60 protein-coding genes (1 of these 60 only partly in view) are annotated in these 54,720 nt (G+C 64.0%); 27 read left to right on the forward strand and 33 right to left on the reverse strand.

From position 1 onward, the window contains the following. Positions 1–174: 174 nt before the first annotated feature. The 3 genes from FJW08_RS15860 to FJW08_RS15870 form a co-directional block, all read right to left on the reverse strand. Entirely contained in the window at positions 175–1,608 is a 1,434-nt protein-coding gene (locus FJW08_RS15860) for an aldehyde dehydrogenase family protein (protein WP_140811377.1), read from the reverse strand. A gap of 166 nt (positions 1,609–1,774) precedes the next feature. Beyond that, positions 1,775–2,158, reverse strand: coding sequence for an ACT domain-containing protein (locus tag FJW08_RS15865; RefSeq protein ID WP_140811378.1), 384 nt, complete (start codon positions 2,156–2,158; stop codon positions 1,775–1,777). Between the two features lie 2 nt (positions 2,159–2,160). Continuing rightward, positions 2,161–2,646: a GNAT family N-acetyltransferase gene (locus tag FJW08_RS15870; protein WP_140811379.1), complete on the reverse strand. Its 486-nt coding sequence runs from the start codon at positions 2,644–2,646 to the stop codon at positions 2,161–2,163. Positions 2,647–3,022: 376 nt separating this feature from the next. On the opposite strand from FJW08_RS15870, the gene FJW08_RS15875 reads away from it, so the two are divergent. The 4 genes from FJW08_RS15875 (at position 3,023) to FJW08_RS15890 (ending at position 5,294) form a co-directional block, all read left to right on the forward strand. Further along, entirely contained in the window at positions 3,023–3,400 is a 378-nt protein-coding gene (locus FJW08_RS15875; protein ID WP_181178776.1) for an ester cyclase, read from the forward strand. Between the two features lie 73 nt (positions 3,401–3,473). After that, on the forward strand, positions 3,474–3,755 hold the full coding sequence (locus FJW08_RS15880) for a type II toxin-antitoxin system ParD family antitoxin (RefSeq protein WP_140811380.1): 282 nt from the start codon (positions 3,474–3,476) through the stop codon (positions 3,753–3,755). A gap of 138 nt (positions 3,756–3,893) precedes the next feature. Then, on the forward strand, positions 3,894–4,037 hold the full coding sequence (locus tag FJW08_RS32935) for a type II toxin-antitoxin system RelE/ParE family toxin (RefSeq protein WP_246682393.1): 144 nt from the start codon (positions 3,894–3,896) through the stop codon (positions 4,035–4,037). A 192-nt stretch (positions 4,038–4,229) separates the two neighbouring features. After that, complete coding sequence (locus FJW08_RS15890; RefSeq protein ID WP_140811381.1) at positions 4,230–5,294, forward strand: YeiH family protein; 1,065 nt, start codon at positions 4,230–4,232, stop codon at positions 5,292–5,294. On the opposite strand, the gene FJW08_RS15895 is transcribed toward FJW08_RS15890, so the two are convergent. From FJW08_RS15895 to FJW08_RS15910, 5 genes are all read right to left on the reverse strand, one after another. Then, on the reverse strand, positions 5,295–5,792 hold the full coding sequence (locus tag FJW08_RS15895) for a GAF domain-containing protein (RefSeq protein ID WP_140811382.1): 498 nt from the start codon (positions 5,790–5,792) through the stop codon (positions 5,295–5,297). A gap of 184 nt (positions 5,793–5,976) precedes the next feature. Continuing rightward, positions 5,977–6,291 carry a GYD domain-containing protein gene (locus tag FJW08_RS15900; protein ID WP_140763630.1) on the reverse strand — a complete coding sequence of 105 codons (315 nt, stop codon included), beginning with the start codon at positions 6,289–6,291 and terminating at the stop codon, positions 5,977–5,979. A 282-nt stretch (positions 6,292–6,573) separates the two neighbouring features. Next, positions 6,574–6,732, reverse strand: coding sequence for a hypothetical protein (locus FJW08_RS32395; RefSeq protein ID WP_181182943.1), 159 nt, complete (start codon positions 6,730–6,732; stop codon positions 6,574–6,576). Positions 6,733–6,882: 150 nt separating this feature from the next. Further along, entirely contained in the window at positions 6,883–8,508 is a 1,626-nt protein-coding gene (groL, locus tag FJW08_RS15905) for a chaperonin GroEL (RefSeq protein WP_140811383.1), read from the reverse strand. A gap of 59 nt (positions 8,509–8,567) precedes the next feature. Continuing rightward, positions 8,568–8,882 carry a co-chaperone GroES gene (locus tag FJW08_RS15910; protein WP_140811385.1) on the reverse strand — a complete coding sequence of 105 codons (315 nt, stop codon included), beginning with the start codon at positions 8,880–8,882 and terminating at the stop codon, positions 8,568–8,570. Positions 8,883–9,127: 245 nt separating this feature from the next. On the opposite strand from FJW08_RS15910, the gene FJW08_RS15915 reads away from it, so the two are divergent. Continuing rightward, positions 9,128–9,361, forward strand: a complete 234-nt coding sequence (locus tag FJW08_RS15915; RefSeq protein WP_140811386.1) for a hypothetical protein — start codon at positions 9,128–9,130, stop codon at positions 9,359–9,361. A gap of 54 nt (positions 9,362–9,415) precedes the next feature. On the opposite strand, the gene FJW08_RS15920 is transcribed toward FJW08_RS15915, so the two are convergent. After that, entirely contained in the window at positions 9,416–10,477 is a 1,062-nt protein-coding gene (locus FJW08_RS15920; RefSeq protein ID WP_140811387.1) for a diguanylate cyclase, read from the reverse strand. A gap of 463 nt (positions 10,478–10,940) precedes the next feature. On the opposite strand from FJW08_RS15920, the gene FJW08_RS15930 reads away from it, so the two are divergent. The 5 genes from FJW08_RS15930 (at position 10,941) to FJW08_RS15950 (ending at position 17,370) form a co-directional block, all read left to right on the forward strand. Beyond that, positions 10,941–11,984, forward strand: a complete 1,044-nt coding sequence (locus FJW08_RS15930; protein ID WP_140811388.1) for a LacI family DNA-binding transcriptional regulator — start codon at positions 10,941–10,943, stop codon at positions 11,982–11,984. 74 nt (positions 11,985–12,058) lie between these two features. After that, positions 12,059–13,306: a sugar ABC transporter substrate-binding protein gene (locus FJW08_RS15935; RefSeq protein WP_140811389.1), complete on the forward strand. Its 1,248-nt coding sequence runs from the start codon at positions 12,059–12,061 to the stop codon at positions 13,304–13,306. Between the two features lie 276 nt (positions 13,307–13,582). Continuing rightward, the gene (locus FJW08_RS15940) at positions 13,583–14,509 is read left to right on the forward strand and encodes a sugar ABC transporter permease (RefSeq protein ID WP_140811390.1); all 927 of its coding nucleotides are present in this window, start codon (positions 13,583–13,585) and stop codon (positions 14,507–14,509) included. Beyond that, on the forward strand, positions 14,509–15,366 hold the full coding sequence (locus tag FJW08_RS15945) for a carbohydrate ABC transporter permease (RefSeq protein ID WP_140811392.1): 858 nt from the start codon (positions 14,509–14,511) through the stop codon (positions 15,364–15,366). The genes FJW08_RS15940 and FJW08_RS15945 overlap by 1 nt, the downstream gene beginning before the upstream one ends. 21 nt (positions 15,367–15,387) lie before the next feature. Then, entirely contained in the window at positions 15,388–17,370 is a 1,983-nt protein-coding gene (locus FJW08_RS15950; protein WP_140811393.1) for a glycoside hydrolase family 127 protein, read from the forward strand. Positions 17,371–17,407: 37 nt separating this feature from the next. On the opposite strand, the gene FJW08_RS15955 is transcribed toward FJW08_RS15950, so the two are convergent. The 9 genes from FJW08_RS15955 to FJW08_RS16000 all read right to left on the reverse strand — a co-directional run bounded on the left by FJW08_RS15955 (position 17,408) and on the right by FJW08_RS16000 (position 22,978). Then, complete coding sequence (locus FJW08_RS15955; RefSeq protein WP_140811394.1) at positions 17,408–18,502, reverse strand: acyltransferase family protein; 1,095 nt, start codon at positions 18,500–18,502, stop codon at positions 17,408–17,410. A gap of 320 nt (positions 18,503–18,822) precedes the next feature. Further along, the gene (locus tag FJW08_RS15965; RefSeq protein ID WP_140811395.1) at positions 18,823–19,221 is read right to left on the reverse strand and encodes a DUF1801 domain-containing protein; all 399 of its coding nucleotides are present in this window, start codon (positions 19,219–19,221) and stop codon (positions 18,823–18,825) included. 34 nt (positions 19,222–19,255) lie between these two features. Next, complete coding sequence (locus tag FJW08_RS15970) at positions 19,256–19,699, reverse strand: DUF1801 domain-containing protein (protein ID WP_140811397.1); 444 nt, start codon at positions 19,697–19,699, stop codon at positions 19,256–19,258. Between the two features lie 11 nt (positions 19,700–19,710). Beyond that, positions 19,711–19,932, reverse strand: a complete 222-nt coding sequence (locus FJW08_RS15975; protein WP_140763669.1) for a hypothetical protein — start codon at positions 19,930–19,932, stop codon at positions 19,711–19,713. A gap of 38 nt (positions 19,933–19,970) precedes the next feature. Next, entirely contained in the window at positions 19,971–20,363 is a 393-nt protein-coding gene (locus tag FJW08_RS15980) for a VOC family protein (protein WP_140811398.1), read from the reverse strand. A 78-nt stretch (positions 20,364–20,441) separates the two neighbouring features. Further along, positions 20,442–20,873 carry an SRPBCC domain-containing protein gene (locus FJW08_RS15985; protein ID WP_140811399.1) on the reverse strand — a complete coding sequence of 144 codons (432 nt, stop codon included), beginning with the start codon at positions 20,871–20,873 and terminating at the stop codon, positions 20,442–20,444. Next, entirely contained in the window at positions 20,870–21,193 is a 324-nt protein-coding gene (locus FJW08_RS15990; protein ID WP_140763678.1) for a metalloregulator ArsR/SmtB family transcription factor, read from the reverse strand. The genes FJW08_RS15985 and FJW08_RS15990 overlap by 4 nt, the downstream gene beginning before the upstream one ends. A gap of 359 nt (positions 21,194–21,552) precedes the next feature. Beyond that, complete coding sequence (locus FJW08_RS15995; RefSeq protein WP_140811400.1) at positions 21,553–22,269, reverse strand: gamma-glutamylcyclotransferase; 717 nt, start codon at positions 22,267–22,269, stop codon at positions 21,553–21,555. A gap of 187 nt (positions 22,270–22,456) precedes the next feature. Further along, positions 22,457–22,978, reverse strand: a complete 522-nt coding sequence (locus FJW08_RS16000; protein ID WP_140811401.1) for an Hsp20/alpha crystallin family protein — start codon at positions 22,976–22,978, stop codon at positions 22,457–22,459. A 541-nt stretch (positions 22,979–23,519) separates the two neighbouring features. On the opposite strand from FJW08_RS16000, the gene FJW08_RS16005 reads away from it, so the two are divergent. Both FJW08_RS16005 and FJW08_RS16010 read left to right on the forward strand, forming a co-directional pair. Beyond that, positions 23,520–24,212: a DUF2270 domain-containing protein gene (locus tag FJW08_RS16005; protein ID WP_140763687.1), complete on the forward strand. Its 693-nt coding sequence runs from the start codon at positions 23,520–23,522 to the stop codon at positions 24,210–24,212. Positions 24,213–24,325: 113 nt separating this feature from the next. After that, positions 24,326–26,662: a cation:proton antiporter gene (locus FJW08_RS16010; protein ID WP_246682364.1), complete on the forward strand. Its 2,337-nt coding sequence runs from the start codon at positions 24,326–24,328 to the stop codon at positions 26,660–26,662. A gap of 12 nt (positions 26,663–26,674) precedes the next feature. Here FJW08_RS16010 and FJW08_RS32400 read toward each other — a convergent pair whose 3' ends face one another. Further along, a complete protein-coding gene (locus tag FJW08_RS32400; protein ID WP_181182944.1) occupies positions 26,675–26,818 on the reverse strand; it encodes a hypothetical protein in 144 nt (47 codons plus the stop codon). 207 nt (positions 26,819–27,025) lie between these two features. Between FJW08_RS32400 and FJW08_RS16015 the strand changes: the two genes are divergently transcribed. After that, positions 27,026–27,457, forward strand: a complete 432-nt coding sequence (locus FJW08_RS16015; RefSeq protein ID WP_140811403.1) for a DOPA 4,5-dioxygenase family protein — start codon at positions 27,026–27,028, stop codon at positions 27,455–27,457. A gap of 145 nt (positions 27,458–27,602) precedes the next feature. On the opposite strand, the gene FJW08_RS16020 is transcribed toward FJW08_RS16015, so the two are convergent. Further along, on the reverse strand, positions 27,603–28,721 hold the full coding sequence (locus FJW08_RS16020; RefSeq protein ID WP_140811404.1) for an NADH:flavin oxidoreductase: 1,119 nt from the start codon (positions 28,719–28,721) through the stop codon (positions 27,603–27,605). Between the two features lie 103 nt (positions 28,722–28,824). On the opposite strand from FJW08_RS16020, the gene FJW08_RS16025 reads away from it, so the two are divergent. The 5 genes from FJW08_RS16025 to FJW08_RS16045 all read left to right on the forward strand — a co-directional run bounded on the left by FJW08_RS16025 (position 28,825) and on the right by FJW08_RS16045 (position 36,494). After that, complete coding sequence (locus FJW08_RS16025) at positions 28,825–29,235, forward strand: helix-turn-helix domain-containing protein (protein ID WP_140811405.1); 411 nt, start codon at positions 28,825–28,827, stop codon at positions 29,233–29,235. Positions 29,236–29,565: 330 nt separating this feature from the next. Beyond that, positions 29,566–30,306, forward strand: coding sequence for an NAD(P)-binding domain-containing protein (locus tag FJW08_RS16030; protein WP_140811406.1), 741 nt, complete (start codon positions 29,566–29,568; stop codon positions 30,304–30,306). 243 nt (positions 30,307–30,549) lie between these two features. Further along, positions 30,550–31,506 carry an ornithine cyclodeaminase family protein gene (locus tag FJW08_RS16035; protein WP_140811407.1) on the forward strand — a complete coding sequence of 319 codons (957 nt, stop codon included), beginning with the start codon at positions 30,550–30,552 and terminating at the stop codon, positions 31,504–31,506. Between the two features lie 268 nt (positions 31,507–31,774). Further along, complete coding sequence (locus FJW08_RS16040; RefSeq protein ID WP_140811408.1) at positions 31,775–35,155, forward strand: adenylate/guanylate cyclase domain-containing protein; 3,381 nt, start codon at positions 31,775–31,777, stop codon at positions 35,153–35,155. A gap of 25 nt (positions 35,156–35,180) precedes the next feature. Continuing rightward, positions 35,181–36,494, forward strand: a complete 1,314-nt coding sequence (locus FJW08_RS16045; RefSeq protein ID WP_140811410.1) for an extracellular solute-binding protein — start codon at positions 35,181–35,183, stop codon at positions 36,492–36,494. A 192-nt stretch (positions 36,495–36,686) separates the two neighbouring features. Here the strand turns inward: FJW08_RS16045 and FJW08_RS16050 are convergent, their stop codons facing one another. The 4 genes from FJW08_RS16050 to FJW08_RS16065 are packed head-to-tail and all read right to left on the reverse strand — an operon-like array spanning position 36,687 to position 40,552. Next, the gene (locus FJW08_RS16050) at positions 36,687–36,932 is read right to left on the reverse strand and encodes a MoaD/ThiS family protein (protein ID WP_140811411.1); all 246 of its coding nucleotides are present in this window, start codon (positions 36,930–36,932) and stop codon (positions 36,687–36,689) included. A gap of 17 nt (positions 36,933–36,949) precedes the next feature. Then, positions 36,950–39,214 (reverse strand): xanthine dehydrogenase family protein molybdopterin-binding subunit, encoded by a 2,265-nt coding sequence (locus FJW08_RS16055; RefSeq protein WP_140811412.1) that lies wholly within the window; start codon positions 39,212–39,214, stop codon positions 36,950–36,952. Position 39,215: 1 nt separating this feature from the next. Continuing rightward, positions 39,216–39,692 carry a (2Fe-2S)-binding protein gene (locus FJW08_RS16060; protein ID WP_140763913.1) on the reverse strand — a complete coding sequence of 159 codons (477 nt, stop codon included), beginning with the start codon at positions 39,690–39,692 and terminating at the stop codon, positions 39,216–39,218. Further along, positions 39,692–40,552 (reverse strand): xanthine dehydrogenase family protein subunit M, encoded by an 861-nt coding sequence (locus FJW08_RS16065; protein WP_140811413.1) that lies wholly within the window; start codon positions 40,550–40,552, stop codon positions 39,692–39,694. The genes FJW08_RS16060 and FJW08_RS16065 overlap by 1 nt, the downstream gene beginning before the upstream one ends. A 213-nt stretch (positions 40,553–40,765) precedes the next feature. Between FJW08_RS16065 and FJW08_RS16070 the strand changes: the two genes are divergently transcribed. Together FJW08_RS16070 and FJW08_RS16075 are read left to right on the forward strand one after the other, a co-directional pair. Then, entirely contained in the window at positions 40,766–41,221 is a 456-nt protein-coding gene (locus FJW08_RS16070) for a hypothetical protein (RefSeq protein WP_140811414.1), read from the forward strand. Positions 41,222–41,320: 99 nt separating this feature from the next. Further along, positions 41,321–42,469, forward strand: coding sequence for an amidohydrolase (locus FJW08_RS16075; protein WP_140811415.1), 1,149 nt, complete (start codon positions 41,321–41,323; stop codon positions 42,467–42,469). 2 nt (positions 42,470–42,471) lie between these two features. Here FJW08_RS16075 and FJW08_RS16080 read toward each other — a convergent pair whose 3' ends face one another. Further along, positions 42,472–43,890: a PLP-dependent aminotransferase family protein gene (locus FJW08_RS16080; RefSeq protein WP_140811416.1), complete on the reverse strand. Its 1,419-nt coding sequence runs from the start codon at positions 43,888–43,890 to the stop codon at positions 42,472–42,474. A gap of 99 nt (positions 43,891–43,989) precedes the next feature. On the opposite strand from FJW08_RS16080, the gene FJW08_RS16085 reads away from it, so the two are divergent. Then, positions 43,990–44,613, forward strand: coding sequence for an FMN-binding negative transcriptional regulator (locus FJW08_RS16085; protein ID WP_140811418.1), 624 nt, complete (start codon positions 43,990–43,992; stop codon positions 44,611–44,613). A 58-nt stretch (positions 44,614–44,671) separates the two neighbouring features. Here the strand turns inward: FJW08_RS16085 and FJW08_RS16090 are convergent, their stop codons facing one another. Then, entirely contained in the window at positions 44,672–45,604 is a 933-nt protein-coding gene (locus FJW08_RS16090) for a sigma-70 family RNA polymerase sigma factor (RefSeq protein ID WP_140811419.1), read from the reverse strand. Continuing rightward, on the reverse strand, positions 45,601–46,353 hold the full coding sequence (locus FJW08_RS16095; protein WP_140763892.1) for an SDR family NAD(P)-dependent oxidoreductase: 753 nt from the start codon (positions 46,351–46,353) through the stop codon (positions 45,601–45,603). The genes FJW08_RS16090 and FJW08_RS16095 overlap by 4 nt, the downstream gene beginning before the upstream one ends. Positions 46,354–46,601: 248 nt before the next feature. Here FJW08_RS16095 and FJW08_RS16100 point away from each other — a divergent pair, with 248 nt between their 5' ends. Next, a complete protein-coding gene (locus tag FJW08_RS16100; RefSeq protein ID WP_140811511.1) occupies positions 46,602–47,624 on the forward strand; it encodes an aminopeptidase in 1,023 nt (340 codons plus the stop codon). Between the two features lie 66 nt (positions 47,625–47,690). Here FJW08_RS16100 and FJW08_RS16105 read toward each other — a convergent pair whose 3' ends face one another. Further along, positions 47,691–48,233, reverse strand: coding sequence for a GNAT family N-acetyltransferase (locus tag FJW08_RS16105; protein ID WP_140811420.1), 543 nt, complete (start codon positions 48,231–48,233; stop codon positions 47,691–47,693). Between the two features lie 344 nt (positions 48,234–48,577). Here FJW08_RS16105 and FJW08_RS16115 point away from each other — a divergent pair, with 344 nt between their 5' ends. Next, on the forward strand, positions 48,578–49,252 hold the full coding sequence (locus tag FJW08_RS16115) for a protein-L-isoaspartate(D-aspartate) O-methyltransferase (RefSeq protein WP_140763862.1): 675 nt from the start codon (positions 48,578–48,580) through the stop codon (positions 49,250–49,252). 65 nt (positions 49,253–49,317) lie between these two features. On the opposite strand, the gene FJW08_RS16120 is transcribed toward FJW08_RS16115, so the two are convergent. After that, on the reverse strand, positions 49,318–49,701 hold the full coding sequence (locus FJW08_RS16120) for a VOC family protein (RefSeq protein ID WP_140811422.1): 384 nt from the start codon (positions 49,699–49,701) through the stop codon (positions 49,318–49,320). An 853-nt stretch (positions 49,702–50,554) separates the two neighbouring features. On the opposite strand from FJW08_RS16120, the gene FJW08_RS16125 reads away from it, so the two are divergent. The 3 genes from FJW08_RS16125 to FJW08_RS16135 all read left to right on the forward strand — a co-directional run bounded on the left by FJW08_RS16125 (position 50,555) and on the right by FJW08_RS16135 (position 52,537). Next, positions 50,555–51,106, forward strand: coding sequence for a DUF6101 family protein (locus tag FJW08_RS16125; protein ID WP_246682366.1), 552 nt, complete (start codon positions 50,555–50,557; stop codon positions 51,104–51,106). 849 nt (positions 51,107–51,955) lie between these two features. Continuing rightward, on the forward strand, positions 51,956–52,237 hold the full coding sequence (locus tag FJW08_RS16130; RefSeq protein ID WP_140811423.1) for a hypothetical protein: 282 nt from the start codon (positions 51,956–51,958) through the stop codon (positions 52,235–52,237). A gap of 114 nt (positions 52,238–52,351) precedes the next feature. Continuing rightward, positions 52,352–52,537: a hypothetical protein gene (locus tag FJW08_RS16135; RefSeq protein ID WP_140811424.1), complete on the forward strand. Its 186-nt coding sequence runs from the start codon at positions 52,352–52,354 to the stop codon at positions 52,535–52,537. A gap of 109 nt (positions 52,538–52,646) precedes the next feature. Here the strand turns inward: FJW08_RS16135 and FJW08_RS16140 are convergent, their stop codons facing one another. The 4 genes from FJW08_RS16140 to FJW08_RS16155 form a co-directional block, all read right to left on the reverse strand. After that, positions 52,647–52,847 carry a hypothetical protein gene (locus tag FJW08_RS16140; RefSeq protein ID WP_140811426.1) on the reverse strand — a complete coding sequence of 67 codons (201 nt, stop codon included), beginning with the start codon at positions 52,845–52,847 and terminating at the stop codon, positions 52,647–52,649. A 75-nt stretch (positions 52,848–52,922) separates the two neighbouring features. Next, a complete protein-coding gene (locus FJW08_RS16145) occupies positions 52,923–53,156 on the reverse strand; it encodes a hypothetical protein (RefSeq protein WP_140811427.1) in 234 nt (77 codons plus the stop codon). 90 nt (positions 53,157–53,246) lie between these two features. After that, positions 53,247–53,756, reverse strand: a complete 510-nt coding sequence (locus FJW08_RS16150) for a hypothetical protein (protein WP_140811428.1) — start codon at positions 53,754–53,756, stop codon at positions 53,247–53,249. An 11-nt stretch (positions 53,757–53,767) separates the two neighbouring features. Beyond that, positions 53,768–54,598, reverse strand: a complete 831-nt coding sequence (locus tag FJW08_RS16155; RefSeq protein ID WP_140811429.1) for a class I SAM-dependent methyltransferase — start codon at positions 54,596–54,598, stop codon at positions 53,768–53,770. Between the two features lie 82 nt (positions 54,599–54,680). Between FJW08_RS16155 and FJW08_RS16160 the strand changes: the two genes are divergently transcribed. Continuing rightward, on the forward strand, positions 54,681–54,720 hold the beginning of the coding sequence (locus tag FJW08_RS16160) for a LysR substrate-binding domain-containing protein (protein ID WP_140811430.1). 887 nt of this gene lie beyond the right edge of the window; 40 of the gene's 927 nt are visible here — the first part of the coding sequence; the start codon lies at positions 54,681–54,683; its stop codon lies beyond the right edge, outside the window.

Genomic DNA, 54,720 nt, shown 5'->3' on the forward strand with positions numbered 1-54,720 from the left:
CGGTCCTCCCGGCGGACAAGAAAACTGTCACCCATGCTATCGGTCCATTCTGTTACCTATCTATCCGGTTCGGACAGCAGCATCTTTCTCCCCGTCACTATACGGGGAGAAATGTCCGGCAGGACAATGAGGGGCAGCGCCTGCGCCTGTCCGACTGGGGATAGCAGCCAAGAACTACTCAGCCGCCTCATACCCCGCGATGCCCTTGATCTCCAAGAAATCCTCGAGCCCGTATTCGGCGTACTCCCGGCCGTTGCCTGACTGCTTGTAGCCGCCGAAGGGCAGGCCGGCGTCCCATTGGGGATAGTTGATGTAGACATTGCCCGAGCGCATGCGCGCCGCCACGTCGCGCGCCTTCTGCAGGTCCTTGGCCTGGATGTAGGAGGCAAGGCCGTAGACGGTGTCGTTGGCCTGCTCCACCGCCTGTTCGACCGTGTCGTAGGGCAGGATCGCCAGCACCGGGCCAAAAACCTCTTCGCGCGCGATTCGCATGTCGTGGGTGACGTCGGCGAAAACGGTCGGCCTGACATAGTAGCCGCGATTGAGTTCGGCCGGGCGGCCGGGGCCGCCGGCGACCAGCGTCGCACCCTCGTCGATGCCGCTCTGGATCAGGTCCTGGATCTTGTCGAACTGGACCTGGCTGACCACAGGCCCGAGCTTGGTGTTGGCGCCGTCGGCCGGGCCGACCGTAAACTTTTCAGCCGCCGTCTTGGCGTATCCGGCGGCCTCGTCGTGGCGGTCGCGCGGCACGAACATGCGGGTCGGCGCGTTGCAGGACTGGCCGCTATTGCTGAAGCAGCCGGCGACGCCCTTGCTGACGGCGGTGGCGAGGTCGACATCCGGAAACAGGATGTTGGCCGATTTGCCGCCAAGCTCCTGGTGCACGCGCTTGACCGTGTCGGCGGCGGCCTTGGCTACCAATATGCCGGCCCGCGTCGAACCGGTAAACGACATCATGTCGATGTCGGGGTGGCTGGACAGCGCCTGGCCGATGCCCGGGCCGTCGCCGTTGACGAGGTTGAACACGCCCTTCGGCACGCCGGCCTCGTCGATGATCTCGGCGAAGATGATGGCGTCGAGCGGAGCGATTTCGGACGGCTTCAGCACCATGGTGCAGCCGGCGGCGAGTGCCGGACCCACCTTGCAGGTGATCTGGTTCAGCGGCCAGTTCCAGGGCGTGATCAGGCCGACGACGCCGATCGGTTCCTTGACCACGAGGTGGTTGCCCTTGACGTGGCGGAATTGGAAATTCTTCAGCGTCTCGGCCATCTTGGTCAGATGTGCGAGGCCAACGCCGACCTGGCTGTCGAGCGCCATCTGGCGCGGCGCGCCCATCTCGCGCGACACGGCGAGCGCCAGGTCCTTGCTGCGCTTCTTGTAGACTTCGATGACGCGGTTGAGGATATCGAGGCGCTCCTCGACCGAGGTGAAGCCATATGAGTCGAAGGCGCGCTTGGCGGCGGCCACCGCCTTGTCGACATCGGCTCTGGAGCCGAGTGAGATCTGCGCGAACACATCCTCGTTCGACGGATCGACGACGTCGAGCGTGTTGGGCACGACAGGATCGACCCATGCGCCGTCGATATAGAACTGCAGATTGTGTGACATGGTTTCTCCTGGGGGGTGTGCCGCATGGCCGGTCAGGCCGTCATATCGGGCAAGAAATAACGATGCGCAAACGGCGCTGTCAAACGCAACCCCGAACTGGTTGAGCCAGCGCGCCAGTGGTTGAGCCAGCGCGCCGATCGTCGGTCAGCGCCCGGCGATGGGCGGACTATAGCAACGTGTGCCCGGCTTCGCCCAGATGCTGTCTCGCCGCGGGCTCGTCTGCCGCTTTCACCAGCAGGTGGTCGCCATCGAAGGTCGACACCAGGAAGATGCCCAGCTCGTTTTCCGACAGCGGCCTGATGACCGACAGCACGATGCCGGTTTCGTCGAACGCAAAGGGCCCCTTCAATTTGAAGGCGACCCAGTCGCGATCGTGCTTGACGGCATCCGGCACGCGATCCTGAAGGCAGGTGATCGAGAGCTCGTCATCGGTTCTGGTAATGCTGACGAAGCCTGGTCCGTCCGCCCAGGCAGGAATGCCGTCACCGACTTGAAGCCGCGAAATCGCATAAAGGCCGGGGAGGTGCTTGAGCTTGATCCTGGCAGCCATCCTCACGCTCCGATTGGCGGGCATCCAACTGGCCGCTTGCTCATATAGACCGTCGTTCCGTTCATGAACGGCTCCTCCCGATCGATCGTATAGCCAAGCTTGCGATAGAGCGACACATTGGCTTCGAAGGCGCCATTGGTCAACAGGCGGAGCTCCGGGCGTCCTGCCTCAAGCGCCTTGGTTTCCGCACGCTCCAGCATCAACCGGCCGACGCCGCTGCCCTGCGCCTCGGGCGCGACACAGACATTCTCGATCCAGAGGTGATCGTCCTCCAGCATGGTCTCGATCATGCCGACGATGCGGTCCTCCGTGACGGCGAGTTCGAACTGGTGTTCGGCGACGGCCTTGTCGTAATCGGCGCGCATCGGCAGCGGCTCGCGGCCGATCACCGGCACCCATCTGGCATAGGCGGCACGGACGATGTCCCGGATCGCGGCGGCGTCAGCAGGTTTGGCCGGCCGAAACCGGATGGAAGAATTGGCAATCATCAAAAGGCTCCAGGCAGCAAAAAGCCCGCCGGCGTTTTTCGCGGGCGGGCTGGGGAAACGAAGCGGATCTATCAAGCCGATCTTCCTCGTCGCGCAATCAGCGTGCCCTTCCGCACTGTGCGGGGGCGGCGTCGCTTGGTGTCGGCGGGCGCGAGAACGAACATGGTGGCAGGCTGGGGCAGCAACAGCCATGCGTCAAGGCACCGTCCAGGCCGATCGTTAGGCCAACTATCGGCAGCGCTTTGCCTAGCCGCCAGCCGCCAGCGGCCTTCCCGCCGCTGGTCGATGCCTTGCGATATCGCGGGTAAAGCGGCTGGATTGTATCCGTGGCCGTTCTATCTTCCCGATCGGGCGTTCTACCAACGGAGCCATCGCCGTGACCGAAACCGATCTCTATCGAGGCTATATCGACTGCCTCAACAATCAGGATTGGCAAAGGCTGCATCGCTTCGTCCATGACGAGGTGCATTATAATGGCGACCGGGTTGGACTGTCGGGCTATCGCGACATGCTGGAACGGGATTTTCGCGAAATCCCGGACCTCTATTTCGATGTCCAGCTGTTGATCTCAGACCCACCGTTCATAGCGAGCCGCCTCCAGTTCAATTGCACGCCCAAGGGAACTTTCCTCGGACTGCTCGTCAACGGCAGGAAAGTCTCCTTCAGCGAGAACGTCTTCTACGAGTTTCTGAACGACAGGATCAGGAACGTCTGGTCCGTGATCGACAAGGCGGCGATCGAGGCGCAGCTTTGATGTCACGCGCCACCTATCCTCTTTGCAGCCGGTGGTAAACTTGCCTACTTTGTCTAGATAGGAGTAGCCGCCGATGGCGAATGTCGAGAAAGTGAGCGTTGCCCTCACGCCCGAAATGGCAACCATGATGCGCGAGGTCGTTGCGGCGGGCGAATACGCTTCGGCGAGCGAAGTCATGCGCGAGGCCTTGCGCGAGTGGAAGTTTCGTCGGGTGCAACGCGACCAAGCCATCGACGAGTTAGGCCGCCTATGGGACGAAGGCATGGCAAGCGGCGATCCCGTAGACGGACGGGATGCCTTCGCCCGGATCAAAAGCAAGCTTGATGCGAGGATTGCCGAGCGCACATCGCGATGACGCTGCGCCTAAGATCGGAGGCCGAAGCTGATATCGAAGCCATCGCGCTTTATATAACCGAGGACAGTCCCTCGGCGGCATTGCGTTTGGTATGACGAAATCCATGCCCATTGCGAACGCATCGCCGACATGCCGGGCATGGGCATTGCCCGGCCGGAAGTGCGAGCAGGGTTGCGCACGTTCCCCGCGGGAAACTACTTGATCCTCTATCGCCAAACGGACAACGGTGCGGAGATCGTGCGTGTTATTCATGGCGCACGGCGGTGGCAGGAATTGTTGTAGCCCGACGGATTGCGTCCTCGCAGTTCGGTGCGCTTGCATGATCGCCAAGGCACCAGCAATGCGCGCACGCGTTCTTGTGGCCGTCTTTGACCGCGATCGTTCGAAAAATTCGATCATTCTAACTAGAATAATTCGTTGGAAAGATCGATTGTGAAATGGCATTTCCCCGGCATGCCCGCCTGGAGAATTGCATTGTCTTCCCTGACCCGCATTGCGAACGATATTCCGAAAAGCAGGATTTCCGCCGATCTGGTCGCCGGCCGCAAGCGCCTCGATTCCCTTTGGAACGGCATCATCCCCGGCATCGTGCTGGTGGCGATGATCACCGCCGTCGCCTTCTCCGTCCGCAATGTCTCCGGCTTCGCCTTGTTCAGCCCCATGATCCTGGCCGTCGTCGCCGGCATGATCTATTCCAACGTGCTCGGCACGCCGGCGCACGCCAAAGCCGGCATCGCCTTCTCGCAAAAGCGCCTTTTGCGCTTCGCCATCGTGCTGCTCGGTTTCCAGCTGACGCTTAGCCAGGTCGTCTCCATCGGCGCTAGCGGCGTCGGCATCGTGGCGCTGACCCTTGGCGCAACCTTCCTCTTCACCATCACGCTCGGCCGGCTGATCGGCGTCGACGCCAAGCTGGCGCGGCTGATCGCCGCCGGCACCTCGATCTGCGGCGCCTCGGCGATCGTGGCCACCAACATCGTCACCGATGCGCGCGACGAGGACGTCACCTACGCCGTCGCCTCGATTACTTTGTTCGGCACCGTCGCCATGCTCGGCTTTCCGCTGCTGGCGCCGATGCTCGGCCTCGACCAGCATGCGTTCGGCCTGTGGGCGGGCGCTTCGATCCATGAGGTGGCGCAGGTCATCGGCGCCGGTTTCCAGAACGGCACCCAGTCCGGCGAGATCGCCACGGTGGCCAAGCTGACCCGCGTCGCCATGCTGGCGCCGATGGTCATCGCGCTCGGCCTGACGGCGCGCCGCGGGAGCAACGACCAGTCGGCGGCGCGACCGCCCATGCCATGGTTCGTCGCCGCCTTCGTCGCCGTCGTGGCGCTGAACAGCCTCGTCGCGATACCGGCCGAAGTGAAGCAGGCGATTGTGCTCGCCACCACCATCATGCTGACCATGGGGCTCGCTGCCATGGGTTTGCAGGCCGACATTTCGCAGCTGCGCTCGCGCGGCCTGCGCCCGCTGGCGCTCGCCTTCTGCGCCTTCCTGTTCATCGGCTGCTTCAGCCTGATGCTGGTGAAGGTCTCAGGCTAATCAATCCACAAACGAACTCGCCGCGACATAGATCGCCGCCAGCGCCTCGATGCCGGCCTGGTCGGCACTGTCGAAACGGCCAGGCGTCGGACTGTCGAGGTCGAGCACGCCGAAGACGCCCTCCTCGTCTTCCAGCAGCACCACCAGCTCGGAGCGCGAGGCGGCGTCGCAGGCGATGTGGCCGGGGAAATCATGCACGTCCTTGATCAGCATCGAGGTGCCGAGCTCGACCGCCGTTCCGCACACGCCGTTGCCGACAGCGATGCGCACGCAGGCCGGCTTGCCCTGGAAGGGGCCGAGCACCAGTTCCTCGTCCGATGCCAGGAAGTAGAAGCCGGCCCAGTTGAGGTCGGGCACCATCTGGAAAATCAGCGCCGAGGTGTTGGCCGCGTTGGCGATGGAATCGCCCTCGCCCTCCAGCAATGCCTTCAGTTGCACGGCGAGGTCGCGGTAGAACGCGGCCTTGTCCGAGGTATCGATGGCCTTGGCGGCGAACATGGCTTGTCTCCGTATTGAGGATCGCGGTTCCGTTTTTCCGCAAACGCCCTGCACCAAACGACCACTCGACGATACTAGCTTGAATTCCAGTCGCCGCGAAAGTCGGAAGAAGATGCCTAGTCGGACACTCGGCAGCACGGCACGTCCATCGAACCGTGCTGCCTTGATCAAGAAGGCAAGTTCGTCAGCCGGCGGGTTTGTACGCGCCCGCAGCCTTTTTGGCGGCCGCGAGCACTGCCTTCATATCGAGTTCTTCCAGTACAACCATCTCGGTCAGCGAGCCGCTCGCTCGCACGGCAAGGGACATGCCAATCCCCGCTGACTGGTCCGGCACCTCGCCATTGACAACGACGTCATAGATGCCGCGCGTGAACATCACGCTGCTCACCTTGCCGCCAACGCTTTCAAAAAGCGCCTTGACCGCAGCCTGCCTGTCCGAGCCTTGCATCAATCCTTTGGCGGCATGAGGCGCATAGTTTGCCAAGATAATCACTTTCATGGGTATTTCCTCCAAATGTCATTGTCTCGTGCTGCTCCATAATTCGAGCGGCACGGAGTGATTTATTTTTCGGAACAATCGCAGGCGCCCCCGGGACGCGTCGGCGGCCAAGGGCTCGCTGCCAGATAAATATGCTCTCAAGCTAATATAATGACAATACCGGACACTCCGACACTGCCGACAGGAAGTTGTCTGGCTGGAACACGCTCGGCCAACGGCATCGAGCTCGCGCCGTTGACGCGCGATGTGGTCTGAGGTTGAACGGCCAGTAGCGGCGCGGCCTTACATCGGGCGCTTGGGTTCGCCCTTTTGTGGCGTTGCCGTATCTGAATCGGACTTCTTGTGCTTGTCGGCGGCAATCCTGCGGATGCGGTCGAAGCGGCTTTCCTCGGTCGTCTCGGTCGTGACGACCGTCTCTGGCTTCTGCGCGAACACGATCATGGATCGATCTCCTGGGCTAGAGGCCTGCGCACCGGGAGAAGATCCCCCGGCGGTAATATCGAACTTCAGTGAGCAGCCGGCGTGGCTGATTGAGGCAGGCCTGGAAAGCGGCTTCGATGAAGCCACCCCCGCAGGTCGACTGAACCCTTACTAGCCGCCCATGCCGCCGCCACCACCCGCCGGCGCCGCATCCTTCGGCGGGATGTCGGTGATCATCGCTTCGGCGGTTATCAGCAAGGCCGCGATCGAGCCGGCGTCCTGCAATGCCGTGCGCACCACCTTCGCCGGGTCGACGATCCCAGCCTTGATCATGTCGACATAGACCTCGTTCTGGGCGTCGAAGCCTTGATTGTGGTCCTTGCTGTCGGCGAGCTTGCCGACGACGATTGAGCCTTCGACGCCGGAATTCTCGGCGATCTGGCGGATCGGCGCCTCAAGCGCGCGAAGCACGATGGAGATGCCGGCGGTGACATCGGCATTGGCGCCGTTCAGGCCCGATAGCGCCGACCGGGCACGAAGCAGGGCGACGCCGCCGCCTGGCACGATGCCTTCTTCGACCGCCGCACGCGTGGCGTTCAGCGCGTCGTCGATGCGGTCCTTCTTTTCCTTCACTTCCGATTCGGTGGCGCCGCCGACGCGGATCACGGCAACGCCGCCTGACAGCTTTGCCAGCCGCTCCTGGAGCTTTTCCTTGTCGTAGTCCGAGGTCGTCTCCTCGATCTGGCCCTTGATCTGGGCGACGCGCGCCTGGATGGTCGCCTTGGTGCCCGCGCCGTCGATGATCGTGGTGGTGTCCTTGTCGATCAGCACGCGCTTGGCGCGGCCGAGCATCTCGATGGTGACGTTTTCAAGCTTGATGCCGAGATCCTCGGAAATCATCTGGCCCGATGTGAGCACCGCGATGTCTTCCAGCATCGCCTTGCGACGGTCGCCGAAGCCCGGTGCCTTGACGGCCGCGACCTTGAGGCCGCCGCGCAGCTTGTTCACGACCAGGGTAGCGAGGGCCTCGCCTTCGACGTCCTCGGCAATGATCAGCAGCGGCCTGCCGCCCTGCACCACCGCTTCGAGGATGGGCAGCATCGCCTGCAGATTGCCGAGTTTTTTCTCGTGGATGAGGATATAGGGGTCCTCGAGTTCAGCGCGCATCTTGTCGGCATTGGTGACGAAGTAGGGGCTGAGATAGCCGCGGTCGAACTGCATGCCTTCGACGACGTCGAGTTCGGTGTCGGCGGTCTTGGCTTCCTCGACGGTGATGACGCCGTCATTGCCGACCTTGTTCATCGCCTTGGCGATCATTTCGCCGACGCTGGCGTCGCCATTGGCGGCAATAGTGCCGACCTGCGCGATCTCGGCCGACGACTTGACCTTCTTGGCCTTCGCCTTGATTTCCCCGACGACGGCGGCGACGGCCTGGTCGATGCCGCGTTTCAAATCCATCGGGTTCATGCCGGCGGCGACCAGCTTGGCGCCTTCGCGCAGGATCGAAGCGGCCAGCACCGTGGCTGTCGTGGTGCCGTCACCAGCGAGGTCATTGGTCTTCGAGGCCACTTCGCGCACCATCTGCGCGCCCATGTTCTCGAACTTGTCCGCAAGCTCGATTTCCTTGGCAACGGCGACGCCGTCCTTGGTGACGCGTGGGGCGCCATAAGCCTTGTCGATGATGACGTTGCGACCCTTGGGACCCAGAGTCACCTTCACCGCATTGGTGAGGATTTCGACGCCGCACAGCATGCGGTCACGCGCATCGGTGGAGAATTTGATTTCCTTGGCAGACATGATTTTTTCCGTTCGAGTTTGAGGGGGCCAGTCGCCGCGCCGAACGCGCGGCGCTCCAGTCAGGCGGCCTTCTTGGCTTCGACAGCCCTTTCGATGACGCCCATAATGTCGGCTTCCTTCATGATCAGCAGGTCTTCGCCGTCGATCCTGACCTCCGTCCCCGACCATTTGCCGAACAGGATCAAGTCGCCGGCCTTGACGTCGAGCGGAACGAGCGCGCCCTTTTCGTCGCGTGCCCCCGGACCGACGGCAATGACTTCGCCTTCCTGCGGCTTTTCCTTGGCATTGTCGGGAATGATAATGCCGCCCTTGGATTTAGTATCGCCTTCGGCGCGCCGGATGACGACGCGGTCGTGGAGTGGACGGAACTTCATGAGAACTTCTTTCTGGGGCCGGCATAGGCGACCGCGCCCTCTCCTATAGGCGGTTTGGCACTCGATAGATAGGAGTGCCAAAATTTATCGTGAGACGAATTAAATATTAGAAGTATTATTTCAGCGCTCGGTTTCTCCACGCCGGCAAGGGCCCAAATAATTCGAAAGATTGAATTTTTCCTGCCGAGCCCCTATTTATCTGACAAGTTCGTTTTCACGATTTCAGCATGAAGGAGATTTGTTCGATGGCCGATGGCAATCACACTCTGATGGAAAAAGCCCAAGCCCGCTTTGTCGACAAGCAGAAGAAGACGGCCGAGCACAACAAGGCAACCGCTGAATACATGTCCGAGGCGCGGGCCAGGGAGATCAAGACGAAACGACTGAGAGAGTTGCGGCTGGCCAAGGAAGAAGCCGACCGCATGGCGGAAGCCCAGAACCCGGCACCGAAGAAGAAACGGGCGGTAAAGAAGGCCTAGAAATTCCAGGAAAGTGCGGCGGTTTCGCTCGCGCGGGCAAAGAGCGTTCAGCCCTCATGCCGCGGCGCTGTGCCCTTTCACTTGCCCCTCGGCCTTGAAGATGCGGAACGTGTTGCGGCCTGCGGCCTTGGCGGCATAGAGCGCGGTGTCGGCCTGCATGAACAGGTCGCAGGGCTGACCGGCCTCGGCGAAGGCAATGCCGACCGAGGCGCCCAATCTGAGCGACTGGCCTCGGACGGGAAGCGGCTTGGCCATCGCCTCGATGAGGTGGCGCGCCATGCCTGAGACGGCGGCTCGATCGAGATGCGGCCCAAGCAGCACCGCGAACTCGTCGCCGCCGACGCGCGCCACCAGCTCCGCCTCGCCGCAACCGCCGGTAAGGCGTTCTGCCGCCGCCTTCAGGCACTCGTCGCCGACGACATGGCCGAAGGTGTCGTTGACGGCCTTGAAGCCGTCGAGGTCGATCAAAAGGAGCGCGCCGACGGGTCGGCCCTCCTCCGCATGCCCGAGCCGCGCCTGGAAGCGGGCGCGGTTGGCAAGCCCGGTCATGGCGTCGAATTCGGCCAGATAGCGCATCCGGTCCGAGAGGATTTTTTCCTCGGTGATGTCCTGCTTCATGCCGAAGATGCGCACGGGCACATCAGCCTCGCACTCGACGGTGGCGGTGATGCGGATCCAGCGGCAATGGCCGGCCACGGTCGTGATCTCGGCATCGAGGGTGAAGCCGCTGCGCTCGGCGATGGCACGGCCGCGCAGACTATCCAGTGCCTTGCGCGATTCAGCCGGATAGCACTTGATGATCTCGCCGCGGTCGAGCACCGAGCCGCGCGGCAGGTCGAACAGGTCGTAGACCACATCGGTCCAGGTAAGTCGCTCGTCGGGCAGGCTGCATTCCCACACGCCGATGCGCGCCGCGGCCGACGCCCGGTCGAAGATCTTGCGGCTGTGGGCAAGCGAAACATCCTGCCTGGCGATCAGCGCCGCCTGCGCGGCAAGTTCCGCCTCGAGCCTGGCGATGGTCGCGGCATCGTGGCGCCGTTCGTCGGCGCTGCCTTGCCCCACCCGCTTGCCGGGTAGCGAGGCCGGGTCGTTCGGAGTGCAGGATGTATCGGGCATGGAGGAACTCCTGGCGGGCGACCACCATGGCGCAACAGCCCTTAAAACTTCGCTGACGGCAGGCCTGGTTTTGATGGAGCGATTGTCGAAGTCAGCGCCGCCCCTCACCTGCCTGCCGGCATCCTCTCCCCGTATAGGGACGGGGAGAGGGGCGCTTATTGATGGCTTCGCCAATCGCCAACGTTGCAAAAGAGGGCGCCGAGGTCGCGGCCGCCCCTTCTCCCCGTCACTATACGGGGAGAAGTGCCCGGCAGGGCGATGAGGGGCAGCGCCACCGCTCGGAATGGCGTGGTGGAATGGAGGAGCTTATCCAACACTTTTCCCCTTGAACCCACACCCAATCTGGCCTAGCCTTGAATGAGAAAAGGTTTTTCCAGACATTTCCGATCAGGCTCGGCCATTGGCCGGGCTTTATTCCGGTCGGTAAGAGAAAACCTTTTCCCAGCTAAGGATTCTCGGCCCGATGGCATCGGACGATCAGCCAGTTCCGGTCTTTCCCAAGCCCGTCACCTTGCGTGACGTGGCCGCCCGGGCCGGCGTCAGCGTCGCCACCGCCTCGAAGGCGCTCAACGACCAGGGGCGGATGACCGCCGAGACCCGCGAGCGCATCCGCGACACGGCGCGCAGCCTGGGGTTTCGTCCCAACAGCCTGGCGCAGAGCCTGCTGAGGCGGCGCTCCTTCACCGTCGGCCTGCTCACCAACGATACTTATGGCCGTTTCTCGCTGCCGCTGATGTCGGGCATATCTGACGCGCTTGTCGATGCCGGCGTCTCGGTGTTCCTGTGCAATGTCGAGGAGGATCCGCGCCTCGGCCAGCTTCATGTCGAGGCCATGCTCGACAAGCGCGTCGACGGCATCATCGCCACCGGCAAGCGCATCGATCGCCATCTGCCCGTCGACCTCTCCAATCTGCGCGTCCCGGTTATCTACGCCTTCACCCAGCCCGATCCCGACGCCGTCGCCTTCGTTTCCGACGATGCCGGTGGCGCGCGGCTGGCGATCGAGCATTTCTGCCGGCTCGGCCGCAAGCGCATCGCCCATGTCACCGGCCCGGCGAGCTTTGCCGTGGTGCACGAACGGGCGCAGGCCTATAGCGCCGCGCTGACCGAAAACGGCCTGCCTGCCATCGAGCCGCTGCTCGGCGCCTGGTCGGAAGCCTGGGGACATGAGGCCGTGGCAAAACTGTTCGACACCAACGGCGAAAAGCCGGACGCCGTCTTCTGCGGCAACGATCAGATCGCGCGCGGCGTCATCGATGCTCTGCGCGAACGAGGCCTCGGCGTGCCCAATGATGTCGGCGTCATCGGCTTCGACAATTGGGAGATCGTGGCCGAGGCGACCCGCCCGCCGCTGACCTCCATCGACATGAACCTGGCAGCGCTTGGACGCGAGGCCGGGCTGACCCTGCTTTCCCTGGTTGGCGGCAAGCCCGCCACGCCGGGCATTCGAAAACTGCCGTGCCGGCTGGTGGTGCGGCAGTCCTGCGGCCGCCTGTCAAATGGCTGAGAAAGACGGCTGAAGAACGAAACGCCGCGATTGGCGGCAAGCCGCGCATCGCGGCAAATGTGGAGGAGGAGAACATGAGGACTTTGATTGCCAAACTGGCCCTGACGGCTGCCGCTCTGGGATGCGGCCTGCAATTTGCCGCCGCCGAGACCGCCAACATCTGGGTACGTGCCGACGGCTCGAACTTCATGCCGAAGATCGTCGACGCCTTCAACAAGGCGAACAAGGACCAGGTCAAGCTCGACATCATTCCCAATGCCGAGATCATCCCGAAATATGGTGCGGCCGCCGCCGGCGGCACGGCGCCCGACGCGTTGTCGCTCGACCTGATCTACACGCCCTCCTTCGCCGCCGCCGGCCAGCTGGAGGACATCACCGATTGGGCGAAATCCCTGCCCTATTTCGCCAGCCTGTCTCCGGCGCATGTGAAGACCGGCACCTACAAGGACCATATTTACGGCCTGCCCTTCTCGGCCGACGCCTCGGTGCTGATCTGGAACAAGAAGCTGTTCAAGCAGGCCGGCCTCGACCCCGAGAAAGGTCCCACCAACTGGGCCGAGATCGAAGCCGACGCCGAGAAGGTCAACGCGCTTGGCGGCAACATCAAGGGCTTTTATTTCTCCGGCAATTGCGGCGGCTGCAACATCTTCACCTTCACGCCGCTTATCTGGGCCTCGGGCGGCGACATCCTGTCGGAGGACGGCTCGAAGGCGACGCTGGACAGCCCGCAACTGCGCGGCGCCATCGATCTCTACCGCTCCATGGTCAAGAAGGATCTGGTGCCGGCGGGAGCCCAGACCGACACCGGCGCCAATTTCTTTGCCGCCTTCGCCGCCGGCAATATCGGCATCTCTCCCTCCGGCGCCTTCGCCATCGGCGCGCTCAACACGCAATATCCCAATGTCGACTACGGCGTCACCTTCCTGCCGGGCAAGGATGGCAACTGGTCGTCCTTTGCCGGCGGCGACAATTTCGTCGTCACCAAGGGCACCAAGAAACTCGCCGTGGTGAAGGAGTTCCTGGACTTCGCCTATTCGCTCGAAGGCCAGACCATCCTCGCCAAATACGGCAGCCTGCCGGTGCGCGGCGACATCGCCAAGGACGCGCTCAAAGATCTCGACCCGCGCTACCAGATCGCCGCCGAAGCCATGGCCAAGGGCAAGACGCCCTATTCCGTGGTGTTCAACGACCTGATCAACTCCGCCAATGGCCCGTGGACGCAGATGATCAACGAGGTCTTCTTCGGCGACGACGTCGACGGCGCGATCGCCAATGCACAGGAAACCATGCAGTCGATCATCGACCAGGCGCCGCAGAAGTAGCGCGCGCCTGTCCGGCCGCCCGCCTGTCTCCCTGGGCGGGCGGCCGGGAATTTGCATCGCTAACGACAGGGCTATCGCGTTGAGACAAGACCCTCTCATCCGGCCGCTACGCGGCCACCTTCTCCCCGCTGGGGAGAAGAGGCTGGCGCCCGTGCCGGCGCCCTCCTCTCCCCTCGGGGAGAGGTCGGATTGCCCCGAATTGCCCTTCGCAATTCGGTTGGCAATCCGGGTGAGGGGGTACTTGGCCGATGCCCTAACAGCATCGAGCGCTCAACCATGACCACCATCACCGCAACCACCGCCCCGCCCCGCGCTCGCAAACTCGTCGGTGCCGGGCGCCGGCAATGGATCGGCCTGCTCTATGTCGCGCCGGCGGTGGCGCTGGTGATGGTGTTCTTCGTCATTCCGCTCGGCATGACGGCGTGGATGTCGCTGCACAACTGGCCGCTGATGGGCGAGCACTCCTTCATCGGCCTCGGCAATTACTGGGCGATCCTGCGCGACACCAGATTCTGGAACGCGCTAAAATTCACCGGCTACTATACGGTGGTCGTCACCATCGCGATCTTCGCCGTCGCCTTTCCGCTGGCGATCTTCATCGAGCGGCCGCGCCCGTTCACCAATCTCTATCGCACCATGTTCTTCATGCCGGCGGTGGTCGGCTTTGCCTCTGCGAGCCTGCTCTGGTCGTGGCTACTCAACGTCGATTCCGGCCTGTTCAGCCCAGCCGCCTACGACCTCGGCCTGATCGACAAGAAATTCAACCTGCTCGCCACCTTCCAGCCGGCCTTCTGGTCGATCATCGCCATGGTGGTGTGGAAGGTCGCAGGCTTCACCATGATCATCCTGATGACCGGCCTGCAATCGATCCCGCAGGATTTGCAGGAGGCCGCTGTCATCGATGGCGCCGGGCCGTTCGCCCGATTCCGGGCGATCACGCTGCCGCTGATGCGCCGCACACTGGCGCTGGCGCTGATCCTGTCGGTCGCGGGCTCGATCCTTGCCTTCGACCAGTTCTACATCATCCTGCGCGGCGGCCCGCGCAACCAAACACTGACGGCGGTGTACTGGATCTTTAACCAGTCCTTCGTGTCGTTCAAGCTCGGTTACGGCGCCGCACTCTCGATGGTGCTGCTGGTGATCCTGGTGACGCTCAGCCTCGTCCAGCTCTGGCTGCTGCGCAAGCCAGAGGGGCTCGACTGATGGCGCAGGCGATGTCAGGCACAGGCAAGCTCGCCGCGCGCTTCGCCAGGCACTCCACCGGCATCATCGCCTCGGTGTTGTTCGTGGCGCCGATCGTCTGGACGGTGCTGTCGGCCTTCAAGCCGGCGCAGGAGGCCCGCCTGCCGCCGCTGCCGCCATGGCCGACGACGGGGTTCTCGCTGGAGAACTACGCCACGTTGAACAGCTTTGGCGACGGGCTGTGGGCCTCGGCCCAGAACAGCATCTACGTCTCGGTGATGACGGTCATATTGTCGGTCATAGTTAGCGTGCTCGCCGGCTACGGTTTTTCGCGGTTTCGGTTTCCCCTGAAGGATCTGTTCTTCGTCCTCATCCTGTCGACGATCATGATCCCGTTCCAGTCGATCCTGACGCCGATCTTCCTGGTGCTGACCAAGCTTGGCCTGCACAACACGCTGACCGGCCTTGTCGGCGTCTATGTAACGCTGCAGCTGCCGTTCTCGATCTTCATGATGCGCAACGCCTTCGACGCGGTGCCGCGCGAGATCGAGGAGGCCGCGCGCATGGACGGCGCCGGCAACGCCACCATGCTCATTAAGGTCATGCTGCCGCTGGTCTGGCCGGGTGTCGTCACCATTGCGCTGTTTGCCTTCCTCGGCGCCTGGAACGAATTCCTCGCGGCCCTGGTGCTGATGACCGACCAATCCAAATTCACGCTGCCGGTGATGATGACAGCGCTTCAGTCGGGCCGCTTCGGCGCCATCGACTGGGGCGCCGTGCAGGCGGGCGTCACCGTGATGATGGTGCCGTGCCTGATCCTGTTCCTGGCTTTGCAGCGCTTCTACATCCGCGGCCTGATGGCCGGGGCCGTCAAATAACAGATCGAATGGAGTGAGTTCATGACCGGATCGCAAACCGCAAAGACGGCTAGAACGGGCAAGCCGAAGCTCGCCTTCCGTCCGCTGCCGGTGCCGCAGGTCGACGTGCACGGCTTCTGGGGCGACCGCGCCGAGGCGGTGGCGACGCGCACCGCCGACATCCTTTACGACCGCTGCGTGGAGGCGCGCATGCTGGAGCAGATCGACCCCGACCGCCCCTCGCCCGGCATCGTCATTCCGTTCCATTCGCCTTCGCCCGACGAGGCCGCCTCCCCCGGCTTCACCGGTTCGACCGTGACCACGCAGATGTTCTGGGATTCCGATCTCGGCAAGACGATCGAGACCGCGGCCTATTCGCTCTACCGGCGCAAGAACCCTGAACTGGAGAAGAAGATCGACGCCGTCATCGACATGTACGGCAGGCTGCAGCAGGACGACGGCTATCTCTCCAGCTGGTATCAGCGCATCCAGCCCGGCAAGCGCTGGACCAATCTGCGCGATTGCCACGAGCTCTATTGCGCCGGCCACCTGATCGAGGGCGCGGTCGCCTACTACCAGGCGACGGGCAAGCGCAAGCTGCTCGACATCATGTGCCGCTATGCCGACCACATCGCCTCGGTACTGGGTCCCGAGCCCGGCAAGAAGAAGGGCTATTGCGGCCATGAGGAGATCGAGCTGGCGCTGGTCAAACTGGCACGAGTGACCGGCGAGACGAAATACATGGAGCTGGCGAAGTATTTCATCGACCAGCGCGGCCAGCAGCCGCATTATTTCGACGAGGAGGCGCGCGCCCGCGGCGCCGACCCGAAGGCCTATCATTTCAAGACCTACGAATACAGCCAGTCGCACATCCCGGTGCGCGCGCAGGACAAGGTCGTCGGCCACGCGGTGCGGGCCATGTATCTCTATTCGGGCATGGCCGACATCGCCACCGAATATGGCGACGACACGCTGCGGGTGGCGCTCGACCGGCTGTGGGACGACCTCACCACCAAGAACCTGTACGTCACCGGCGGGCTCGGTCCGTCGGCGCACAATGAGGGTTTCACCAGCGACTACGACCTGCCTAACGAAACCGCCTATGCCGAGACCTGTGCGTCGGTCGGGCTGGTGTTCTGGGCGAGCCGCATGCTCGGCATGGGCCCGAACGCCCGCTACGCCGACATGATGGAGCGCGCGCTCTACAATGGTTCGATCTCGGGCCTGTCGCTCGACGGCTCGCTGTTCTTCTACGAGAACCCGCTGGAAAGCCGGGGCAAGCATAACAGGTGGAAATGGCACCGCTGCCCTTGCTGCCCGCCCAATGTCGGGCGCATGGTCGCTTCCGTCGGCAGCTATTTCTACAGCCTGGCGGACGACGCGCTTGCGGTTCATCTCTATGGCGATTCCACCGCCCGCTTCGACATGTCGGGCACGCCGGTAACGCTGACGCAGGCGAGCCGCTATCCCTGGGATGGTGCCGTCGAGATCGCGGTCGAGCCGCAATCGCCGGTGGAGTTCACGCTGCATTTGCGGGTGCCGGGTTGGAGCTCCAAGGCCGGCCTCGCCGTCAATGGCATGACGGTCGACCTCGAGGAAGTCACCAGCGACGGATATGCCGCGATCCGGCGCAACTGGACAAAGGGCGATCGTATCCGGCTCGATCTCGAAATGCCGATCGAGCGGCTCTACGCCAATCCCGAGGTCCGGCAGGATGTCGGCCGCGTCGCACTGTCGCGCGGGCCGCTGATCTACTGCGTCGAGGCATCAGACAATGACGCCAGCCTGCATCGCCTGACCCTGCCGCGCACGGCAGGCATAGAGGCCCATGACGAACCGGACCTGCTCGGCGGTGTGGTGACGCTTTCAGCCACGGCACAAGCCGACGCCGGCGACGGCTGGCAAGACGGGCTCTATCGTTCCGAACCGCCGGCCAAGGTCGAGACGCGCCTGACGGCCATCCCCTATTTCGCCTGGGACAACCGCGAGCCCGGCGAGATGCTGGTCTGGCTTCGGGACGGCTGAGGTTGGTTGCGGGGCCCGCAAACCTCTCGCGGCCCTGTTATGTCCGGCTTGACTGGGTAGCCGCCGCGGGCAGCGGCGTTTTCGGCGCCGCTTGCGCGGCGCTGCCGTCGACATGCGCCCAGGCTGGCCGTTCGAATAGGAACATGCCGAAACCAATGCGCTGGACGATGAAGTAGAGCACGACGGGGCTTATGATCGAGACCAACAGCACCGCCAGGCTGAGCATGCCCGTGTCGGTCAACAGGCCGCTTGCCAGCGCAGCGCCGCGAAACAGCGACATCGGGATGGTGAAGGCGACATAGACGACCAGTGAGTGTTCGCCGAGCCACCGCAGCCATTCCATGGCGGGAAATCTCGACAGGAAGCCGCCAAGCACGCAAAGCGCCACCGCTCCAGCGACGGCCAGCACCAGATGCAGCGGCGGCCATGCCGCCAAGCCCATCCGCATGCCGACGGGCTGCATGGCATAACCCGGCGAATAGACCAGCAGGCCGTTGACAACAGCCCACAGCAGCAGCCCGGCAACGGCCAGCGCCGGGCGGGCTTGCGTCCATTCGACGAGCCGGAACACCAGCGGCGCCATCACGAAGCCGACGTAGAAAAAGACGAAATAGGCCGCGAATTGTTCGACCGCATAGCTGTCCGGATGGGGCGCCCACATCTGCAGGCAGGCGGCGATCGGGATGACGATCCAGGCAGGGACGGCGAACTGCCGCAGCAGTTTCGCGGCAAGGCCGAACACCGCCAGCATGTAGATGAACCACAACACGCCATAGGGCTGGACGACGGCCATTGCCAGGTCGTGCAGCATGCCGGCGGGATCCCGGCTGAAAATGCCGATCTTCAGCCCGATCGAGATGATCGCCCACAGCACGTAGAAATAGAGATAATGGACGACGCGCCGGTCGATATAGCGCCGCCACGGCCGGTCGATCACCTGCGACAGGAAAAGCCCCGAGATCAGGAAGAATTCGGGCATCCGAAACGGCGTCGCGAAGCCGATGACGTAGTGGAGGAAGCCGACGCCGCCCGTGTACTCGCCGGTGTTGTAGGCTGAGTACATCATGACCACGAGGATGATGGAGAGGCCTTTGGCCGTATCCACCCACGGCATGCGCATCGGGCTTTTCATGGCGGCGAATCCAGACCGGGCCGGCCGGCTGGCCAGCCATCATCCGGCGATGTCTACCACCATCAAGCTTCCCAGATCGTAAACGCGCCTTTCTTCTACGTCGGCGCTGCCCCTCACTGTCCTGCCGGACATCTCTCCCCGCAAACGGGGCGAGAGGCGCTACCGCAACGCCGGCGCATTTATTGCAACGTGGGCAATTGGCGAAAGCAGCCACGATAGCGTCCCTCTCCCCGTCACTATACGGGGAGAGGATGCCGGCAGGCAGGTGAGGGGCAGCGCCGACGGCGACCGCTATATGATAGGACCGTGACGCAGCGGATTTAACGCCTGGCCTTCGACTTGTTCAGCGCCACGGCGGCGTGTACCAGCGCCTTGAAGGCTTCCTCATTGACTTCTTCGCCTTTCTGGAAATCGATAGCGCGGCGCGTGTTGCCTTCGAGGCTGGAGTTGAACAGCCTTGCCGGATCGGGCAGCGCGGCCCCCTTGGCGAAGGTCAGCTTGACGACGGCCTTGTAGGTCTCGCCGGTGCAGATCATGCCGGCGTCCTCCCACACCGGCACGCCGCGCCATTTCCACGTCTCGACCACATCGGGATCGGCTTGATGGATCAGCGCGCGCAGCCGGCCCAGCATCTCGCCGCGCCAGTCGCCCAATTCCCTGATCCTGCCGTCGATCAGCTCGGAGGGAGATTTGCTGTCCTGCAGTCCGGTGGTCGTCATGCCGTTTCTCCTTCGAACCCTGGAAATAGCGCACTCACATGCGCTCGCCAGGCAATTGGCTGGCCTGCTTCACCCAGGCGCTGAGCTGCGCCTCGTCGAAGGCGTCGTCCTCGTGGATGTGGAAATAGCGCGTATCCCTGCTCTTGGACGCGACCGGCGGCACCGGATCCAGCAACTGGCCGCGGAAGAAAGCGACCTTGATGTACTTGGTGAAGCAATGGATGTTGAGGAACCAGCCCTCGCCTTCGACGCCGTAGAAGGGAGAGTTCCATTTGACCGCCTTCTGAACGCCGGGCACGGCGCGCTCGATGAGCGCATCGAGGCGTTGGCCGACCTCGCGCTTCCAGCCCGGCATGGCCGCGATATAGGCCTGCACCGGTGCATCGCCATAGCCCTTGGCGATCTGCGGATTGCCGCCGGAAAGCAGCTTCGGCTCAGCCTTGGCGGGCTTGCTCGATTTCCGCTCGGTCTTGGCCATACCCTCCCTTCCTATCCGTTGGCCCGCTGCACGCTGCGTCCCCTGGAAACATAGGGCAGCACGAACATATAGAGGCCGCTGAACAGCAAAAGGAACAGCGGCAGGAGCGGCGAATAGACCAGCCAGGCGGGCGGCTGCCCGAACGCCATGGTGGCGAAGTTCGCGGCGACGGTGATCGTGAAAATAATCGACAGCCAGCGATGCGCCTGCCGTATCCATTTGCTCCAGTCCAATTCTGCCTCCTTTGCACTATGCGTTGAAACCCGGCGCCCTACCAGCGCGCCAGCTCTGTGATCTGGACCAGATTGCCGCAGCCATCATTCACCTGCGCGATGGTCGAGCCGGTCACCGCGGTCGGCGCCATGGCGAAGGCACCTCCATTCGCCTTGATGCGCTCGTGATCGCCCTTGATGTCGTCGGTGAAGAGCATCAGCGCCGGCTGTCCCTGCTTGAAGATCGCCTGCTGGTAGGCCTTGGCCGCCGGATTGTCGTTCAGCGCCAGCTGCAATTCGGTCCCGTCGGGCTCTTCGGCCGAGACGACCGTCAGCCAGCGGAACGGACCGTTGCTGAAATCGGCTTTTTTGGTGAAGCCGAGCACATCGGTATAGAAGGCGAGCGCCTTTTCCTGATCGTCGACATAGATGCTGGTCAGTTTGAGTTTCATCGCTTTTTCTCCATAGGTTTTGCTGGCGGAGGACCGCCCTTTACTACCGCTGTGTGGCATTCGGCCTGGCCGGAGACCTCAGTCGGTCCGCGCCAGAAGCTCTTCCAGCTTCTCCAGGAATTGCGGCCACCCCACCTTGGCGCCGCCATAGGCCCGTCTCTGGTCGGGCCGGAAACCGGCCTGCTCCATGCGCAGATGGGTTCCCGACGACGTTGGGGTAAGCGTGAAAGTCACCACGCTCCTGAGATCGAAAGCCGGATCCTGGTGCGCGAGGTTCCAGCTGTAGGACAGCGTCTTGTGCGGCTCGACGGCAAGCACCTCGCAATCCAGCACGCCGCCCCAGTCGCCGCGGAGGTTGAAGCGATGGCCGACGACCGGATTGAAATCGTTCTTCATCAGCCACTCCTCGATCAGATGCGGTTGCGTCAGCGCGCGCCAGAGTTTTTCAGGTGGATGGGAGACTTCCCGCTCGACGACGACAGTGCGGGTCTCCTGGGCACTATCGTTCACTGGTCCATCCTTTTGAGCAAATCCTCGAGGTCGTCGAACCGGCTTTCCCAGAACCCCGCCATCTCACGCGTCCAGTCCATCAGCGGCGCCAGCGCGGCAAGCTGCGCGCTGTAATGCGTCTGGCGACCTTCATGCCGGTCGCGCACCAGCCCGGCCTGCTTCAGCAAGCCGAGATGCTTCGACACCGCCGGCTGCGAGACGCCGGACTGGCTCGTCAGTGCCCCGACCGTCTGCTCTCCCTGGCGGCACAGCCGTTCGAAGATCGCCCGCCTGGTCGGGTCGGCGAGCGTCCTGAAGAGCATGTCATGAGCGTCTGGCATCCGAAATCGATAACCCATTGGCTATTGGTTGACGTATAACCGCAGGGATATATGTTCGTCAAGTGGAAGATTGGAGCGACAGGAATATCGCTGAGATGGACGGCAAAGCCAACATAGTTCCTTCGGCGCTGGACGCGATCGCCTTCACCCGTTGACAGCGGCTTCGTCCAACCGGACGAACAGACTGTTCATCTTGGCCAAATCAGCTATTATAGGTAAGGGCCTGCCGCAACGTAGTTTGCTCAATCCATGGCCTCTTCCGCTCAGGCGACCGTCGATACCCCGCCCCCCGCCCTTCGGCGGTCGTCAGCTATTTCCTGTTCACGCAGACGCATTCGCGCGGCGCCGGCTCCGGTTTTTCAGCGGACGTGGGTGCGGCCAATTTCCTGCGCCACCAGTTCCTGCAATTGCCACAGATTGCGGTCGCGGATACCGCAGGCGTCGAGATGGCGGATCGTCTCGAACAGATACTCAGCGCCCGAGCCCCAATGGCCGACGGCTCTGGCCAACGTCGCCGCGACCGCCTGCTTGTCGAGCTTGCCGGCATAGCGCGGATTGGCGGAATCGACCACGAAACCCAGCGCCAGGCACGGCCCGCCTTCGGTGCTGACCCGCAGCCAGCGCGGCACGTTGACGGCGGGCAGGATGGTCATTTCGCGGCGCAGCAGCGCCTCCAGATTGGCGGCAACAGGTTCGGCGATCTCGAACACCATGCCCTGGCACTGGCCGCCGCGGTCGAGCGCCATCATCAGGCCTGGCTGATCGAGCGTGCCGCGAAAGCGCTGCACCGTGAAGCAGAACGACCGGTGCCAGCCTCGCGCCACCGCATGCTCGCCACCCCGCACCTCCCCCGCCGGTTTCCACAGCAGCGAGCCATAGGCGAACAGTTTCAGCGGCCCAACCGGTGCCGAGGCCATGATCTCGTCACGAAAACGCGCATAGTCCTGGTCGGTCATATAGACCATGCCCGGCGTCGGCCCGGGATCCTCGACCGCGCGCAAGGTGCGCGCCACCAGCGCCTCGGTCAGCGCCATCGGCGTTTTGCGCGGCGGTGCGGCGGAAATGGCCTTGCTCATCCTTGCGCTCCCAGCCTTGCCGCCATCTTGCCGAAGGCTGGGAGATTCTCAAGAGGCCTCCTTGCGACCGGCGCCAAATCCGCCGGCTAGAGCATGATGCCGAAAAGTGTGAAGCGGTTTTCGGACGACATCATGCTCTATCCATTTGATTCAGAGGCGTGCGCGGCCCGCGCCCGGCAGCTCTGTTCTAGTGCTTGGTGCCCTTGCCGCCGATGGGGATGCGCTTTGCCTTGTTCTGCGCCTTCTCGGATTTCGGCAAGCTCACGGACAGTACGCCGTTGCGGAAATCGGCGGCGATCTTGTCCTCCGCGACTTCGAAGCCGATCGGGATACGACGTTCGAAGCGGCCATAGAACCGCTCGGAGAACTGACGCTCCTTGTCCTCGGTTTCGGCGTGTTTTTCGCCGCGCAACGTCAGGACGCCGTCATCGAGCAGCACTTCGACGTCCTTCTCCTCCATGCCAGGTATCTCGGCGGTCACGCGGAGCTCCTTGTCCGTTTCGGAGATTTCCACGCTGGGCCAACCGGTGCCGGTCAAAGAGAACCTGCCCATGGAAGGAAGCCGCGAATCGAAGCCCCGGAACATGTCGTCGACTAGGCGGCTCATTTCGCGATGCAGACCCATGAACGGGTCCCGGTCGCCTTCGCGAAAGCGGGTCGCGGATTGGCTGGTGTCGCGGCTCCATGGCATGAGATCACGAATGGTCATTGCATTTTCTCCTTTTCTTGATCCTGTTTCTGGCACGCTTGCATACCCTGGCTGCCATGCTCCGGGGACAATGCGCCGTCTGACGCAGGCATCGCTGCCGACCCCGTTTGCGCTCGCTGTTTTCGCTCTGCTTTGGTCCGATCCGCTCCACCTTTGGGACCGCCCTTGCCCGGTCGCGGCCGGTCGCGCGTCTCGCGAGACGTCATCGCCTCCGGCACATGATGCCCGAGTCCGAACGGTCACCCGACGCGCCGCCATGAAGCGCCGACACGCGTTCCGGAACGGCCCCGTCTGAGCCGGCATGGTCGATCTGGGCTTCGTTGCGGCGGGGTCAAGACCTGGTAATGCAATGTGATCGGCGCGATTGTTCGAAATGGAGCGGGACTAAAAATCAAAGCTCCACGCCGCATTTGGATAGACATCTTTGCCAGACCCAGTCTCTAACTCACGACACCGGCCGGCTGGTCGCCCGCGTCACGACACGGCGGTCGTCATGGAACGAGATCGCTCCCGGAACGTTTCATCGGGTTGGGAGGAAGCCATGAACGATGCGCCGGCAACGCCGGTCGGCAGGCCGCTTTCGTCAGGCGAGCTGGTCACCGTGATGTCGCATTTCCATCGCGCCGAGATCGCCCGCATGGCCGGCTGGCGCGACCGCCTCGACCGCACCAGCAATTGGGCGATCACCGTTGTCGCGGCGATGCTGTCGGTGTCGCTGTCGACGGCCAGCGCCCATCACGGCGTGCTGCTGTTTGCCATGCTGCTGGTGCTGCTGTTGCTGTGGATCGAGGCGCGCCGCTACCGCTTCTTCGATGTCTACCGCGCTCGCGTGCGCCAGTTCGAGCGCCATTATTTCGCGCAGATCTTCTCGCCGCAGCCCGACTTCGCCTCCGACTGGCTGCTGGTCGTCGGCGAGAGCCTGCGGACGCCGAAGTTCCTGGTTTCGCAGCGCGTGGCGCTGGCGCGCCGTTTGCGCCGCAACTACCTGCACATGATGCTGATCCTGCTGCTTGCCTGGATCCTCAAACTGTCGACACCGAGCCTGATCGATCAGGCCGCGCCGGTCGGCTTTGTCGGCACATTGCGCGAGGCCGTAGGTGCTGCGGCGCTCGGTCCCATTCCGGGCGTGGCCATCGTCGCCGCGATTGCCCTCCTCTATGCCGGCCTGCTGGCGGCCGCCTTCCTGACGCCAGGCGACGACGGCGAACTCTCCTTCGGTGACGTCCACGTCTGAGCCCGATATCTGAACGAGACATCTGAGTTCGATGTCTCGCGACGGATGGCTGCAACGCAAACCTCGGCCGTGCGTTGTGATGGTCAGTCCGCGGCGGCGTCTTGAAGGGACCCATGATCCACCTAACGGCAACGAGGTCGCGCGGCGCTGCGGTCGCCTTTTCGCTGGCCATTCTCGTCCTGGCGTCGGCGGCAAGCGATGCGCTGGCCGCGCAGGCGGCCGGTCACGCCTCTGGCATGGGCGGCTCGGCCGAAGGGCTGTTCGTCGCCGAGATCGTCCTCCTGCTTCTGGTCGGCCGTGGCCTCGGCGAGATCTTCCAGCGCTATCGCCAGCCGGCGATCATGGGTCAGCTGATCGGCGGTATCCTGCTCGGGCCGTCGCTGTTCGGCTGGCTCTGGCCCGACGCCCAGCATCTGATCTTTTCCACCGACCCCGCGCAGAAAAGCATGATCGATGCCGTCTCGCAGCTCGGCATTCTGCTCCTCCTGCTGCTGACCGGCATGGAGACGGATCTGCGCCTCGTGCGACGGGTGGGCGCCGCCTGCTTCTCGATCTCGATCACCGGCGTCGTCCTGCCCTTTGCCTGCGGCTTCGCGCTGGCGCAGGTGCTGCCGGATTCCCTTCTGCCCGAGCCGACCGAGCGCATCGTCGCCGGACTGTTCCTGGGTACCGCGCTGTCGATCTCCTCGGTCAAGATCGTCGCCATGGTGGTGCGCGAGATGAACTTCATGCGCCGCAATCTCGGCCAGATCATCGTTTCCTCCGCCATCATCGAGGACACGATCGGCTGGCTGGTCATCGCCGTCACCTTCGGCATCGCCACCAATGGCAGCCTGCAGGTGCTGCCATTGGTGCTGACGGTCGCCGAAGTGGCGCTGTTCATGCTGTTCTCCTTCACCATCGGCCGCCGCCTGGTGTTCACGCTGATCCGCTGGAGCAACGACAGCTTCCGCAGCGAATACGCCGTCATATCGGTCATCCTCATCATCATGGGGGTGATGGCGCTGATCACCAACCTGATCGGCGTGCACACCGTGCTCGGCGCCTTCGTCGCCGGCATACTGGTCGGGGAATCGCCGATCCTGTCCGACCACATAGAGGGTCAGTTGCGTGGCGTCATCACGGCGCTGTTCATGCCGGTGTTCTTCGGCATGGCCGGCCTGTCCGCCGACCTCACCGTGCTTGCCGACCCCACGCTGGCGCTGCTGACGCTGGCGCTGGTGCTGATCGCCAGCATCGGCAAATTCTCGGGCGCCTTCCTCGGCGGCCGGCTGTCCGGCATGTCGCTGAAGGAGGCGACCGCCGTCGGCAGCGCCATGAACGCGCGCGGCTCGACCGAGGTCATCGTCGCCTCGATCGGCCTGTCGATGAACATCCTCTCCCACAATCTGTTCACGATGATCGTCACCATGGCCGTCATCACCACGCTGGCCATGCCGCCAATGCTGCGCTGGGCGCTCGGCCGGCTGCCGGTCGGCAATGCGGAAAAGCAGCGCGTCGACCGCGAACTGCTCGACGAGCGCGGCTTCGTCTCCAAGCTGGAGCGGTTGCTGCTGCTCGTCGACGACAGCCCGGTCGGCAAGTTCACCGCCTATCTCGCCGGTCTCGTCGGCGGCGGCAGCGGGATGCCGACCACGCTGCTCCACCTCGAGGGCGGGGAACTGCCCGGCCCCGTCCGCGACAAAGGTCCCGAGCAGGCTTCGCGGCAGGTCAAGAAAGGGGCGGCCAGGAGCGCCAGGGCAGTCCGCAAGGCCGAGGATACATCAGTCGACAAGGTCCACCTCACGGCCCGCACCGAGCTCGAGGCCACCACCGAGACGATCGCCGCGGAAGCGCGCAAGGGCTACGGCCTGCTGCTGGTCGGGCTGGACAACGCGATGACCGACAAAGGCACCTTCAGCGGTACGCTGAAGGATATCACCAGCGGTTTCGACGGCCCGCTCTGCCTGGTGCTGAATGGCGCCAAATCCAGCGGCAAGATGCCGTTGCTGCGCGCCGGCGCGACCATCCTGGTTCCCGTCAATGGCACCGAGGTGGCGCGGCGCGCGGCCGATTTCGCGCTCGCCTTGGCGCGGCCGCACCGGGCCCGCGTGAAAGCCCTCTATGTCTCGCAGGCCCGCAAGGGCAGCCGGCCAAGCACGGTTTCGCACCGCCGCGAGGAGGCCGTGCTCAAGGATGTCGCCGATCTCGCCGACCGCTATGGCGTCGCCGTCGAAACCGCGATCAGGACGCGCGCCACGCCCGACAGGGCGATTGCCAGGGAGGTGACCAAGGGCGCCGCCATGGTGGTGATGGGCGTCACCCAGCGGCCAGGCGACGAGCTGTTCTTCGGCGACACGGCGACCGCGGTGCTGGCCGCCGTCGCCTGCCCGGTCGTGCTTCTGGCCAGCGACCGCGTCAGGCGAACGGAGGCCGGCGCCGAGGAGGCGGCAACCGAGACCGGCGCCTGATGCCCTGCGGTGCTACAGGCCGAAGAACTGCCGCCCGATCATGTAGCCCAGCGCCGCCGCGACGAGCGGGAACAGCGACGGCGCGACCTTGCCGAAGAAGGAGACGCTCGTGTCCTTGGGCGGCACATAGCGTCCATTGCCGAGATTCTTGGTCATTGCGTACCCCGAACCGAAAACTAGTGGATGCTTATTGACGCATGGCCGAATTAACGGGTTGCAAAGAAATTCGATCGAATAGCCGACCATTGCGCGGTGCCCACAGCCATTTGTCGCCGATCTCGGCGCAGGCCGCACCGGCTACAGACAAGGCGCCGGTCCTTCGGCTAGAGTTCCGCCAGACGCGTCACCAGGGGAAGAACCGAGATGAGCGAAGCCAGTTCAACGCCGGCCGGGCAACCCAGACCGCTCGCCGAGATCGCCAGCTACCACGCCCATATCTACTATGCCGGGCAGGCCGAGCGGCAGCATGCCGAATGGCTGCGCCAGCGCATCGCCGAACGTTTCCGCGTGCGCCTCGGCAACTGGCACGACGGACCAGTCGGCCCGCACGGGCAGGCCATGTACCAGGTCTCCTTCGCCACCGAAATTTTCGCCACGCTGGTGCCCTGGCTGATGCTGAACCACCAGGGCCTGAGCATCCTCATCCACCCCAACACCACCAACCCCAAGCGCGACCACCTGGTCGACCCGATCTGGATCGGCCGGCCGATGGAAGTGCATGGGGAGGTGCTTGGCGAGGAGCATGAGGCGGAAGAGGCGCTGGAGGTGAATACGGAGCCGACGCTGGGGGCGTGAGGGGCGCCTATGCCCGCGAGTGCAGCTCAGCTTTGCCGCCCAACCGGTTTTCAAGGCGTTCGCACGATAATCGAAGCAGGCTCCGGTTGCGCTAAAATCGGCAAGGCGGGCGGGCAAACAAGTGCCCTCGCCCGCCCACCGTGAGTTACACCAGTTCGGCCAGGGCTGCTGCTTCGAAGCCGTTCAACGAATCGTACTTGCCGCCCCCGACCTTTGCCACCCAGTGCGGGTCGCTGAGAATGGCCCGACCCACGGCGATCAGATCAAACTCGTCGCGTTCCATCCGTTCGATGAGTCGGTCCAAGCTTGCGGGTGTCGATCCCTCGCCGGCAAAGGCGGTGGCGAAGTCTTTTTCGAGACCGACCGATCCGACGCTGATCGTCGCGGCGCCGGTCACCTTCTTGGCCCAGCCTGCGAAGTTGAGGCCGTTCTCGCCATCGATCTCGGGGAATTCCGGCTCCCAGAAGCGACGCTGCGAGCAGTGCACGATGTCGACGCCGGCTTCCACCATCGGCAGCAGCCAGTCCTCCATGACCGCCGGCGTTTCCGCGAGCTTCACGGCGAGGTCCTGCTGCTTCCACTGGCTGAACCGCATGATGATCGGGAAATCGGGGCCGACCGCGGCGCGGACGGCGGCGACGATCTCGCCGGCGAAGCGCGACCGTTCCTTGATCGTCGGGCCGTTGTAGCGGTCGGTGCGCAGGTTGGTGCCCGTCCAGAAGAACTGGTCGACCAGGTAGCCATGCGCGCCGTGGAGCTCGACCGTATCGAAACCGAGCCGCTTGGCGTCGGCGGCCGCCTTGGCGAACGCCGCCACGGTATCGGCGATGTCTTCTTCGGTCATCGCGACGCCGCGCGGTTGATCCGGCGCGATCAGCCCGGACGGGCTCTCGACCGGTGCGTCCGGCTCCCAGCCGTTGAGATAACGGGTGGAACCGGTATGCCAGAGCTGCGGCGCCATGCGGCCGCCGGCCCGGTGGACGGCGTCGATGATGTCCTTCCACCCGGCGAGGGCCACCTCGCCGTGGAAAAGGGGAATGCCGCCATCGTTGCGCGATGCAGGACGATCGACGACGGTTCCTTCGGACAGGATCAGCCCAACCTGTCCTTCCGCCCGACGCCGGTAATAGGCCACATTCGCCTCGCCGGGTACGCCGTCGGGAGCGAAGAGCCGTGTCATCGGTGCCATGACGATGCGGTTCTTCAGTTTGAGCGACCCGATGGCGAAGGGACGGAACAGGGTGCTGGTATCTGCATGAGACATTTTAATCAAAACTCCGTTGTGATCGATGCCTCACAGGTATATATTGTAGACCTGACGTCAATTAGGCACTTTAAATCGCCTTGGTTTATCGAAGGAAACCGCAATGCCCAGTCTGGATCCGAAATGCTTCTCGTCGGACTGCCCGAGCCGCGTGCTGTTCGACCAGATCGCCGACAAGTGGTCGATGATGGTGCTGACCGTGCTGGAGGACGGACCGCACCGGTTCAACGGGATCCGGCGCCGTCTGGAGGGCGTAACCCAAAAGGCGCTCACGCAGTGCCTCCGTCGCCTTGAGCGCAACGGCCTGATCTCCCGGCAAGTGTTGTCGCTGTCGCCCGTGGCGGTGCAGTATCGGATCACGCCGCTTGGCCACACATTGCATGAGCCGTTTCGGGCACTCTACCAGTGGACGCTTGCGAACATGGCCGAGGTCGATGCCGCTCGTCAGCTCTTCGACGCCTCCGCCGGTGGGATGACGCCGATCGACGCCTCGCGGCTCAAATCGGCCGCCTGATCCCGCGACAATCCGGTCCTGCATCTTGCCACGCCGCCGATGCGAGCGCGCGATGCACGCGGTCACGGCACGAAACGACCGGACGACGGCAAGCCGTGCTCGCATGTCCACGGGCGGTATCCCGAGCCCTACCAACGCTACTCCAAGTGCCTGATTGACACCGAGTCTACGGTGTATACTTGAGCATATGGAGTTTGCTGCCGCTCAGCCGGGTCATTGTTTGATGCTGGGCGCGGCGGATCATGGGTACAGCCCATCGGCGATGCCGTGATCGACGTCCGACCCACTGTCGCCCGCGAGCCGGCATCGAACGAATTGAAAGGAACAGACATGAGGATCGGCATCATCGGCGCGGGCAATATCGGTGCAACGCTGGCGCGGAAGCTTTCGGCGAACGGGCACACGATCAAGCTCGCCGCGACGAGGAGCCCTGACAAGCTGCGCGACCTGGCCGAGAAGGTTGGCGCCGAACCCGTCACCCCGGCCGAAGCGGTGAAGGACGTCGACGTCATCATCGTGTCCATCCCGTTTGGGAAGAACCCCGAACTGGCCGGGCTGTTCGCCGACGTGCCGGCCAACGTGGTCGTCATCGACACCTCGAACTACTATCCCGTGCGCGATGGCAATATCGCCGAAGTGGACGACGGCGAGCCCGAGAGCGTCTGGTCGAGCGCCCAGTTCGGCCGCCCGGTGGTGAAGGCTTTCAACGCCATTCTGGCTGGCGTGCTCGCGGACGCGGGAAAACCGCGCGGCGCGGCCGGCCGCATCGCAATTCCCGTTGCCGGCGATGACGCGGCCGCCAAGGCCGTTGCGCGGCGACTGGTGGACGAAACCGGATTCGATGCGGTCGACGCGGGAAGCCTTGCCGACTCATGGCGCCTGCAGCCGGGCACGCCGGCCTATTGTACGTCACTGCCGGCCGGCGCTCTGCGCGACGCGCTGGCGGCAGCGGACAAGGCTCGCGCGCCGCGCAACCTCAGGGAGCTCATGGGCAGGCTCGGCGCGTACGCCGCCTTCCCCAGCACCGAGGAAATGACCGCGCTGAACCGCGAGCTTAACAGCAGGAGGTAAGTCGGGCGCGGGTTCGGCGCGCTCGAAGGCCAGACCCGCCGCCGCCCGCCGCACTGGGCACGCCTGATATGGCGCACGGTGCCCTGAAACAGGCCTTGGAAGGTCCAAGGCGAGGTCACCGGGACGGCGCCAATCGAGATGGGCGGCCACGGAAGGCGAGCCCGCCCTCACGACGAGGCTTTCCGGCGCGCCCGCAACGTGTAGTCTGGCCCTTGGGAGCACGACAAAATGACCGATTGATCCATGGCCGCCGACACCTTGCCTTATCTGTCATCCGCGCTGCTCGACCGCCTGTCGATCTCGACAGCCGACATGGTCGACGAGATCGAACGCCAGATCGTCGGCCAGCGGCGCGGCGAGGTCTGGTGCGCGCCGAAAGCGGTCGTGCTGCCGGGCGACGACCGCTACATCATGGCGACGCTCGGCGTTGCCTCCACGCCGCCCGTGCTGGCCACGAAATCGCTGGTCGTCAATCCGCGCAACGCCGGGCGCGGACTGCCCACGCTCAATTCGCTGATCACGCTGCTCGACGCCGAAACCGGCCTGCCGCTTGCCCTGGTCGACGGCAACTGGGTGACCGAGAAACGCACGGCCGCCTTGAGCGCCGTCGCCGCCAGGCGCATGGCGAGCGGCGATGCGTCATCCCTGGCCTTCATCGGCTGCGGCGTGCAGGGGCGCGGCCACCTCGAAGCCTTCGCCGACCTTTTCCCCCTGCGCGAGATCCGCGCCTTCGGCCGCGGCACCGCCAATCGCGACGCGCTTTGCCAGATGGCGCGCATGCGAGGGCTGCAAGCAATCCCATGCGACACGGCAAGGGCCGCGATCGAAGGCGCCGACATGGTGGTGACGACGGTGACCTTGGTGCCCAGGCCCGCGCCCTTTCTCGATGCGAACTGGCTGAAGCCGGGAAGCTTCACCGTGATGACCGACCAGGCCCTGCCCTGGCTGCCCGAAACGATGCGCCATTTTGATCGCATCATCGTCGACGATCTGGAGCAAGAAGCGAAAATGCCCAAGCCGATGATCGACCCCGGCCTGGTTGTGGGTGACCTGACGGGCCTTGTCTGCGGTGACTTTGCGGGTCGAGAGGGCGCGGGGGAGACTACGGCGTTTGTGTTTCGGGGGCTGGCTGTTGGGGACCTTGCGGTGGCGGCGCTTGCCTATGGCCGCGCCCAGGGGGCTGGGGCGCTCGGAGCGTAGCGGGGTTGCCGGAGAGCGTTTCCGCGTGTGGCTTGATAGGGGCCGCAAGCGGACCGCCAGCTCGAGGCAGCGAGAATATAAAGCTGACGTACAGTTCTGCGCGAGCAGCATCCTGATGTGACCACAACAGCGGACGTTCGGACGGCTCAACTCGACTTGGCTTGTGACGGACCAAAGCTGACATTATTACTCGCACAAAAGGGACGACCCTGCATCCCATTTGCGATATAATGCCCGACAAAGCCTCTACCGCCTGGGAGAAGGCACTGTGGACATTGAGGCATGGCTGGTAGACCTCGGCCTGGGTGAATACGCACCGGTTTTCCGCGACAACGACGTTGACCCGGAGGTTCTTTCCAAGCTGACCGCCGAGGACCTGGCCGCGCTCGGGGTCACATCGATCGGCCATCGGCGCAAGTTGCTCAGCGCCATTGCATCCCTCGCTGACAATACAACCCTGCCCCGGATGGCTTCGCCACCGCCGGCGGCCTCGGATTCCCGCGCAGAGCGGCGGCAACTCACCGTGATGTTGGTGGACCTCGTCGGTTCGACCGAGCTGTCGCAGCGGCTCGACCCAGAGGACACACGCGAAGTCATCCTCGCCTACCAGCAGGCGGTATCGCGCGAGATCGCCCGCTACGACGGGCGGGTGGCCAAGCTGATGGGCGATGGGGTGCTCGCCTATTTCGGCTGGCCGCAAGCACACGAGGATGATCCCGAGCGCGCTGTGCGCGCGGGCCTCGCCGCCGCGTCCGCGACCGCCCGGCTGGCCAGCCCCGGCGGAACGCCGCTGGCCGCGCGTGTCGGCATCGCCACGGGACTGGTCGTCGTCGGAGACCTGATCGGAGAAGGTGCGGCGCAAGAGGAGGCGGTCGTCGGCGACACGCCCAACCTTGCAGCTCGGCTACAGGCGCTGGCCGAGCCGGGCTCTGTGGTTGTCGCCGAGGTTACGCAAAGGCTCGTCGCGGGTCTGTTCACCGCGACCGATCTCGGCGAGCACAAGCTCAAAGGCTTCAGCGCCCCAGTGCGGTGCTGGCGCATCGCTGGCGAGACGGGCGCCGAGAGCCGGTTCGAAGCGCGTCACGCCGTGCTGCCCCCGCTGGTCGGCCGGCAGGAGGAGTTCACCTTCCTGCTCGAACGGTGGCATTGCGCGACATCGGGCCAGGGCCAGGTCGTGCTGCTCAGCGGCGAGGCCGGCATCGGCAAGTCGCGCCTGCTCGCTGCGCTCGCGGCCCAGATCGCGGCCGGGCCGCATTCCGAACTGCGCTATTTTTGCTCGGCCTACCACACCAACAGTGCACTCCATCCCCTCATCGCGCATTTGGAGCGAGCGGCGGGGTTCAGGGGCGACGACAACGCCGACACACGACTCGATAAGGTCGCAGCACTGCTTGGCGCGACCGGCGTAGAGACGGGAGAGGTGCTGCCGCTGCTGGCGACGCTGCTTTCGATCGATGCAGGCGGGCGGTACCAACTCCCGAAGTTACCGGCACCGACGCTGAGGGCGCGCACGCTGGCTGCCTTGACACGGCTGGTCGAAGCGTCCGCGACGCAGGCGCCAGTGCTCGCGCTCGTCGAGGATGCCCATTGGATCGACCCCACTTCGGCCGAATGGCTGGAGACACTGGTGGAACGGTTCGCCGGTCTGCCTGCCTTGCTGGTGGTCACCGCGCGGTCCGAATTCGAACCCCGCTGGAAGGCGCGGTCGCATGTCAGCGTGCTGCGGCTGGGGCGGCTCGAACCGAGCGATGGCACGGCGATCATGGAGCGGGTGGCGGGTGGCAAGAAGCTGCCGCGCGACATCGCGGACCGCATCCTCGCCAACACCGAAGGGGTGCCGCTGTTCGTCGAGGAGCTGACGCGGACCGTGCTCGAGTCCGGCCTACTGATCGAGGCGGGCGATCGATATCTGGCGATCGGGCCGCTGCCGGCGATCGCGATCCCTTCGACGCTGCAGGATTCGCTGATGGCGAGGCTCGACCGGTTGTCGCCCGTGAAAGAGACGGCGCAGATCGGCGCCTGCATCGGCCGCGTTTTCGGATATCGGCTGCTCGCCGCAGTGAGCGGTGCCGGCCAGGACCGGCTCGACGATGCGCTCAACCAGCTGGAACACGCCGAGCTGGTGTTCCGTGGGGGCACCGCTCCGGAGGCGACCTATACGTTCAAGCACGCGCTGGTGCGCGACACGGCCTACCAGAGCCTGCTGAAGAGCCGGCGCCAACAGATCCATGCGAAGGTCGCCGCGGCGCTGGAAGCCGAGTTCGCCGAGATCGCCGAGGCCGAGCCGGAGACCGTCGCGCAGCACTACACGCTTGCCGGTCTGGCGGCTGAGGCCGCGTCGTGGTGGCTGACAGCAGGCAAGCGAGCGATGACAAGGTCTGCCAACCGCGAAGCCGCGACGCACTTCGGCAAAGGGCTGGAACTCGTTGTGACCTTGCCCGCTTCCGAGACCCGTCTGAGGCAGGAGCTCTCCCTGTGGATGGCAATGGGCTCGGCCCTGATCTCCGTGAAAGGCTGGGCCGATCCGGAGGTTCTACAGGCATTTGCGACCGCGCGCGAACTCGCCGAGCGGCTCGGCGACAAAGCCCAGCTGTTCGCCGCCGTCCGCGGTGAGAGCGCCTTCCGTACAATTTCTGGCCACCTGCGCGTCGCCGAATCGCTCGCCGTCCAATGCAAGACGCTCGGCATGGAGCTCGCACAGGGATCCGGTGACTCTGCCTACCTACTGGAAGCACACCACCAGCTCTGGGGCGTCAACTTCTATCTCGGCGACTACGAGGCCGCGGAATCCTTCGCCAACTATGGCCTCGCCACTTACGACTACGAGCGGCATCGCCACCTCGCGTGGGGCTATACCGGGCACGATCCCGGGGTCTGCTGCAGGTCGTTCCGCGCACAGATGCTCTGCATACGCGGCAAGCAGGACATGGCGATCCAACAGTCACGGGAAGCCATCGCCCTAGCCGAGCGCGTCTCGCACCCGATGAGCCTAGCCCAGGCGCAGATGGCCCTCAGCGTCGTCCATTTGATGCGGCGCGAGCCCGACGAGGGGCGACGGTGGGCGGAGAAGGCCATGGCAGTGTGCACCGAGTTCGCCATTCCGCTGCTGCTCGGGCAGGCTCGCGTCTTCTTCGGCTGGGCGCTTGCCGCTCTCGGTCAGCTGGACGATGGCATTCGCCAGATGCGCGAGGGGATCGCGGCGATCGCCGTGACTGGCGCCGACATGGGGATGGCCTACTATCTTTGCGCGCTCGCCCGCGCGTGCGGCGAACGCGGCGAGGCAAGCGAGGGGCTTGCACTTCTGGAGCAGGCGTTCGACGCGCTCGCCAAGTCCGACTCCAATTATCAGCTACCGGAATTGTTGAGCGCCAAAGGAGAGCTGCTATCGCGGGTGGACCCGCGAGACGATGCCGTCGAAGGCTCATTTCGCCAATCTCTAGCTGCCGCCCGCGAGCAAGGTGCGAAACTGGCCGAACTGAGATCCGCGCTTCGCCTCGCCCGACTTTGGTCCGTTCGCGGGCGCGGGAGCGAGGCGCGAGATCTGCTCGCACCCGCCTACGCGGCATTCAACGAGGGTTTCGACACGCCTGACCTAGCGGAGGCAAGAGGCCTGCTGCAACGGCTGTCGCATGCAGCGGCAGCGCCGTAGCCAAGGTGCTTTCGGGAGGAGCGCCATGTTCAAGCAAATGTGGATCGGCCTGCTCGCGGGCGTAGCGCTGCTGGCTGCGGGTCGGCCGGCCGCAGCGACCGAGCTCACCATCCTGTGGGCGGAATGGGATCCGGCCAACTATCTGCAAGAACTCGCCAACGACTACGAGAAGGAAACCGGGGTCAAAGTCATGGTCGAGACCGTGGACTGGCCCGGCTTCCAAGACAAGGCATTCATGGAATTCAATGCCCATGGCGACTCCTACGACATGGTCGTCGGCGATTCGCAGTGGCTGGGAGCCGGCGCGACGGAGGGCCACTATTTCGAGCTGACCGATCTCGTGCGGCAGCTGGACCTCATCAACGTCATGACGCCCGCCTCAATGACCTACTACTCGGAATACCCGAAGGGCAGCGGCCGTTATTGGGCCGTGCCGCTCGAAGCCGACGCGATCGGCTGGGCCTATCGCAAGGACTGGTTCGAGGATCCCTCCGAGATGAAGGCCTTCAAGGAGAAATACGGTTATGACCTCGCCCCACCGAGGACCTGGATGCAACTGCGCGACATCGCCGAGTTCTTCTACCGACCACACTCCAATCCGCCGCGTTACGGGGTCGCCATCTATACGGAGCAGCACGGCGACGGGCTCATCATGGGCTTCATGTCCGAGTTGTTCAGCTACGGGGGTGAACTCGGCGACTATGCCACCTGCGCGGTTGACGGCATCGTCAACTCGCCGCAGGCTGTTCGGGCATTGAAGGCTTACAAGGAACTCTATTCCTTCACGCCGCCGGACTGGGCCAATACCACCAATCGAGAGGAAGACCTGGCCATCACCGGAAATCTCGCGGCAATGAGCATGAATTTCTTTGCCTTCTTCCCAGCGCTGGTAAATCCGTCGATCAATCCAAACGCTTCCGTCACCGGGTTCTTCGCCAGCCCGGCCGGCCCGGGTGGCGACCGTTTCACGGCGCTCGGCGACCAGGGCATCTCGATCGTGTCCTATTCGCACAAGCAGAAGGAAGCCAGGAAGTTCCTGGAGTGGCTATCTCGCGATGACACTCAGCAGAAATGGGCCGATCTCGGCGGCTATACTGCCGACGCGCGGATCTTGGCATCGCCGAGATTCCGCAACGCTACTCCCTATAATGACGCTTTCTACCAGAGCCTCTTTGTCGTGAAAGATTTCTGGGCGGAGCCCTATTACGCCAAGCTCATCGACCAGATGAACGCACGTCTCGGACCCTACATGCTAAAGGATGGCGGCTCGGCAAAGGAGACCCTCGACGGAATAGCGGCGGACTGGAAGGCGACCATCGCCGAGCACGGCTGCAAATAGCCGTCCCTGGATTGAAATGGCGTCGTCATGTGTGCGAGGCACACCGTGGCCTAGCCCGCGAGCGGCGGCGCGCGAATGTCTCTTTCCCGCGAAGAACCGTCTCGCGAAGCGGGCGAACGCACGTCCACATCTGGCGCAACTGCGACCACTGTTATTGGCGCAAAGCTGACACTTATACCCTGCGCCCCGCCCTCACCCCCCAGCCAGCCTCGGCAGCAAAAATATCTCCGCGCCCGGCGGCAGTTTCTTCGACCACGTATCCCGATAGATCGTCCCGTCGATCGCGACGGCAATCCCGCGATCGATCCATGGCTCCAGGCCGGGATACTGTTCAGCGAGTTTCCTGAACAGCTCCCTTATGTCCTTGGCCTCGACCTCGACCTTGCTCTTGCCTCCGGCGGTCGTGGCCAGCGCGCCCCAGAGCGTGACTTCGACCATAGCCGCTTAACCCTGCCCTAGCCTTCCCGTTCCGCCTCGATGGCCGCCAGGATGCGGGGCGGCGACATCGGGATGTGGGTCATGCGCACGCCGGCCGCGTTCGAGACCGCGTTGGCGATCGCCGCCAGCGGCGGCACGATCGAGGTTTCGCCGACGCCGCGCACGCCATAGGGGTGGTTGGGGTTGGGGATTTCCAGGATCTGCGTGTCGATCATCGGCAGGTCGGAGCAGACCGGGATGCGGTAGTCGAGGAAGCCGGCGTTCTGCAGCCGGCCGTCCTTGCCGTAGATATACTCCTCGTTGAGCGCCCAGCCGATGCCTTGCGCCGCACCGCCCTGGTACTGGCCCTCGACATAGGTCGGGTGCACCGCCTTGCCGGCATCCTGCACCACCGTGTAGCGGATCACCCTGGTCGCACCCGTCTCGGGGTCGACCTCGACGTCGCATATATGGGTGGCGAAGGAAACGCCGGCGCCGTCGGCGACGAGTTCGCTGTGGCCGGCGATCGGCCCGCCGGTCTTGCCGGATTGCGCCGCGATCTCCTTCAGCGACAGCTTGCCGAGATTGCCGTGCTTCTCGCCCTTGGCGACCGCGTGGCCCTGCTCCCAGGCCACGTCGTCGACGGCAATATCCCACATCTGCGCGGCGCGCTCGCGCAGGATTTTTATCGCGTTGCGGGCGGCCGAGATCGTCGCCATCGAGGACGAGAACGTGCCGCGGCTGCCGTCGGTCATGTCGTTGTAGCCGAGGCTCGACGTGTCGGCGACGATGGCCTTGACCTGTTCGTAGGCGATGCCGAGTTCCTCCGCCGCCACCAGCGACAGCGAGGCGCGGGAGCCGCCGACGTCGACCGTGCCGACGGCGAGCGAGACCGAGCCGTCCATACCGATGTTCAGGTCGGTGCAGGTCTGGCCGCCGAAATTGAACCAGAAGCCGCAAGCCATGCCGCGCCCCTGGTTCTCCTTGAGCGGCGCCTTCATATGCGCGTGGTTCTTCACCGCTTCCAGCGTCGGGCCGATGCCGATCGGGCCGTAGACCGGGCCGTAGGACGACCGCGTGCCTTCCTGGGCGGCATTCTTGATGCGGAACTCGACCGGATCCATGCCGAGCTCCTTGGCGAGCTCGTCGACGGTGCTTTCCACCGCGAAGGCCGCCATCGGCGCCGACGGCGCGCGATAGGCGGCGGTCTTGGGCCGGTTGACCAGCACTTCGAAGCCGACGGTCTTGACGTTGTCGAGCTTGTAGCAGGCGAACGCCGTCATGGCGCCGATCTCGGCCCAGGTGCCGGCATAGGGGCCGCTGGTGTAGCGCAGAGTCGCTTCGGCCGCCGTGATGGTGCCATCCTTGCGGGCGCCGATCTTCACGTCGATCGAGGTCGCGCTGGTCGGGCCCGACGCGCGAAAAACCTCGTCGCGGGTCATCACCAGCTTCACCGGGCGTCCGGCCTTGCGCGAAAGTGCCAGCGCCACCGGCTCGGCCCAGACATGGGTCTTGCCGCCGAAACCGCCGCCGATCTCCGAGGAGGTGACGCGCAGCTTCGAGGCTTCCATGCCGAGCAGTTGCGCGCAGTGCTGGCGGTAGACGAAATGGCCTTGCGTGCAGACCCAGAGGTCGGCGGTGCCGTCGGAGCTGACATTGGCCACGCAGGCATGCGGCTCGATATAGCCCTGGTGCGTCTGCTCGGTCTTGAACGAGCGCTCGACGATGAAATCGGCGTGGCCGAAACCCTGATGGACGTCGCCATGGCCGAACTGCGAGCGCTTGGTGACGTTGGACGGCTTGACCGGCTTTTCCTCCAGCCCCTCGGTGAAGATCGTGTCGTTGATCAGCGGCGCATGGTGCTGCATCGCCTCGTCGACATCGGTGACATGCGGCAGCACCTCGTAGTCGACCTCGATCAGCTTCAGCGCTTGCCTGGCCGTGTGGGCATCGATCGCGGCGACGGCGGCCACCGCATGGCCGTCATAGAGCGCCTTGGTGCGCGCCATGCAATTGTCGAGGATGTCGTACATGGCGGCATCGCCATCGGTGAGATCAGGCAGGTCGGCGGCGGTGATCACCGCCTTCACGCCGGCAAGCGCTTCCGCCTTCGAAGTGTCGATCTTCCGGATCTTGGCATGCGCGTGCGGGCTGCGCAGCACGCGGCCGACCAGCTGGCCGGCCATGTTGAAGTCGGCGCCGTAGCGGGCGCGGCCGGTCACCTTGTCGACGCCGTCGGGACGGATCGGGCGCGTACCGACGGAAGCGAATTTACGCCCTGAAAAACGCGGATCGAAATTCATCTCAGGCTCCCTTCATTACGGTGGCGGCATCCTGGACAGCGCGCACGATCTTGTCGTAGCCGGTGCAGCGGCAGAGGTTTCCGGCAAGCCCGAAGCGGATTTCCTCCTCGGTCGGGTCGGGGTTTTTCGCCAGCAGGTCCTTCGCCGCGATCAGGAAGCCGGGCGTGCAGATGCCGCATTGCAGCGCGGCGTGCTCCAGGAACTTCTGCTGCAGCGGGTGCAGCTTGTCGCCATGCGCCATGCCCTCGACGGTCTCGATGCGCCGGCCTTCCGCTTCCGCGCCGAGCACCAGGCACGAACACACCAGCCGGTCGTCGACGATGACGCTGCAGGCGCCGCAGTCGCCGGTGCCGCAGCCTTCCTTCGCACCGGTCAGCCCGAGCCGGTCGCGCAGCACGTCGAGCAGCGTCTCGTCGGGCTGGCAGAGATATTCGACGCTGTCGCCGTTGATTGTGGTTGAAACAGCTACACCAGCCATCATTTGCCTCCTGCACGTGCATAGGCGGTCTGTGCGGCCCGTTTGGCCAGCACGCCCGCAACCTTGCGCCTGAACTCGATTGTGCCTCGCTTGTCGTCGATGGGCCGGCAGGCCCCGGCGCAGACCTTGGCGAGCCGCTCCAGCGCTGCTTCGTCGAGCTTGCGGCCGATCAGGGCCTCGGCCCCTTCTTCGACCAAAAGCACGGTCGGCGCGGCGGCGCCGATCGCCACGCGGGCCGCCGTCACGACGCCGGCTTCGTCCAGCGTCAGGTTCACGCCGGCGCTGACCACGGCGATGTCCATCTCCGTGCGCGGAATGAACCTGAGATACGCATCGGCCGAGCGCGGCGCGCGCTTGCCGAGCAGGATCGCCTCAATGATCTCGCCCTTGGCGAGCGATGTCCGGCCCGGCGCGGTCGGCACGGTCTCGACGGCGATGGTGCGCTTGCCCGACGGTCCGACGACCACGGCCTTGGCGCCCGCCGCCACCAGCGCCGGCACGCTGTCGGCCGCCGGCGAGGCGTTGCAGAGATTGCCAACGATCGTGCAGCGTCCCTGCACCTGCTTCGAGCCGATCAGCTTCGCAGCTTCGACGACGCCTGGCCAAGCCTTCTTGAGCGCGGCGTTCTCGCCCAGCACGGCGCAAGGCACGGCGGCACCGATGCTGAAGCCGTCGGCGGTTTCCCTGATGTCGCGCAAGCCGGCGATCGACTTGATGTCGATGATCAGTTCGGGTTCGACAAAGCCGCCCTTCATCCTCACCAGAAGGTCACTGCCTCCGGCAAGGATGGCGGCCGGGCCAGCCGATCCGGCCAGTTGGCCGACGGCGTCTTCGATTGAAAGCGGACGTATGTAGCGCATCGTCTCCCCTTGGTATGGCGATTTCAGCGACCGTTATAAACAATCGCCTCATAATGACCATCCGTTTCCCGGGCCGAGGCGATTGGGCCAGGTGCGGCAAAATGCGGTCCACCTGAACGGAAGTCCGCCCAGGGAAGCATAGGTGCAGGGCCGCATTAAGGCTTGACCGGATGATGCCGCGCGTCAATCCTCTGTCCCAGGGGAGGAGTTTCCATGCGACGTCTCTTGGCTGTGCTTTGCGCCATGCTGCTGGCCTCGCCGGCTGGCGCCGCGACGCTCTATTACGGCTCCAGGGTCGGAATGGAGCTTACCATCGTCAAAAAGTCGGGCATCGGCTCCACGCACGCCAGCATCCTGGCCAGACACAGCAGGCCGAACGCCCGCGTCTACTGCCGCGAATATGCCCACGACTTCACCGAGGCGTGCGTCGACGCGGAGATGACGGTGCCCCTGCACTTTGAAATCACCGCCAACTGCAAGACCGGCGAGTTCACCACCTTCTATGGCGCCAAGATGCTGTTCCAGGGCCGCAACAAGGGCACCGATGTGTCAACCGATTACCGGATCACCGCCGTCGACGAAAAAGTGGTGCTCGATGGCTCGGGCGCCTCGGGCTACGACTATACGCTCGACCAGTTCAAGGCGCTCTGCCCCAACCGCGTGAGATAGCGGGCGCGAACGTTTCTAGCCCGCCAAAGCCCGGAACTTGGACCGTGGCAGGCACGGCAGTTTATCGCTAGCACAGGACCGCAGTGGAGGCGAAAAAGCATGACCCTGACCAATCGCGACATCGTCGAACTGACCGGGTGGCGGCGCAAGCTGCACCGGCAGCCGGAAATCTCGAACGAGGAGGAAAAGACGGCGAAAGAGGTCGTCGCCTTCCTCGCCGACACCAGGCCGGACAAGGTGCTGACCGGCCTCGGCGGCCACGGCGTTGCGGCCATCTACGACAGCGGCAAAAACGGACCAACCGTCCTGTTTCGTTCAGAACTCGATGCGCTGCCGATCGAGGAACTGTCCGGCGTGCCGCATGTATCGCAAGTGCCGGGCAAGTCGCATATGTGCGGCCATGACGGGCACACCGCCATCCTGGCCTCGCTCGGCCGCCAGTTCGGCCGCGAGCGGCCGGCCAGCGGCCGCGTCGTGCTGATGTTCCAGCCGGCGGAGGAAACCGGCAATGGCGCGGCCGGCGTCGTCGCCGATCCGCGCTTCGGCGAGATCGCGCCCGATTTCGCCTTCTCGCTGCACAATCTGCCCGGCGTGCCGTTCGGCGAGGTCAGGCTCAAGCCCGGCGTGGTCAACTGCGCCTCGCGCGGCATGCGCATCGTGCTGGAGGGCAAGACAGCGCACTCCTCCATGCCCGAGACCGGAACCTCGCCCATGCTCGCGATCAGCGAGCTGATGCCGGCTCTGCCCGCGCTCGGCCGCGCAACCTTCGCCGACGATGATTTCTCAATGGTCACCGTCACCCATGCGCGGATGGGCGAAGCCGTGTTCGGCATCGCGCCCGGCCACGCCGAGGTCTGGGCGACGCTGCGCACCCGCCGCGACGAGCGCATGGCCGATCTCTGCGCCGCCGCTGAGGCGCTGGTCACCGAGATCGCCGACCGGCACGGCCTCTCCGCCAGCTGGGATTATCACGAGATCTTCGTCGCCAGCGTCAACGCGCCCGACGCGGTCGAGCATCTGCGGCGCGCCCTCGACGAAGAGAGCGTCGCGCATGGCGAGGAAGCCCTGCCGATGCGCGCCTCGGAAGATTTCGGCCTGTTCGGCCACAGCGCCTCGTCGGCGATGTTCTTCCTCGGCGCCGGCGAACGCCACCCGGCGCTGCACAATCCCGACTATGACTTTCCCGACGACCTGATCCCGATCGGCTCGAAGATTTTCATGAGGACAGCGCGCAACCTTCTCGGCTGATTTCAACGGAACCCGGCCAGCACCGTCGCCAGCACCGCCACGCCCTGCCGCAAGGCCTCGGCGTGGAGCCCGGCATAGCCCAGGATGAACCCCGCCAGGGCCGGCTGCGGCCCGGCCGGGTCGTAGAGCGGCAACACCGGATGGAGGCCGATCCCGGCGGCGTGCGCGGCCGTGACGATCGCCGCAACGCGCCCGGCGCCGACGCCGTTCACCCAGATGACAAGATGCAGCCCCGTGTCGGCGCCCTCGATGGTGACCGACGGGCCGAGATTGTCCGCCAGCGCCTTCAGCAGCAGCGCCCTTCGTTCGGCGTTCTTCCTGCGGATGGCGCGCACGTGGCGCTCATAGGCGCCGCCGGCCAGCATGTCGGCCAGCGCCTCCTGCTCCAGCAGCGGAGAGTGCCGGTCCGTCAGCCGCTTGGCGGCGCTGAAAGCCACGCGCAAGCCGGCGGGCACGACGAGATAGCCGAGCCGCAGCGTCGGCGACAGCGTCTTGGACAGCGTGCCGGCATAGATGACCGTGTCTGCGTCCAGCGTCTGCAGCGGCGGAATGGGTGCGATGTCGTAGCGGTATTCGCCGTCGTAATCGTCTTCGATGATGTAGGCGCCTTCCCGCGCGGCCCAGGCCAGGAGCGCGCGCCGGCGCGTCGCCGACAGGATGCCGCCGAGCGGAAACTGGTGCGAGGGCGTTACATAAGCGAGCCGAGCCGGCGGCAGCGCGTCCGTCCTCAGCCCGTCGCGGTCGACGGCGACGGGCGAGGCAACTCCGCCCGCCGCCGCGAAGGCCTGGCGGGCAAGCAGGTAGCCGGGGTTCTCGATGACGAAACGGTCGCCGGCGTCGAGCAGCAGCCGGGCGCAGAGGTCGAGGCCCTGCTGCGAGCCGTTCACGATCACGATCCGGTCCGGCGTGCAGCTGATGCCGCGGGCCCGCCAGAGATAGCCTTGCAGCGCGGCGCGCAGAGCGGCGGATCCCTGGGGATCGCCATAGGCCAGCCGCGCCCCGCGCCGCACGCTGGCCCTGTTCATGGCGCGCCGCCAGGCCAGCACCGGAAAGTCGGCGCCCGACAGGTCGCCATAGCGGAAGTCCGCGACCAGCGCCGGTTGCGCCAAGGCTGGCGCCGGCAGGGCAAGCAGGCGTTGCGCGAAGGCCGAGAGGTGCCGGGGCAAGGCCGCCATGGCGGGCTTCGGCGCCGCCGCGGCCCCTAACCCTTGCGCCACTTCCGCGCGCGCCCCGGCCCGCGAGGTCAGATACCCCTCGGCGATGAGCTGGCTGTAGGCCGCCGTCACGGTCGTGCGCGACGCACCCCATTCGGCGGCGAAGACCCGCGTCGACGGCAAACGGTCGCCCGGCTGATAGGCGCCGCTGTGGATCTGTTCCTTGATCGCGGCGATGATGCGGCGCGCGGTTCCGTCGCCAGTCAACTGGACCACCTCAACTGGACCATCCAAACTCTTTAAAACTGGATATTCCAACAGGCCAGATTGTGTGGCATCTTCCCCTGCAATGCAAGGAGTTCGAAAATGTACACGCCGCCCGCCTTCCGCGATGACGACAAGGACAGCATCCTGGCTACGATCCGCGCCGCGCGGCTGGCCAACTTCGTCACCGCCACGGCGGACGGGCCGCTCGCCACCCCCCTGCCCCTCTTTCTCGACGAGACCGAGGGCGAGCATGGCGTCATCCATGGCCATATGGCCAGGGCCAACCCGCAGTGGCATGTTCCTGCGATTGGCGACGGGCTCGCCGTCTTCATGGGGCCGAACGCCTATGTGACGCCGGCCTGGTACGCCACCAAGCAGGAAACCGGCAAGGTCGTGCCGACCTGGAACTACGCCGCGGTCCACGCCTATGGGCCGGTCGAGTTCTTCGACGATGCGGACAGGCTCCTGGAGGTCGTCACCCGGCTGACGAACCTGCATGAGGGCGCGCGCGCCGCGCCCTGGGCGGTGTCGGACGCGCCGCCCGACTTCATCCAGTCGCAGCTTCGCGGCATTGTCGGCCTGCGCATGCCGGTCGTCAGGCTCGAAGGCAAGCGCAAGATGAGCCAGAACCGCAACGCCGCCGACCGCGCCGGCGTGGCCGCCGGGCTGGCCGCGAGCGAGCGGCCGTCCGACCGCGAGGTCTCGGCCCTCATCCCGTCGTGAAGGCACGACGCCTCGCCTGATGCGGCAGCCCGCGTCAAGCGTCGATCCGGCCCGCGACCTATCGGCGTCCACCGCCGCCGCTGGAGTATCCGGCTTCCCTTGCCAGCACCAGTTCCGCGTCGTCGAGAACGTAGCTGGTATAACGGTAGTCGCGAATGAAGCTGATCCGGCCGTCGCGCCATTCCAGCCACATGAAATGATGCGGCTTCGGGGCGGCCCGGTCCTCGAACACCGCGATCACCTCGCGGCCCTCGACCCAGGCCGGCCGGAGCCACAAGCCGTCGCTCTTGGCATAGATCGTGAAGAACATGCCGACGTCGGCGGCGCCCGCGCGCGGCGGGTGCATGGACTGGTGGAGCTTCACATCATCGGCGAGCAGCGCGCGCAAGCCGTCCCAGTCGCGTTGGTTGAACAGATTGACGTAGCGCACGGTGGCCGCCGATGCGATGCGTGCATCGGGAAGCGGCTTGGCCTCGGCGTTGATCCGCCGAAGCCGGGCGCGGCCGCGCGCCAGATGCGCCTTCACCGCATCGACCGTGACGCCAAGCAAAGCGGCGATGTCGGCCAACGGTTCGTCGAGCACATCCTTGAGGATGATGACGCTGCGTTGCGGCACCGGAAGCTCCGCGAAGCGCGACACGGCGGTTTGCACGGCTTGCCTGCGCATCAGCATCTCCGCCGGGTCGGCCTCGTCGGCAATCTCAAGCGCCGCCTCGATGGGCTCCGCAGCGCGGATCGCGCGGCTGCGCAAAAGATCCAGCGCACGATTGTGGGCGATCCGGAACAGCCAGGGCCGGAGCTGCGGCACCTCGCGCAATTCGTCGAGCGCAACGAAGGCGCGCGCGAACGTGTCCTGCACGACATCCTCGCCGTCGATCACCGAGCCCATCAGCCGCGAGCAATAGCGGTGCAGCTCCGGCCGCAAGGCCGCCGCAAGGGCAAGCAGCCCTTCCTGCCGGTCGCGCTCCACGGGTCGCTTTCCGTCGCTCAAGGACCCTCCATGATCGTTACGCCCGCGTCGCCGCTGAGGCCGAAGACGACGCCCTCGGCATATTGCGGGTCTTCCAGCACGGAAACCACCCTGTCGCCGAACGCCCGGGGCGGCATCGGCGCGCCGAAACGGGTGACGAATTGTTCCGGCGTGATGCCCATCGAGCCGGCATAGGCGCCGGCGCCCGCATCGCCGATCCCGGTACCGAGGATCATCTGGCGGGGCAGGATCGCCTGAAAGCGTATGCCGAGGCCCTTCTCCTGCGCCACGCCATTGGCGTATTTGGCCATGAACCAGAGCATCCGCTTGGAGCCACCATAGCCGCCCGACATCTGCGACCCCGTGACGGCGGCACCGCTCGACCCGACCAACACCCGGCTGCCCGGCTTGAGCGGCAGGTTCAGCGCCGCCTGCAGCCAGTAGAGCCCGGCCTTGACGTCGGTCTCCCAGGTGACGGAGAAATCCTCCCACTTCAACTGGTCCAGCCGCCCCATCCGGGGCGTTGCACCGGCGTTCAGCACCACTATGTCAGGGCGGACCTCGCCAAGGATGCGATAGGCCGCGTCCTCGTCCGTGACATCGGCCGCGACGGTGGCGACCCCAAGCCGCGCACCGACCGCATCCAGCGCCTCGGCGCCGCGCGCGACCACGGTTACGCTGGCCCCCTGCTCGACCAGCGCTTCGACCAATCCGAGGCCGAGCCCCCGGCTGCCACCGGTGACCACAATCTTCTTATCCCTGAGGCTCATTGACCCTGCTCCAGTGCTTCACTGTAGCTAAGACGTTTGAGGGTCGGGAAAAGAGTCAGGGGATTGGGTGATCGCGTCAGCCCGCAACAAGATCGACAGCCCACGCCGCTGCTCCCCATTGATCTTGACGAAAATTGATGCGCCTGTTTGAGACACTGGAGCGCGATTGGGGCATGTGCTCCCATGGGAGATGACGAAGTGGTGGGGAAGCCGTGAAGCGCATCTTTCGATTGTTTGCCGTGGTAATCATGGCGTCCGCGGTGAGCAGTTGCACCAGCATTTCCTACTACGCGCAATCGTTGGAAGGTCATGTCCGGATCATGGCCGCGCGCGAAGATGTCGGAAAACTGATCAAAGCCCCTTCTACCCCTGAGGCATTGCGCACCAGATTGACGTCGGCGAACGCCATAAGACGGTTCGCGACGGACGAGCTGGCACTGCCCGAAAACAGCAGCTACCACAGCTATGTCGACATCCGCCGGGACGCTGTGACCTGGGCCGTTTTTGCCGCGCCGCAATTCTCGCTCACGCCAAAAACATGGTGCTTTCCGGTTTTCGGCTGCGTTCCGTACCGGGGTTATTTCGATCGGAAATCCGCAACCGAAAGCGCCGTCGCACTTCATGAACAGGGGCTGGACGTCTATGTCAGCGGCGTCACCGCATATTCCACACTGGGCTGGTCCAGTGACCCGCTGCTCAGCACCATGCTGCGTCAGGACGACACCTATCTGGCGAGCCTCATCTTTCATGAACTGGCGCATCAGCGCCTCTATGTGAACGGCGATTCCGCATTCAACGAGGCCTTCGCGGTTGCCGTCGAAACCACCGGCACAAGAAAATGGCTCCGCGCGGCCGGCGATCGCGCCGGATTGCGCCGCTACGAAGCCGATCGCAAGCGCAGCGCCGATTTTGTCGCACTGGTGTCGAAAACGCGCGACGAGTTGCGGCAGGTCTATGAAAGCTCCCGTGCCCCGGATGAGATGGCGGCGGCCAAGGCCGCCACGCTCGACAGGCTTCGGATGCGCTATCGGCAAATGCGCGACAAACGATGGGCCGGATATCGGGGATACGACGCCTGGTTCAATGCCCCGATCAACAACGCAAAGCTCGCCGCGACCGCCGTCTACGGTGAACAGGTTCCTGCGTTTCTTCGCTTGTTCGACCTGTGCTCCGGCGATTATCCAAGGTTCTATGCATCCGTTCGCCGGATCGCGAATTTGCAAAAACCTGCCCGCGCCGAAGAGCTCAAGACTGCGAGGTCGTGTGATTGACTTGAACAGCATGTGGTCTGGTCTTTGGCATGCTCCGATCTCAGCCCGGGCCGCGAGCGGATGGCTCTAAGCCTGGCTCGCCAGGAGTGACGTTCCGATGTCTGCGTCGAGCGCAAAACGCTGGCAATGCTCGCCGTCGGACTCATCGATGAAGCTCTCGATATGTTTGAAGCCGAGCTTCGCCAATATCCGCAGCGACACGACATTGCGCGTCACCGCCTCGGCCGTCACCTGTTCCAGAGCCAGGGTTTCAAAAGCATAGCGAACGACTTCGCGCGCGGCCTCGCTGCCCAGTCCCTGCCCCCAATGCGCACGCGCCAGCACAAATCCCAATGCGGCCGCCTTGGCGTCGGTTGCGAAGGACAGGGTTATCGTCCCGATCACTTCCGATGCCCGGTCTATGGACCACTGGATCGCCTTGCCGTCGGCGAAGCGCTGACGCGAAAGCGCGAGCCATCGCGCGCCCGCGCTTATGTCGTCGGGAACGGGATCGCCGGCAAGGGAGGCGGATTCGACATCGGTGGCGCGCGCAAACCATGCCGGGATATCGCGTTCGCTCGGCGCCCGTAGAACGAGCCTTGGTGTGGTGAGCCTGGGAACTGCTTTCATCGGAGGCATTTTCGATCCGGGGCGGCGCCAAATGCAACGGCGATGGCAGAAGCGGCGGCTGAGCGCCAAGGGCAACACTTAAACGAGGTAACTTGGTGTGGCCGCCATGGCAAAACCGATGGTGTTTGGCAAGTCGTAGTGTCGAACGGGCTTGGTCAAAAAGTCGGACGCTCCCGCCTTTATCGCCCATACGCACATGGTGACGTCTGCGTAGCCGCTGATGAAAACGATCGGAAGCCTAACGTCGGGAAATGCCCAGCGCATCGGCCTTGTCGGTTACGGTGGCGAGACGAACAGGATACAATGCTATTTGGCAGCGGCTGGTCGAGGAAAGCCTCACCGTCATGAAACCGATGAACGAAGAGCATCTTGCGGTTCTGCGCAGGCACATGGTCGAGATGATTGCGATCCATGCCGACCTTGCAAGCGAAGAACTCGGCAAGGCAACGCTCGATGAGCGCGTGATGGCATCGATGCAGCGGGTCCCGCGACATCTCTTCGTGCCCTCTGCGGTCGCGCCCTATGCCTACCAGGACATGCCGCTGCCGATCGGCTTCGATAAGACTGTGTCGCAGCCCTTCATGGTCGCTCTGATGACCGATCTCCTTACTCCCCAAGCGCACGAAACGGTGCTCGAGATCGGGACTGGCCTGGGCTATCAATCCGCCATCCTCGCTGAACTCGCAGGACAAGTTTGGAGCGTCGAAATCATCGAGGAATTCGCGAGCCATGCCGAGGCTCTGCTGCAGGGCCTTGGCTTCTCGAATGTCGCCGTTCGTGTCGGAGACGGGTCTCGCGGCTGGCCCGAGCACGCCCCATTCGACAAGATCCTGGTTAGCGGAGCAGCTGAGCGGACGCCGCCGGCTTTACTGAATCAGCTCAAGCCAGGGGGACGCCTTGTTCTGCCTTTGGCCTCTGAAGAAGTACAGTTTCTGACTGTCATCGACAAGGATGCTGCTGGGCAACTCGAGACTCGGAAACTCATCCCGGTTCGGTTCAGCCGGCTTGAAACCATCTAACGAGGTGCGCACCGTCAGCCGGGTGCCGGCAGCTCCGCACTCTTCTCGTCGCAATCCTCCGACTGTCAAACTCGATCCTCGTAGAACTCAATGGGGAGACCGTCGGGGTCTGCCACGAAGGTAAACGAACGTCCTGTGTGAGGGTCTATGCGGACCGGCTCAACGTCGACGCCTCTTGCCCGAAGCAACCGGGCTGTCGCCTCTACCGAGTCGACCGAGAATGCTACGTGTCGTAGTCCGCATGCTTCAGGCCTGGTCGGCCGGCTGGGTGGCATGGGAAAACTGAATAATTCGATCTGGACGAGACCATTCCGCAAGTCGCACTTCCAAGATTGCTTTTCGGTGCGCCAATTTTCGTCGACGATGACGAAATCGAGTTTATTGTAGAACTCCTTCGACAGCTCGTAGTCACTGCAGATGATTGCAATATGATGGATTCCTAGAAGCATCGATCTAACCCCACATGAGCATGGTCAAGCCTGACGCCGCGGCTAGAAAGTCAGCCAGCCCTTTAGGATGACAGATAACGAGCCCAGGCCCAAACATGCGCGCTCAACGGCCGGGCCCGCTTCGGCGCCAGTGAGGCGGGCCCACAGCAATTGACAAATCAGGACTCCCCGAGAAGGCCGCTGCCGAAAAGCGGCGAGCTTTTTTCACGGTTGGCAACAGCCCGACGAAAGGCAAGTTCGGGCGAACGCAGCCGTTGTCCCTTCGCTGCTGGCCACGCGGGCAGCTTGGCCGGCCCGCGCCTGTCGACGGAATCTTCCGTCCTGGGAGCCAGGGATGATCGGCATTAAAGCATAATCAGTGGTCTGATCGGCTGGCAAGATGTGGGGCGGCGATATGGATGACGGTCACCGGGACGAAGGTTGGCAGCGGCGCAGGATTCGGAGCAACCCCTCCGCCGCCCGTTGACCTAACCGGCCGATATCCTCATCACCAACGACCCGATGAGCCAACGAAGCCTCCTCGGAATCGACGCGCAACAAATGCGCTGACTGGGTTCCGCCGCGTTTGTCGAGTTGGATAGCTCAGCCGACAGTCTTTTGCCAAAGTACCAAAAAATTGACATAAATTAGTAATCGCTAATACAGAATACACTGCTATTTTATGTGACATAGAACATGTGCTGAGAGTTCGAGCCGGGTACATCCGGTTCGACCTCAACAAGGGGTGCAGATTGCGAAGGCACGCAGCTGTTGCTGGACGCAAGCCGAACGGCGGCGCCGCAGAGGATTGGGGCTCACTCGGGGCATTGGTTGCGTGCTGTGCTTCAGGCCCCTCTCTGTCCAGGTGCCAATGATGGCCGATGGTGAGCGGACTCATACTGAACCGGAGACGAGTTCTTGGACCGACCGCAACAGGCGTCTCGACCCATCGCGCCTGCCGGAGACCGTGAGCTATACCACGCGCGACGACTATGGCGACGTGACCTTCACGCTCAACCAGCGTGGTGTGGTGGTCCGCCGCACGCAGGATTTAAGCAGCGTGCCGGCAATCATTGCCCTTCCCGCCAAGACTTTCAGCGGCGTGGCCGCCTGCGCGATGGAGGATCCGGATGGAAAGTTCACAGCGGAGCTCAAGCTTCTGCACAACGATCCGATGCTGATGGTGCCGCTGCTGGTGTCCGACGACCTCGAACTTGTTGCCGCCGACTGGCGTGCCTGGGCCGAGGCCTACCGACTGCCTATGCTTCTGCTTGGCGCCGACGGCATTGCCCGAACGCTTGAGGAAACGCTCGGTCCCAATGTCAACGCGCTCTCACCCCAGCAACCGCAACATGGGCCGCGTCTCGACCAAGCGCCCAGGCTTTCCAAGGCTGGCCTGATGAACAAACTGACGTCACTGGTGTAATCCAAATTACGGCAATCAGGATTACGCTAGTCCAGGCGACCAAAGTAAGGACGGCTATGCGGCCGCGACAAGCACTAAGGCCGGGACAAGCCACTGGAAAGATACCGCTTTCGGAGCACCAAGATTCCGATCGACTCCCATGGAGTGTCCAGGAAGCGTGGCCATGCAAAGGCTCATACGAACCGCGACGCTCTGGCGAAGGTATCGGCCGTTGCCGCTGTCCGCAACGCTGCATCCAATTCTGCGCGGCTCTATCCGAACGGCGGGACAAACCAGGATTCAGCATCAGTTCACCGCCGAGGGGAGCACATCCGCACGTTGATCCGGCTCGCTAATGACGACCTCGTCCTGGTGGACTACGCGAGAGTGTTTTCAAAGCCGACGATGTGTTGAGTTGGCAGGGTCCAGCCGGACCAAGCGCCTGACCCGAGATCGTTTGATAGATCAGCCGTCAGATGTGTCCCGTCCCTGTTGACGATGCCTGACAGCTGGTTTGAATCCGTCAACGCCTCTTTCGCCAAAAGTCCGCTGTACTGGACCGCTATCTGCGCAAAAGCCTGGATCGCATGGTTGTTGGTAGCATCTGGTGAGGCGGGAGGGATGTGACTGCCGGACCCTGGCCGCCAATGCAGGGCACCTGAGCCTCGCGCTGCTTAAGGTCACGTCGGCGGCTGGACGAGCTGCGGCAGGACTTCGGTTCAGGCTGGGTCTCCGCGCCCTTTGCGTCCAAACTGCATTCCACGGAATAGAATTCCGCCTTTTCGACGCAGGTGGGCAACCTTTCCTGCACGATGACGTTTCGAGGGATGATCGTTGCATACGATCGAAGTAAATCGTGAGGAGATGAAAGTGACCTTCAAAATGCTCACTATGGGCGCGATGGCGCTCACAATGATGACTGGCTCGGCGCTGGCTGCATCTGGCACCTCCGCGCTCGACGATCCGGCAAAGATGTCGCCGTTCTTCACCGATGCCGGCATGAAAACACTCAGGTCGGAAGCGGATTTCAAGACCGCATGGATGTCCATGAAGCCAGATGAAAAGAAGGCGGTGTTGAAAGACTGCGGCGATACCACGATCAACAAGTCGCATGCAGATTTCTGCGCGATGGCCAAGAAGATGGGTGGCTGAATCTGCGGGAAAGGCGGCTGTTTCGCGCCGCCTTTTTGCCACAGATGCGTATCTTATCGAGCGGTTTGAAGGTACCGGTAAGAGCGCCTATGGTGCCTCGAATGGAGGCGGCGAATGGCGTTCACCGTTATTTGGTATGGAAGACAGGGCATCATCGACAAGGTGATCTTTGACGCCGAAAAGGTGGCAAAAGATCACGCAATCGCTATGTTTCAGACCCGAAGGGGTGACGAGGGGATCATTTGCGTTGAAGTTCGCAAGGACAATGGAACTGTCGTCTTCAGCCATGCTGAAAATTAGGATGGCTACTTACCCAATCGGCACGCTGAGCCGCTCGCCGTCTCAAGGTAACGGTAAACGGTTTAACTCGCCTTCCCGGGAAACCGTTTCACGCTTTTCCTGGAATGCTCTAAAGATCGAGTTCCACCATCATTCCACGCTCCTCCGCCATTTCCAGCAACAGATCCTGCAGGTCTTCGATGGTCAGCGCCGCGCCGGCTGTCGCCGGCAGTTCCTCGATAGACTCCTTCATCGAAATCACGGAGGCCCCGGTTTTCTGCGAGAGCAGCCGTGCGATGGCCGCGCGGACAAGCGCATTCTGGCCAGGCATGATTCCCCTTTCATGCGATGATAACGGCACCATTATCTTTCATGCTGTATGCCTTGTCGCAACTTATGAGAGCGTTCATTCACGCTTGCAAGCGTCTCGCTGACATTCGTATGAGAGACAGCCGCTCGACAGCGAGAGCGACGGCACCCCGCTGTCATCGGGCTCCATGCTGGCGAGCAGAGCCAGCGGCACTTCGTGCCGATGGAGCCCGATCAAGGTCCTGCCTTCCACCGTAACCGGCAATTCGGTGTATCTGTCGAAAATGGAATACTTGCCTGTCGGCTCGTACAGGATCTCGAAACGCTCCAAAATCGCAAACCTCCTCCCGGGGAGGCTGTTACGCACGCGTCCATCAGAGGTTGCATAAAAAATCGATTCTTTCCGGCCGCGTGCGGCCGATCAGGGGTGGGCGCCCTGAACCGCCTCGGGCCGGCGGCGCATCAGCAGATAGAACGCGGCGACGTGCGTGATCATCAGCAGTGGCACATAGAGGATCGGGATCGCGTAGGCGGCGCCCAGTTCTCCTGCCAGATCGGGAAGGTCGAGCTGGACCCCGTGATAATAGTCGACGACGATGTCGACGGTTCCCACGAGATTGAAGGCGACGACGAGCGGCCAGAATAGCTGATGTCTCCGGGCCGTCAGAAGCGCCAGCATGGCCAGCAGGCCGGTGGCGAAGTCACCATAAGCCGCGAGGACGGCGAAACCAGCCGGCAGATTGGGCCCGACGACACCCGGAAGCATGAAGACAAGCCCGAAGAAGCGGAAGCTGTGCAGGGTGGCGATCGCGCGTTGCGCCTCGAGGTGGTCCATCGCTTTGAGCCTCGGCCAGACATAGGTGCCGAAGCACAGCAACCATGGCACGTAGCCCAGAGCGAGATGGATATCGAAGATCATTGCCGGCGACATTCCCGCCTCCCTCAGGTCTTGTCCGGAATGGCTTCGAAGACGGCGGTCAGAATGCCCAGCCGACCTTCCCCGAGGCTGCGTCCAAGGTTGGCGGCAACTCCCGCGAAGTCCGGCCCCATGACGACGCCGAGATTGAGCAAAGGAGGCGGTCCGGACGCCCGCAATTGCGAAAACCAGGCCTTGGCTGCCTCCGTGTCGTCTTGCCACACCAGGGTTTCAAAGCCTGCCTGCTCGATCCTCGTCCGCGTCTCGGTCGCGGTGAGCAAGAAACTCTCCGCCGGGCTTCGTGCCCAGGGAACGGGATAATGCGGATCGCCGCTATTTATCACGACGTCGTAGGTGGCAAACCGGCCACCCGGCTTCAGCACCCGCCTGATCTCGCCATAGAGCCGTCCGCGCTCGGTGATGTTCATGGCCACATGCTGCAGCAACACGACGTCGAAATGGCTGTCGTCGAAGGGAAGCGCCAACGCGCTGGCGCCCTCGAACGTCACCTGTTCGCTCAGCCCCATTCTCTCGGTCAAATAGTGTGCAGCCTCGACGAACGGCTCGCTGAGGTCTACGCCCGTCACCCGGCAGCCATGGGTCGCCGCCAGGAAACGGGCCGGCCCGCCAAGTCCCGATCCGACATCCAGAACCGTCGTGTCCGGGCCAATCCCGGCCAGTCCGGCAAGCTCGGCGGTCGCCGCCAGCCCGCGTGTGTGGAACTGGTCGAGCCCGGCCAGCTGTTCCGGCATGAGCCGTTGGTCCTCTGGTCCTAAGGCTGCCAGTGCCGTCTTGAGACGCTCGGTCAGGCCGCTGGCGCGGTAGTGAGCGCGCACGCCGTCGAGATTATCGGTCATTGCTGGTTCCTCTGGTTGTGTCCTTGCTGGAGACATAGGACCGCTTTCGAACCGCGACTATCCGCGATAATGTCGATGCGCCATGAAGCAGAACTTCACAGTCAGGCAGGGAGCGCTCGACG

This window comes from Mesorhizobium sp. B3-2-1, from assembly GCF_006439515.1.
GTDB lineage: Bacteria > Pseudomonadota > Alphaproteobacteria > Rhizobiales > Rhizobiaceae > Mesorhizobium.

Excerpts from the sequence above, each read along its gene's own strand:
- FJW08_RS16125 (WP_246682366.1), top strand. The coding sequence starts at position 50,555 with ATGGCCGATGGTGAGCGGACTCATACTGAACCGGAGACGAGTTCTTGG.
- FJW08_RS16035 (WP_140811407.1), top strand. The coding sequence starts at position 30,550 with ATGGCCGCCGACACCTTGCCTTATCTGTCATCCGCGCTGCTCGACCGC.
- FJW08_RS16045 (WP_140811410.1), top strand. The coding sequence starts at position 35,181 with ATGTTCAAGCAAATGTGGATCGGCCTGCTCGCGGGCGTAGCGCTGCTG.
- FJW08_RS16030 (WP_140811406.1), top strand. The coding sequence starts at position 29,566 with ATGAGGATCGGCATCATCGGCGCGGGCAATATCGGTGCAACGCTGGCG.
- FJW08_RS15930 (WP_140811388.1), top strand. The coding sequence starts at position 10,941 with ATGGCATCGGACGATCAGCCAGTTCCGGTCTTTCCCAAGCCCGTCACC.
- FJW08_RS15915 (WP_140811386.1), top strand. The coding sequence starts at position 9,128 with ATGGCCGATGGCAATCACACTCTGATGGAAAAAGCCCAAGCCCGCTTT.
- FJW08_RS15970 (WP_140811397.1), bottom strand. The coding sequence starts at position 19,699 with ATGGCCAAGACCGAGCGGAAATCGAGCAAGCCCGCCAAGGCTGAGCCG.
- FJW08_RS16115 (WP_140763862.1), top strand. The coding sequence starts at position 48,578 with ATGAAACCGATGAACGAAGAGCATCTTGCGGTTCTGCGCAGGCACATG.
- FJW08_RS16015 (WP_140811403.1), top strand. The coding sequence starts at position 27,026 with ATGAGCGAAGCCAGTTCAACGCCGGCCGGGCAACCCAGACCGCTCGCC.
- FJW08_RS16095 (WP_140763892.1), bottom strand. The coding sequence starts at position 46,353 with ATGAGCCTCAGGGATAAGAAGATTGTGGTCACCGGTGGCAGCCGGGGG.
- FJW08_RS15895 (WP_140811382.1), bottom strand. The coding sequence starts at position 5,792 with ATGTTCGCCGCCAAGGCCATCGATACCTCGGACAAGGCCGCGTTCTAC.
- FJW08_RS15950 (WP_140811393.1), top strand. The coding sequence starts at position 15,388 with ATGACCGGATCGCAAACCGCAAAGACGGCTAGAACGGGCAAGCCGAAG.
- FJW08_RS15860 (WP_140811377.1), bottom strand. The coding sequence starts at position 1,608 with ATGTCACACAATCTGCAGTTCTATATCGACGGCGCATGGGTCGATCCT.
- FJW08_RS15880 (WP_140811380.1), top strand. The coding sequence starts at position 3,474 with ATGGCGAATGTCGAGAAAGTGAGCGTTGCCCTCACGCCCGAAATGGCA.
- FJW08_RS15900 (WP_140763630.1), bottom strand. The coding sequence starts at position 6,291 with ATGAAAGTGATTATCTTGGCAAACTATGCGCCTCATGCCGCCAAAGGA.
- FJW08_RS16055 (WP_140811412.1), bottom strand. The coding sequence starts at position 39,214 with ATGAATTTCGATCCGCGTTTTTCAGGGCGTAAATTCGCTTCCGTCGGT.
- FJW08_RS16005 (WP_140763687.1), top strand. The coding sequence starts at position 23,520 with ATGAACGATGCGCCGGCAACGCCGGTCGGCAGGCCGCTTTCGTCAGGC.
- FJW08_RS15920 (WP_140811387.1), bottom strand. The coding sequence starts at position 10,477 with ATGCCCGATACATCCTGCACTCCGAACGACCCGGCCTCGCTACCCGGC.
- FJW08_RS16105 (WP_140811420.1), bottom strand. The coding sequence starts at position 48,233 with ATGAAAGCAGTTCCCAGGCTCACCACACCAAGGCTCGTTCTACGGGCG.
- FJW08_RS16025 (WP_140811405.1), top strand. The coding sequence starts at position 28,825 with ATGCCCAGTCTGGATCCGAAATGCTTCTCGTCGGACTGCCCGAGCCGC.
- FJW08_RS16010 (WP_246682364.1), top strand. The coding sequence starts at position 24,326 with ATGATCCACCTAACGGCAACGAGGTCGCGCGGCGCTGCGGTCGCCTTT.
- groL (WP_140811383.1), bottom strand. The coding sequence starts at position 8,508 with ATGTCTGCCAAGGAAATCAAATTCTCCACCGATGCGCGTGACCGCATG.
- FJW08_RS16085 (WP_140811418.1), top strand. The coding sequence starts at position 43,990 with ATGTACACGCCGCCCGCCTTCCGCGATGACGACAAGGACAGCATCCTG.
- FJW08_RS15910 (WP_140811385.1), bottom strand. The coding sequence starts at position 8,882 with ATGAAGTTCCGTCCACTCCACGACCGCGTCGTCATCCGGCGCGCCGAA.
- FJW08_RS16000 (WP_140811401.1), bottom strand. The coding sequence starts at position 22,978 with ATGACCATTCGTGATCTCATGCCATGGAGCCGCGACACCAGCCAATCC.
- FJW08_RS15935 (WP_140811389.1), top strand. The coding sequence starts at position 12,059 with ATGAGGACTTTGATTGCCAAACTGGCCCTGACGGCTGCCGCTCTGGGA.
- FJW08_RS15965 (WP_140811395.1), bottom strand. The coding sequence starts at position 19,221 with ATGACGACCACCGGACTGCAGGACAGCAAATCTCCCTCCGAGCTGATC.
- FJW08_RS16150 (WP_140811428.1), bottom strand. The coding sequence starts at position 53,756 with ATGTCGCCGGCAATGATCTTCGATATCCATCTCGCTCTGGGCTACGTG.
- FJW08_RS16120 (WP_140811422.1), bottom strand. The coding sequence starts at position 49,701 with ATGCTTCTAGGAATCCATCATATTGCAATCATCTGCAGTGACTACGAG.
- FJW08_RS15865 (WP_140811378.1), bottom strand. The coding sequence starts at position 2,158 with ATGGCTGCCAGGATCAAGCTCAAGCACCTCCCCGGCCTTTATGCGATT.
- FJW08_RS15940 (WP_140811390.1), top strand. The coding sequence starts at position 13,583 with ATGACCACCATCACCGCAACCACCGCCCCGCCCCGCGCTCGCAAACTC.
- FJW08_RS16050 (WP_140811411.1), bottom strand. The coding sequence starts at position 36,932 with ATGGTCGAAGTCACGCTCTGGGGCGCGCTGGCCACGACCGCCGGAGGC.
- FJW08_RS16065 (WP_140811413.1), bottom strand. The coding sequence starts at position 40,552 with ATGCGCTACATACGTCCGCTTTCAATCGAAGACGCCGTCGGCCAACTG.
- FJW08_RS16100 (WP_140811511.1), top strand. The coding sequence starts at position 46,602 with ATGGCGTCCGCGGTGAGCAGTTGCACCAGCATTTCCTACTACGCGCAA.
- FJW08_RS15870 (WP_140811379.1), bottom strand. The coding sequence starts at position 2,646 with ATGATTGCCAATTCTTCCATCCGGTTTCGGCCGGCCAAACCTGCTGAC.
- FJW08_RS15980 (WP_140811398.1), bottom strand. The coding sequence starts at position 20,363 with ATGAAACTCAAACTGACCAGCATCTATGTCGACGATCAGGAAAAGGCG.
- FJW08_RS32935 (WP_246682393.1), top strand. The coding sequence starts at position 3,894 with ATGGGCATTGCCCGGCCGGAAGTGCGAGCAGGGTTGCGCACGTTCCCC.
- FJW08_RS16155 (WP_140811429.1), bottom strand. The coding sequence starts at position 54,598 with ATGACCGATAATCTCGACGGCGTGCGCGCTCACTACCGCGCCAGCGGC.
- FJW08_RS15990 (WP_140763678.1), bottom strand. The coding sequence starts at position 21,193 with ATGCCAGACGCTCATGACATGCTCTTCAGGACGCTCGCCGACCCGACC.
- FJW08_RS32395 (WP_181182943.1), bottom strand. The coding sequence starts at position 6,732 with ATGATCGTGTTCGCGCAGAAGCCAGAGACGGTCGTCACGACCGAGACG.
- FJW08_RS16140 (WP_140811426.1), bottom strand. The coding sequence starts at position 52,847 with ATGCCTGGCCAGAATGCGCTTGTCCGCGCGGCCATCGCACGGCTGCTC.
- FJW08_RS32400 (WP_181182944.1), bottom strand. The coding sequence starts at position 26,818 with ATGACCAAGAATCTCGGCAATGGACGCTATGTGCCGCCCAAGGACACG.
- FJW08_RS16075 (WP_140811415.1), top strand. The coding sequence starts at position 41,321 with ATGACCCTGACCAATCGCGACATCGTCGAACTGACCGGGTGGCGGCGC.
- FJW08_RS16060 (WP_140763913.1), bottom strand. The coding sequence starts at position 39,692 with ATGGCTGGTGTAGCTGTTTCAACCACAATCAACGGCGACAGCGTCGAA.
- FJW08_RS15995 (WP_140811400.1), bottom strand. The coding sequence starts at position 22,269 with ATGAGCAAGGCCATTTCCGCCGCACCGCCGCGCAAAACGCCGATGGCG.
- FJW08_RS15955 (WP_140811394.1), bottom strand. The coding sequence starts at position 18,502 with ATGAAAAGCCCGATGCGCATGCCGTGGGTGGATACGGCCAAAGGCCTC.
- FJW08_RS15945 (WP_140811392.1), top strand. The coding sequence starts at position 14,509 with ATGGCGCAGGCGATGTCAGGCACAGGCAAGCTCGCCGCGCGCTTCGCC.
- FJW08_RS16135 (WP_140811424.1), top strand. The coding sequence starts at position 52,352 with ATGGCGTTCACCGTTATTTGGTATGGAAGACAGGGCATCATCGACAAG.
- FJW08_RS16020 (WP_140811404.1), bottom strand. The coding sequence starts at position 28,721 with ATGTCTCATGCAGATACCAGCACCCTGTTCCGTCCCTTCGCCATCGGG.
- FJW08_RS16070 (WP_140811414.1), top strand. The coding sequence starts at position 40,766 with ATGCGACGTCTCTTGGCTGTGCTTTGCGCCATGCTGCTGGCCTCGCCG.